The sequence below is a fragment of the Streptomyces sp. NPDC030809 genome (genome assembly GCF_055572195.1).
Map to the genome: position 1 here is coordinate 107,610 of NZ_JBVIDV010000003.1, position 56,541 is coordinate 164,150.

At 73.6% G+C, this 56,541-nt stretch carries 50 protein-coding genes (1 of these 50 cut by a window edge); 26 read left to right on the forward strand and 24 right to left on the reverse strand.

The features are described from left to right. Positions 1 to 130: 130 nt before the first annotated feature. A complete protein-coding gene (locus ACZ407_RS05220) occupies positions 131 to 490 on the reverse strand; it encodes a hypothetical protein (RefSeq protein ID WP_468125635.1) in 360 nt (119 codons plus the stop codon). 478 nt (positions 491 to 968) lie between these two features. On the opposite strand from ACZ407_RS05220, the gene ACZ407_RS05225 reads away from it, so the two are divergent. After that, the gene (locus ACZ407_RS05225) at positions 969 to 1,307 is read left to right on the forward strand and encodes a MerR family transcriptional regulator (RefSeq protein WP_468125636.1); all 339 of its coding nucleotides are present in this window, start codon (positions 969 to 971) and stop codon (positions 1,305 to 1,307) included. Between the two features lie 58 nt (positions 1,308 to 1,365). Here the strand turns inward: ACZ407_RS05225 and ACZ407_RS05230 are convergent, their stop codons facing one another. From ACZ407_RS05230 to ACZ407_RS05275, 10 genes are all read right to left on the reverse strand, one after another. After that, positions 1,366 to 1,560 (reverse strand): antitoxin, encoded by a 195-nt coding sequence (locus tag ACZ407_RS05230; RefSeq protein WP_468125638.1) that lies wholly within the window; start codon positions 1,558 to 1,560, stop codon positions 1,366 to 1,368. 100 nt (positions 1,561 to 1,660) lie between these two features. Next, the gene (locus ACZ407_RS05235) at positions 1,661 to 2,299 is read right to left on the reverse strand and encodes a hypothetical protein (RefSeq protein ID WP_468125639.1); all 639 of its coding nucleotides are present in this window, start codon (positions 2,297 to 2,299) and stop codon (positions 1,661 to 1,663) included. After that, on the reverse strand, positions 2,296 to 3,546 hold the full coding sequence (locus tag ACZ407_RS05240; protein WP_468125641.1) for an MAB_1171c family putative transporter: 1,251 nt from the start codon (positions 3,544 to 3,546) through the stop codon (positions 2,296 to 2,298). The genes ACZ407_RS05235 and ACZ407_RS05240 overlap by 4 nt, the downstream gene beginning before the upstream one ends. Before the next feature lie 82 nt (positions 3,547 to 3,628). Then, a complete protein-coding gene (locus ACZ407_RS05245; RefSeq protein WP_468125642.1) occupies positions 3,629 to 4,195 on the reverse strand; it encodes a toxin in 567 nt (188 codons plus the stop codon). Positions 4,196 to 4,349: 154 nt separating this feature from the next. Then, positions 4,350 to 4,805, reverse strand: a complete 456-nt coding sequence (locus tag ACZ407_RS05250; protein ID WP_468125644.1) for a hypothetical protein — start codon at positions 4,803 to 4,805, stop codon at positions 4,350 to 4,352. Between the two features lie 314 nt (positions 4,806 to 5,119). Further along, a complete protein-coding gene (locus tag ACZ407_RS05255; protein WP_468125646.1) occupies positions 5,120 to 6,520 on the reverse strand; it encodes an MFS transporter in 1,401 nt (466 codons plus the stop codon). After that, a complete protein-coding gene (locus tag ACZ407_RS05260) occupies positions 6,517 to 8,445 on the reverse strand; it encodes a carbamoyltransferase C-terminal domain-containing protein (protein ID WP_468125647.1) in 1,929 nt (642 codons plus the stop codon). The genes ACZ407_RS05255 and ACZ407_RS05260 overlap by 4 nt, the downstream gene beginning before the upstream one ends. After that, on the reverse strand, positions 8,442 to 9,167 hold the full coding sequence (locus ACZ407_RS05265) for a hypothetical protein (protein ID WP_468125649.1): 726 nt from the start codon (positions 9,165 to 9,167) through the stop codon (positions 8,442 to 8,444). Before ACZ407_RS05265 ends, ACZ407_RS05260 begins: the two co-directional genes overlap by 4 nt. Further along, entirely contained in the window at positions 9,167 to 9,880 is a 714-nt protein-coding gene (locus tag ACZ407_RS05270) for a hypothetical protein (RefSeq protein ID WP_468125651.1), read from the reverse strand. Before ACZ407_RS05270 ends, ACZ407_RS05265 begins: the two co-directional genes overlap by 1 nt. A 32-nt stretch (positions 9,881 to 9,912) precedes the next feature. Continuing rightward, positions 9,913 to 10,221 carry a hypothetical protein gene (locus ACZ407_RS05275; protein WP_468125653.1) on the reverse strand — a complete coding sequence of 103 codons (309 nt, stop codon included), beginning with the start codon at positions 10,219 to 10,221 and terminating at the stop codon, positions 9,913 to 9,915. Between the two features lie 76 nt (positions 10,222 to 10,297). Between ACZ407_RS05275 and ACZ407_RS05280 the strand changes: the two genes are divergently transcribed. Continuing rightward, positions 10,298 to 10,831: a GNAT family N-acetyltransferase gene (locus ACZ407_RS05280; protein WP_468125654.1), complete on the forward strand. Its 534-nt coding sequence runs from the start codon at positions 10,298 to 10,300 to the stop codon at positions 10,829 to 10,831. A gap of 162 nt (positions 10,832 to 10,993) precedes the next feature. On the opposite strand, the gene ACZ407_RS05285 is transcribed toward ACZ407_RS05280, so the two are convergent. Next, the gene (locus ACZ407_RS05285) at positions 10,994 to 12,424 is read right to left on the reverse strand and encodes a hypothetical protein (protein ID WP_468125655.1); all 1,431 of its coding nucleotides are present in this window, start codon (positions 12,422 to 12,424) and stop codon (positions 10,994 to 10,996) included. Positions 12,425 to 12,797: 373 nt separating this feature from the next. Between ACZ407_RS05285 and ACZ407_RS05290 the strand changes: the two genes are divergently transcribed. Continuing rightward, positions 12,798 to 14,453 carry a GMC oxidoreductase gene (locus ACZ407_RS05290; RefSeq protein ID WP_468125656.1) on the forward strand — a complete coding sequence of 552 codons (1,656 nt, stop codon included), beginning with the start codon at positions 12,798 to 12,800 and terminating at the stop codon, positions 14,451 to 14,453. Positions 14,454 to 14,546: 93 nt separating this feature from the next. Here the strand turns inward: ACZ407_RS05290 and ACZ407_RS05295 are convergent, their stop codons facing one another. Both ACZ407_RS05295 and ACZ407_RS05300 read right to left on the reverse strand, forming a co-directional pair. Next, positions 14,547 to 15,026, reverse strand: coding sequence for a carboxymuconolactone decarboxylase family protein (locus ACZ407_RS05295; RefSeq protein WP_468125657.1), 480 nt, complete (start codon positions 15,024 to 15,026; stop codon positions 14,547 to 14,549). Further along, positions 15,026 to 16,108, reverse strand: coding sequence for an NAD(P)H-dependent amine dehydrogenase family protein (locus tag ACZ407_RS05300; protein ID WP_468125659.1), 1,083 nt, complete (start codon positions 16,106 to 16,108; stop codon positions 15,026 to 15,028). Before ACZ407_RS05300 ends, ACZ407_RS05295 begins: the two co-directional genes overlap by 1 nt. 138 nt (positions 16,109 to 16,246) lie before the next feature. Here ACZ407_RS05300 and ACZ407_RS05305 point away from each other — a divergent pair, with 138 nt between their 5' ends. Both ACZ407_RS05305 and ACZ407_RS05310 read left to right on the forward strand, forming a co-directional pair. Beyond that, on the forward strand, positions 16,247 to 16,483 hold the full coding sequence (locus ACZ407_RS05305) for a hypothetical protein (RefSeq protein ID WP_468125661.1): 237 nt from the start codon (positions 16,247 to 16,249) through the stop codon (positions 16,481 to 16,483). Between the two features lie 184 nt (positions 16,484 to 16,667). Then, positions 16,668 to 18,155 carry an SPFH domain-containing protein gene (locus ACZ407_RS05310; RefSeq protein ID WP_468125663.1) on the forward strand — a complete coding sequence of 496 codons (1,488 nt, stop codon included), beginning with the start codon at positions 16,668 to 16,670 and terminating at the stop codon, positions 18,153 to 18,155. A 46-nt stretch (positions 18,156 to 18,201) separates the two neighbouring features. On the opposite strand, the gene ACZ407_RS05315 is transcribed toward ACZ407_RS05310, so the two are convergent. Further along, complete coding sequence (locus tag ACZ407_RS05315; protein ID WP_468125664.1) at positions 18,202 to 19,206, reverse strand: alpha/beta hydrolase family protein; 1,005 nt, start codon at positions 19,204 to 19,206, stop codon at positions 18,202 to 18,204. Positions 19,207 to 19,363: 157 nt separating this feature from the next. Here ACZ407_RS05315 and ACZ407_RS05320 point away from each other — a divergent pair, with 157 nt between their 5' ends. Together ACZ407_RS05320 and ACZ407_RS05325 are read left to right on the forward strand one after the other, a co-directional pair. Further along, positions 19,364 to 19,984, forward strand: a complete 621-nt coding sequence (locus tag ACZ407_RS05320) for a GNAT family N-acetyltransferase (protein WP_468125665.1) — start codon at positions 19,364 to 19,366, stop codon at positions 19,982 to 19,984. Beyond that, positions 19,981 to 20,874: a PaaX family transcriptional regulator C-terminal domain-containing protein gene (locus tag ACZ407_RS05325; protein WP_468125667.1), complete on the forward strand. Its 894-nt coding sequence runs from the start codon at positions 19,981 to 19,983 to the stop codon at positions 20,872 to 20,874. Before ACZ407_RS05320 ends, ACZ407_RS05325 begins: the two co-directional genes overlap by 4 nt. A gap of 73 nt (positions 20,875 to 20,947) precedes the next feature. On the opposite strand, the gene ACZ407_RS05330 is transcribed toward ACZ407_RS05325, so the two are convergent. Beyond that, positions 20,948 to 22,357, reverse strand: coding sequence for a multidrug effflux MFS transporter (locus ACZ407_RS05330; RefSeq protein WP_468125668.1), 1,410 nt, complete (start codon positions 22,355 to 22,357; stop codon positions 20,948 to 20,950). Between the two features lie 105 nt (positions 22,358 to 22,462). Between ACZ407_RS05330 and ACZ407_RS05335 the strand changes: the two genes are divergently transcribed. Together ACZ407_RS05335 and pucL are read left to right on the forward strand one after the other, a co-directional pair. Beyond that, positions 22,463 to 22,918 (forward strand): MarR family winged helix-turn-helix transcriptional regulator, encoded by a 456-nt coding sequence (locus tag ACZ407_RS05335; protein WP_468125669.1) that lies wholly within the window; start codon positions 22,463 to 22,465, stop codon positions 22,916 to 22,918. Positions 22,919 to 23,177: 259 nt separating this feature from the next. Next, positions 23,178 to 24,095 carry a factor-independent urate hydroxylase gene (gene pucL / locus ACZ407_RS05340; protein ID WP_468125670.1) on the forward strand — a complete coding sequence of 306 codons (918 nt, stop codon included), beginning with the start codon at positions 23,178 to 23,180 and terminating at the stop codon, positions 24,093 to 24,095. A 33-nt stretch (positions 24,096 to 24,128) separates the two neighbouring features. Here the strand turns inward: pucL and ACZ407_RS05345 are convergent, their stop codons facing one another. After that, on the reverse strand, positions 24,129 to 24,575 hold the full coding sequence (locus ACZ407_RS05345; protein ID WP_468125672.1) for a histidine phosphatase family protein: 447 nt from the start codon (positions 24,573 to 24,575) through the stop codon (positions 24,129 to 24,131). Positions 24,576 to 24,811: 236 nt separating this feature from the next. Between ACZ407_RS05345 and ACZ407_RS05350 the strand changes: the two genes are divergently transcribed. The 5 genes from ACZ407_RS05350 (at position 24,812) to ACZ407_RS05370 (ending at position 27,151) form a co-directional block, all read left to right on the forward strand. Continuing rightward, a complete protein-coding gene (locus ACZ407_RS05350; RefSeq protein WP_468125673.1) occupies positions 24,812 to 25,033 on the forward strand; it encodes a CbtB domain-containing protein in 222 nt (73 codons plus the stop codon). 19 nt (positions 25,034 to 25,052) lie between these two features. Then, positions 25,053 to 25,820 carry a CbtA family protein gene (locus tag ACZ407_RS05355; protein WP_468125674.1) on the forward strand — a complete coding sequence of 256 codons (768 nt, stop codon included), beginning with the start codon at positions 25,053 to 25,055 and terminating at the stop codon, positions 25,818 to 25,820. 80 nt (positions 25,821 to 25,900) lie between these two features. Beyond that, a complete protein-coding gene (locus ACZ407_RS05360) occupies positions 25,901 to 26,170 on the forward strand; it encodes a hypothetical protein (protein WP_468125675.1) in 270 nt (89 codons plus the stop codon). A 189-nt stretch (positions 26,171 to 26,359) separates the two neighbouring features. After that, the gene (locus tag ACZ407_RS05365) at positions 26,360 to 26,824 is read left to right on the forward strand and encodes a hypothetical protein (protein ID WP_468125677.1); all 465 of its coding nucleotides are present in this window, start codon (positions 26,360 to 26,362) and stop codon (positions 26,822 to 26,824) included. A gap of 60 nt (positions 26,825 to 26,884) precedes the next feature. Then, the gene (locus ACZ407_RS05370; protein ID WP_468125678.1) at positions 26,885 to 27,151 is read left to right on the forward strand and encodes a hypothetical protein; all 267 of its coding nucleotides are present in this window, start codon (positions 26,885 to 26,887) and stop codon (positions 27,149 to 27,151) included. Between the two features lie 269 nt (positions 27,152 to 27,420). On the opposite strand, the gene ACZ407_RS05375 is transcribed toward ACZ407_RS05370, so the two are convergent. Further along, on the reverse strand, positions 27,421 to 27,819 hold the full coding sequence (locus ACZ407_RS05375) for a hypothetical protein (RefSeq protein WP_468125679.1): 399 nt from the start codon (positions 27,817 to 27,819) through the stop codon (positions 27,421 to 27,423). Between the two features lie 163 nt (positions 27,820 to 27,982). Here ACZ407_RS05375 and ACZ407_RS05380 point away from each other — a divergent pair, with 163 nt between their 5' ends. The 4 genes from ACZ407_RS05380 (at position 27,983) to ACZ407_RS05395 (ending at position 33,203) form a co-directional block, all read left to right on the forward strand. Then, entirely contained in the window at positions 27,983 to 28,888 is a 906-nt protein-coding gene (locus tag ACZ407_RS05380) for a hypothetical protein (protein WP_468125681.1), read from the forward strand. 73 nt (positions 28,889 to 28,961) lie between these two features. Then, positions 28,962 to 31,013, forward strand: coding sequence for an FUSC family protein (locus ACZ407_RS05385; RefSeq protein WP_468125682.1), 2,052 nt, complete (start codon positions 28,962 to 28,964; stop codon positions 31,011 to 31,013). An 83-nt stretch (positions 31,014 to 31,096) separates the two neighbouring features. After that, entirely contained in the window at positions 31,097 to 31,840 is a 744-nt protein-coding gene (locus ACZ407_RS05390; protein WP_468125684.1) for a hypothetical protein, read from the forward strand. 19 nt (positions 31,841 to 31,859) lie between these two features. Then, entirely contained in the window at positions 31,860 to 33,203 is a 1,344-nt protein-coding gene (locus ACZ407_RS05395; protein ID WP_468125685.1) for a sensor histidine kinase, read from the forward strand. Positions 33,204 to 33,253: 50 nt separating this feature from the next. Here ACZ407_RS05395 and ACZ407_RS05400 read toward each other — a convergent pair whose 3' ends face one another. Beyond that, positions 33,254 to 35,353 (reverse strand): PhoX family protein, encoded by a 2,100-nt coding sequence (locus ACZ407_RS05400; protein ID WP_468125686.1) that lies wholly within the window; start codon positions 35,351 to 35,353, stop codon positions 33,254 to 33,256. A 341-nt stretch (positions 35,354 to 35,694) separates the two neighbouring features. On the opposite strand from ACZ407_RS05400, the gene ACZ407_RS05405 reads away from it, so the two are divergent. The 3 genes from ACZ407_RS05405 to ACZ407_RS05415 all read left to right on the forward strand — a co-directional run bounded on the left by ACZ407_RS05405 (position 35,695) and on the right by ACZ407_RS05415 (position 42,071). Beyond that, on the forward strand, positions 35,695 to 37,599 hold the full coding sequence (locus ACZ407_RS05405; RefSeq protein WP_468125688.1) for a VWA domain-containing protein: 1,905 nt from the start codon (positions 35,695 to 35,697) through the stop codon (positions 37,597 to 37,599). Positions 37,600 to 37,706: 107 nt separating this feature from the next. Next, a complete protein-coding gene (metG, locus tag ACZ407_RS05410; RefSeq protein WP_468125690.1) occupies positions 37,707 to 39,317 on the forward strand; it encodes a methionine--tRNA ligase in 1,611 nt (536 codons plus the stop codon). Between the two features lie 195 nt (positions 39,318 to 39,512). Continuing rightward, on the forward strand, positions 39,513 to 42,071 hold the full coding sequence (locus ACZ407_RS05415) for an FG-GAP-like repeat-containing protein (protein ID WP_468125691.1): 2,559 nt from the start codon (positions 39,513 to 39,515) through the stop codon (positions 42,069 to 42,071). Between the two features lie 191 nt (positions 42,072 to 42,262). Here ACZ407_RS05415 and aspS read toward each other — a convergent pair whose 3' ends face one another. Then, positions 42,263 to 44,080, reverse strand: a complete 1,818-nt coding sequence (gene aspS / locus ACZ407_RS05420) for an aspartate--tRNA ligase (protein ID WP_468126054.1) — start codon at positions 44,078 to 44,080, stop codon at positions 42,263 to 42,265. 140 nt (positions 44,081 to 44,220) lie between these two features. On the opposite strand from aspS, the gene ACZ407_RS05425 reads away from it, so the two are divergent. Further along, positions 44,221 to 46,386 (forward strand): ATP-binding SpoIIE family protein phosphatase, encoded by a 2,166-nt coding sequence (locus ACZ407_RS05425; protein ID WP_468125693.1) that lies wholly within the window; start codon positions 44,221 to 44,223, stop codon positions 46,384 to 46,386. A gap of 165 nt (positions 46,387 to 46,551) precedes the next feature. After that, positions 46,552 to 47,637, forward strand: coding sequence for a hypothetical protein (locus ACZ407_RS05430; protein WP_468125694.1), 1,086 nt, complete (start codon positions 46,552 to 46,554; stop codon positions 47,635 to 47,637). A gap of 59 nt (positions 47,638 to 47,696) precedes the next feature. On the opposite strand, the gene ACZ407_RS05435 is transcribed toward ACZ407_RS05430, so the two are convergent. Then, entirely contained in the window at positions 47,697 to 48,692 is a 996-nt protein-coding gene (locus tag ACZ407_RS05435; RefSeq protein ID WP_468125696.1) for a pirin family protein, read from the reverse strand. A gap of 129 nt (positions 48,693 to 48,821) precedes the next feature. Beyond that, positions 48,822 to 49,292, reverse strand: coding sequence for an SseB family protein (locus ACZ407_RS05440; protein ID WP_468125697.1), 471 nt, complete (start codon positions 49,290 to 49,292; stop codon positions 48,822 to 48,824). A 183-nt stretch (positions 49,293 to 49,475) separates the two neighbouring features. On the opposite strand from ACZ407_RS05440, the gene ACZ407_RS05445 reads away from it, so the two are divergent. The 3 genes from ACZ407_RS05445 to ACZ407_RS05455 all read left to right on the forward strand — a co-directional run bounded on the left by ACZ407_RS05445 (position 49,476) and on the right by ACZ407_RS05455 (position 53,613). Next, a complete protein-coding gene (locus ACZ407_RS05445) occupies positions 49,476 to 51,302 on the forward strand; it encodes an acyl-CoA dehydrogenase (RefSeq protein WP_468125699.1) in 1,827 nt (608 codons plus the stop codon). A gap of 162 nt (positions 51,303 to 51,464) precedes the next feature. Further along, positions 51,465 to 52,199 (forward strand): hypothetical protein, encoded by a 735-nt coding sequence (locus tag ACZ407_RS05450; RefSeq protein ID WP_468125700.1) that lies wholly within the window; start codon positions 51,465 to 51,467, stop codon positions 52,197 to 52,199. A gap of 121 nt (positions 52,200 to 52,320) precedes the next feature. Continuing rightward, a complete protein-coding gene (locus ACZ407_RS05455) occupies positions 52,321 to 53,613 on the forward strand; it encodes a M18 family aminopeptidase (protein ID WP_468125702.1) in 1,293 nt (430 codons plus the stop codon). Between the two features lie 143 nt (positions 53,614 to 53,756). Here ACZ407_RS05455 and ACZ407_RS05460 read toward each other — a convergent pair whose 3' ends face one another. After that, positions 53,757 to 55,610 carry an NHL domain-containing thioredoxin family protein gene (locus tag ACZ407_RS05460; RefSeq protein WP_468125704.1) on the reverse strand — a complete coding sequence of 618 codons (1,854 nt, stop codon included), beginning with the start codon at positions 55,608 to 55,610 and terminating at the stop codon, positions 53,757 to 53,759. A gap of 64 nt (positions 55,611 to 55,674) precedes the next feature. Then, a protein-coding gene (locus ACZ407_RS05465; protein WP_468125706.1) for a hypothetical protein crosses the window boundary here: on the reverse strand, positions 55,675 to 56,541 show its 3' portion. It continues 42 nt past the right edge of the window; the window shows 867 of its 909 coding nt (coding positions 43-909); its start codon lies beyond the right edge, outside the window — the gene reads right to left on this strand; the stop codon is at positions 55,675 to 55,677.

The following is a 56,541-nucleotide window of genomic DNA, read 5'->3' on the forward strand; positions in this document are numbered from 1 at the left end:
GCCTCTCCCTCCCCCCCCCCCTCTTCTCCCCCCGTTTCCTCTTTGGATGAAGAAACCCCCCCCCCCCCCCCCCCCTCCCCCCCGGGTCCCTTCCCTGCATAGACGGAGGGCTGCTGTTCGTCAGACGGGGTCAGTGGTCGGAATACCTGACATCGCCCATGGTCCAGGCGCTGATGTCCGCGATCGAGACGCGGTACATCCCGCCCGTCTCCGGGATCCCCACCGTGCCCTGGAGGATCCGCGCCAGGTGGAAGTGCAGGTGCGTGGGCGGGCCTTCCTTCGGCGCCGCGGCCGCGAAGACGGCGGAGAACTCGGCCAGCCGGTCGGAGTCCGCCAAGACCTCCGAGACCCGCTGCCGCCACACCGCTTCGGGTGCCAGCCGACCTGTGATGACAGCGCCCCCGGTCACGACGGTCAGGGACATCTGGTTGCTCTGCCCGGACTCCACCAGCCTGGCGACGTCAACGAGCAGCTCGTCAATCTTCGACATGGAACCCGATCCTACGGGGCACCCCACCCCGTCCAGGCCACTACCCCAACACCCGGGACACAAAAATCTATGCTCGCCGCAGTAGATATCGGGGTGCGGTTGAGGTATGTTTTCTTTCGTAACCAGCAGAGACCTCAGGGCCGGCAGAGACGAACTGCCGGCGCGCTGCACACGCAGGTGCAGTGAGCAGGACGCAAGGCAAGAAGTTGATCAGCGAGGAAGGAACGGAGGAACACGGCGCCATCAGGATCGCCCGGACGGAAGTCTCGAGTCCGGGTACCGCGGGACATCGATAGCGAGGTGGTCTTCGGTCAAGCAACTGCGATCCCCGCACCGACGGCAGCCACCGGGCCGGGTGTGCGGACACAGGAGGCCGGCGCTTCATCAGGGCCGGCAGGTGGTGTAGTAGTTCCTTCAGGGCCCTGGTGCCAGTACTGGCACCAGGGCCCCTCTATGCGTTTTTCACGGAGAGGTGCACATGACAGCAGGCGACTCGTACGACCGTCTCGACGACGACGACTACCCCGCGTACACCATGGGCCGAGCCGCCGAGATGATCGGCACCACCCAGGGCTTCCTCCGTGCCATCGGCGAGGCCCGCCTGATCACTCCGCTGCGTTCCGAGGGCGGCCACCGCCGCTACTCCCGCTACCAGCTCCGCATCGCCGCCCGTGCCCGCGAACTCGTCGACCAGGGCACCCCGATCGAGGCCGCCTGCCGCATCATCATCCTCGAGGACCAGCTCGAGGAGGCCCAGCGCATCAACGCCGAGTACCGCCGCGCCGCCGAATCCGGCACGCCCCCGAAGCAGGCTTGAGGCGCCTGCGAAGACCCAGGTCGGGGACCTGGGCCTTCGGTGACTGCCGGGTCTGGGTTCAGGTCTGCGGCGGGTTCTCCTGGGGGCGGTCGGTGCCCAGTTGTTCGTTCAGCTTCTGCTGGGCCATGTCGACCTGGCTCTGGTACTTGTTGCCGGTTCTTGCGTCGAAGGCGTCGCCGGCCTTTTCGACGCCCTGCCGGGCGGTTTCCTCGTGGCCCTTCAGCATGCCCCTGAGCTTGTCCAGCATCGACATGTCTTCCTCCTAGCGCCTGCCGGCACGCCCGGCATGCAGTCGGCACACCCAGCATCCGCGCATTCGGCGGAAGCCGCACCCCGGGGCCGGGCGCGGCCGGTCAGGCGAAGAGGAAGGCGGCGGCCGTCGCCGCGCCGAGGGAGGCGCCGGCGACGGTCTGGGCCACCGTGTGGTACGAGAGCGCGACGCGGGACCAGCACACCGCGATCGTGAGGGCGTACGCGAGGAGCCACCACGGGGAGTGCACCGCGGCCAGCAGGGCCACCACCGCCGAGGCCACGGCGGAGTCCACCGAGATCTTCCAGACGGTGTTCACCGCGAGCAGCCCGACGGTCATCACCCACAGGCCGAGCATCGCGACCAGGATGGCCGTGGGGGCCCCGCCGAGGAGCATGACCAGGGAGCCGGTGCCGATGGAGCCGAGGATGACGAAGAAGATCGGCGCCCGCTGGGTGCGGTCGACGACGTGGCGGTCGCCCCAGGTGCCCCGCTTGCGCTCCCATTCGATGTAGCCGGCCGGGATCAGGCCGGCGCACAGGGCGCCCAGCAGGCCCCACAGCAGGCCGGTCCAGTGGCCGGCCGCGGCCAGGCCGATGCCGAGCATGCCCGCGAGCAGGACGTTGCGGGGCTGGAGGACGTCGGTGACGCGGCGGGCCGCGTCCTCGGTGCGGCCGGTGCGGTTGCCGGGCTCGGTGCGGTCGGCGCTGCCGGTACGGACGGTGGGCTCGGGGCGGGTCATGCGGTGGGCTCCAGGCAGGATCGGAGGACGGCGCGCGTCCGCTCTTCCGGGATGTGCTTGTAGGCGGCGGCGACCCGGACCAGCCAGGCCACCTCGCCGTCCTGGTCGGTGGCGTGCTTGGTCTCGAAGGCGGCGGCCTTCCCGGCGGGCGCGCCCCCGGCCTTGGCGGCCAGGGCGGCCTTGATCCAGTGGGCGTCGGCCAGCGAGCCGGCCCGCGCCGGGTCCGCGCCGTCGGCCGCGGCGGCCTCCTTGGCGGCGTCGAGCAGGCTGTCGGGCACGTAGTGGCGGAGCTTCTCGACGGCGTCGGCGATGTCCGCCGCCCAGCGGTCCACGCGCAGGTCCGCAGGGGTGTCGAAACGGGTCAGCTCGCGGCCGAGGGAGGCCGGCGGGGCGAAGGGCTGGTCGGGGAAGGCGGTCATCAGCTCCCGCCACAGCGGGTGCAGGGCCACCTGGGCCCGCCACAGCCGGGCCCGCCGCCAGCCCTTGCTGAAGGCGGGGATGGAGGCGCCGACGGCGAAGAAGGCGAACAGGACCACCTGGGCCGCCTCGGTCACCTGGTCGAAGGCGAGGGCGAAGCCCTCGCTCGGCTGGTCCACCACGCTGATCCACAGGAACAGGGTCCGGCTGAGGGTGTAGCCGACGCCGATGAACATCGCGAACGTCATCATGCCGAGGCCGACCCGGAGGTGCAGCAGCTTGGAGTCGGCCGTGGCCAGGGCCCACTGGTAGGCGCTGACGGCGGAGGCGGCGCCCAAGTACAGGTAGAACACGCTCATGTAGAGGGTGGCGCCCCATTGGCCCGCGTGTTCGGCGACGAACCGGTCCGCCGGGACCGAGCGGTCCACGACCGTGAAGAAGAGCACGGTCAGCAGGACGAGGGTGACCACGGAGGCCTTCGCGGCCACCTGCTGCACGAGCCGGGCGAAGCGGACGTGGCGGGGGACGGTACCGCCCTCGGGGTAGTGGCCGTAGATCGCGACGATGTAGCTGAGGATCGCCAGGATGGCGATGGTGGACGTGTAGTGCTTGATCAGCACGGCGAGGTCCACGACGGGGCTGTTGTTGAGCCCGATGCGGACCACCCGGGTCTTGGTCCACAGGGCGGCGGCGAAGCCCGCGTAGCAGCCCCACAGCGCCCGCCGGCGCTTGTCCTCCTCGTCGCCCCAGAGTGCGGCCGGCATGCGCCACAGGGCGACGGCAGTCATCAGACCGGCTATGAGGTAGCCGGCGAGGTCGAGCGCGGTCACGTGAGTTCCTCGGGGTGTGCTGGGCGGGGGTGCCGGGCGGCCGTGGGAACGACTGTGCCATGGGCCCGCGGCCGACGGCCGGTCAGGTGCGCCACGGGCCGCGGAAGAAGCCGCTCCGGAACAGTCCGCGTCGCTGGTGGGCCACCGGCCGGGAGAGCGAGTTGGCCAGCCGTCCGACCATGTCGTCGCTGGTCACGTCCCTGGCCATGCGCGGGATCAGGGAGGCCCCGAACTCGGCGACCCGCTCGTCGTGGGTGTCGTACTGGGCGCGGGCCTGGACGGTGTCGGAGGAGAGCACCCGCTTGATCAGCGAGGTGTCGAACACCGGGAGCAGCAGCCTGAGTTGGTCGGCGTCGAGGCTGGTGCCGTGGTCGAACCACTCGTGGCAGAGTTCGTGCAGGATCACGTGCTGGGTCTGGTACGCGGTGGGGCGCCGCCGGTAGAGCACGTAGCTGGTGTCGCCGGACTTCAACCGCAGGCCGCAGGCGGCGTTGACGCGCGCCAGCCGCTCGGGCAGCTCCTGGAGGACGATGGTCCGGCCGCGGGCCGCCTCCATGTTCGCGACCAGGCCCTCGATGGTGAACGGGGCCGGTATGGGAAGGCCGGCGAGCCCGGCTTCGCACTCTTTGCGCAGTTCACGCAGGGACATGGAGGCCTCTTGGTCGTCGTCACGCGTGTGGCATGCGGTCGGCGATTTTAGCCAACCCCGCAGGCGCGCACCCAGCCGCATCCCGCGATCCACAGGTTCGAAGCCCCCTCGGCGCCGCGCTAGCCCGCCGGTTCGCCGCCTCCTCGGCGCCGCGCTAGCCCGCCGGCTCGCCGCCCTCCGCCTCGTCCGGCTGCTGCCGCGCCTTGGTGTCCGCCAGCAGTGAGAGGGCGAACTCGAGGAGTTCGGCGGGCAGTCCGTCGTCGTCCACGCCGCGCCCGGCCAGTCCGCTGATCTCGCCGGTGCGCCGCTTGGCGAGGAAGCGGAGACCGGCGACCACGTCGCCGACCACTTCCGACTCCTCCTTGAAGAACCGCCAGTCCACGCCGAAGCCCAGCCCGAGGGCCTTGAGGATCTCCTCGGAGGGCTGGGTGACCTTCCCGGCCAGGATGTTGGAGAAGTAGCTGTGGGAGAGGGAGCCGCCGCGCTCCTTGACCAGCTCGGCGAAGGTCCGCCCGGACACCTTCTGGCCCGGGAAGGTCTTCTCCAGCATGTACTCGACCTTCTGCTGCAACGACCGCAGTTCGGGCACGTGTTCTTCGCCGATGTCCATCCGGTTACCTACGTTCGCATCGTGCACCGGCGCAAGTGCCCCGGGCTTGCGTAAACACTCTACGTCACTGTTAACTGCAAAAAACACGGTCAGGGGACCACGAGGGGAGTCCCCTGCCCGTGTGGCACGCCGTGCGCCGGCGCCGCCGCCCCGGTGGCGCCGGCCAATGGGTATAGCCCTTCGCGACGGGGGATGCACGAAGGGCTATACCGAGCAGTATGCCAGTCGGTCAGGGGCCGTTCCACAGCGCGGTCCTGACGTTCCGTCGGCTCCTCCGGGTCCCGCGACCCGGTCCGGGCGGCGCGGAACCCGCCTTACGCGGCCTCCCGTACCGGCCGGGACAGGACCAGCGCAGCGGGCAGGAGCATCAGCAGGCCGACGGCGAACAGGGTGTGCGCGGGGCTGAGGAACAGCCCGGCCAGCCCGCCGAGGGCGAAGCCGACCGGCACGGCCGTCAGATTGGCCGCCCGGTACGCGGCGGTCGCGATGGCCCGGTCCTCCTGGGCGATCGCCCGGGCCCGGAAGGTCTGGACGCGGACGAGCACCACCCCGGAGCAGAACTCGTCGATGACGAACCCGGCGAGGACGAGGACCAGCCCCGCCACCCCGCCCACGTACACCCCGAGACCCAGCAGCGCGTACGAGGCCACCGCCCCGCAGCCGAAGACGGCCGTGCCCAGGCCGGTGCGGAGCCGGGCCGGCAGCCGCTCGGCGAGGGAGGCCCCGAGGGCGGCGAACAGCACCACGCAGGTCCTGATCACCCCGTAGCCGGCCGCGGTCACCGGGGTCTGGTCCAGGAGCGCGATGAGCAGCAGGGCCTCGATCATGCACTGGCCGAGGTTGTACGCCACCGCCCACACGGTCAGGATCCGCAGCGGTGGCGTGGCCAGGTTGAGCCGCAGCCCCCGGCGCAGGGTGGTGCGCCCGGTGGGGGCGGCCGGGCGCTCCGACCCGCTCCCGTCCGCACCATCCGCACCGTCCGCACCGTCCGCACCCGCCTGCGCCACGGGCTCCCCGCCCGCTGCGGGGACGCGCATGCGGGGGATCCGCACCAGCAGGGCGCAGGCGCACAGGGCCAGTGCGGCCGCCGCGCCGAAGGCCGGGGCGACCCCGAGCAGGCCGAGTCCCACGCCGGTGAGGAAGGGCGCGAGCCCGTCGGCGGCGGATTCCGCGATGCTCAGCCGGGCGTAGATCCGGGGCAGGGCGGAGTCCGGGAACACGGCCGGGACCAGCACCTGGGTCGCCACGGAGGTCAGGACGGATCCGCAGGCCAAGGCGATGTTCGCGAGCCCGAAGACGGCCAGTCCCCAGCCCGGCCCGGCCGCGAGGGCCAGCGCCGACAGCAGGAAGGCGAGCACCCGCAGCAGCTCCGAGCCGAGCATGACCGTCCGCTGGTCGTACCGCTCGACGGCGAGCGCGGCGGCCTTGGCCAGCAGCACCTGGGGGGCGAAGCGGCAGATGCCCAGGGCGGCGATGACGAGCGAGCTCGCGCCGAGGGTGGACACGGCCACGAACGGCACGGCGAACTCGACGGCGGCGATCGCGAAGAAGGAGAGGAAGTTCGCGACCGGCAGCGCGGTCCACAGTGCGGCCTCCGGCCGGGGCCCGGATCCCGCGGGCCCGGATCCCGCGGCCGCCGCCCCCGCGGGCGCCGGGCCCGCCGGGGCGGTGTCCGCCCGCGCCGACTCCACCGGAGCCGGTGCCGTGGCCGTCACCGGTCCGCCTCGACCAGCAGCCCCGCGTTCAGGCAGTCCAGGACCAGCCGGGAGCTGCCGTCCGCGAGCACCCGCTCCTGCTCGCACAGGTCCAGGAACAGCCGGCGGTCCACGGGGCTGGACGCGGTCGTGCTGCTCAGCACGTACCGCGCCGAGTCGCCCGAACCGAAGGCCGCCATGACGACCGACTCCGGACGCCGTACCCGCAGCGGGCCGGACTCGGGGGTGGCGAGCAGCCCCTCGTCGCCGAGCAGGTAGTCCACCACCGGGTGCCGGACGAACTCCAGCACCTCGACGGCCGAGTCGATGATCGGCTGCCCCGGCCCGTTGAGCGAGGTGTTGATGAGGACCGGCGGCAGGCCGAGCTCCGCGATGGCGGTGAGCAGGGCGTGGATCTCCGGGTTGTAGTCCGGGGTCACGGTCTGCACGCGGGCGGTGCCGTCCGCGTGCAGCGCCTCCGCCAGCAGCTCGCGGTACTCCTCGCGCACCTCGAAGTTGAAGTTCATGAACGGGGACTCGGCCGGACCGCGGAAGTACGTGTCCAGGTCCTCGGCGCGCACGATGGGCGCGACCGGACGCCAGCCCTGCCGCTGCTTGAGCCGGTTCAGCTTCGCCCGGGCGTCGGTGCAGGCGACCGGGTGGCAGATCAGCGAGCGGTTGCCGAGGGCCCGCGGGCCGAACTCGGCGCGCCCCGCGAACCGGGCCACCACCGCACCCCCGGCGATGATCCGGGCCGCGGCGCGGGTCAGGTCCTCCCCGTCCCCGAGGGGCACGGGGGCGAAGCCGTACTCCGCCGCCAGCTCGGGGGTGACGGGCTCCGCGTGCCGTCCCAGGAAGTCGTTGCGGATCCGCTCGGTGACCACGGGTCCGGACTGCGTGCGCGCCCAGCCCAGGTACGCGGCGCCGACGGAGATCCCGGCGTCGTGCGGGCAGGAGGGCACGTACGTGTCCCGCACGCCGGGCAGGGCGGCGATCGCGCTGTTCGCCGTGAGGTTGAGGAAGACCCCGCCCGCGCAGCACAGGTCCGGGATCCCCGCGAGGTCCACGGCGCGCTGCGCGTGGTGCAGGAGCAGCCGGGTGAAGGCGTCCTGGACGGCCGCGGCCAGGTCGGCCGAGTCCTCCGGGGCCCGGGCCCCGCCCTCCAGCAGCTGCCAGCCGTTCTTCAGCCGGGGGGTCTCCTCGTCGGTGACGATGTCGGTGCCCGTCAGCCGGACCGGTCCGGCCGGGGGCAGCCCGGCCAGCGCCATGAGCTGGCCGTGGGCGTGCTCGGCCCGGAAGACGTACCGGGAGACGTTGTCGAAGAGGCCGGCCTCGCTCTGCACGAAGACGTCCGGCTGGTTGTGCGGCTTGCTGTACGCCCGGTCGAGCAGCGTGAACGCGCCGTCCGCGAACCGGTAGACCGACCGCATCTCGGTGAGCACGGACCCGCCGTCCCGGCCGGCGGCCGTGTCCCCGTCCCCGTCCGCGTCCGCGTAGTAGCGGGCGTGGAACTCGGCGAAGGGCTCGTAGAAGTCCTTGCCGTCCCAGGAGGTGGTGCCGGCGCTGTCCGACACCAGCACGGCCGCCGCCCGCAGCCCCGAGGGGTAGACGGCGGAGGCGGCGTGCGCCAGGTGGTGGGAGACGACGTGGTGCCGCGGGTCGAAGGGGTCGAAGGCCGCGAAGGAGGGGGCGTACAGCGGTCGCTGGAGGCCCACCCCGGAGGGGCCGGCCGCCTGGAAGGAGCTCACGATGACGTCGACCTCGTCGATCGTGGTCCCGGCGAGGCGCAGGGCCTCTTCGATCGGCAGCCGGTCGGAGAGGAACTCCTGCCCGTCGTACTTGCGGCGGGTCACGCGCTCCTGCTGGACGGCCGACAGGAGCCGGCCGTCGCGGACGACCGAGCACGAGGACTCGTGCCCGCAGTGGATTCCCAGGACGGTGGTCACCTTCGGTAGTTCTCCAGAGGCGCGCCCTCGGGCATGAACCCGAAGGTCAGGATGGTGACGCGCTCGCCTTCCACGATCGGCGTCCGGCTGTGGGCCTGCGTGCCCGCGAGGAAGATGACGACCTCGCCGGGAGAGAGCTGGAGCCGCTCCTCCGTACCGTCGGGGTAGTGCATGTAGAGGGCCGAGGGCTCCTCCACCCCGTCGGGGATCTCGTGCTCCAGCATCATCAGCACGTTCAGCGAGAAGATGTCCGTGTCGATGTGCGGGATGATGCCCTGCCCCGCGTCGCGGTAGAACAGGTAGCTCGCGATGCCGGTGGCCTCGGCCTTCGGGACCACGGAGGCCACGAGCGCGGCCAGCTCCGGGCTGGTGGCGATGCGGTCGGCGACCGTGCCGCCGCAGCCGAGGTAGTGCTCGTCGAAGGGCACGGCGCTCTCGCCGACCTGGTCCTTCTCCGCGAGGAACGCGGCGAGCAGCTCGTCGGTGAGGAAGTCCGGGCGGCCGCGGTACTGGAGGCCGCGCGGGTCGGCGACCTCGTACGGGCAGAGGATCTCCAGGGCCTCGGAGACCGCGCGCCGGCTGGTCTCGGAGCCGGGGTCCTTGTCGGGCACCAGCTGCCCGGCCGACAGGCCGAGGATCAGCTTCAGGTTGGCCTGCTCGGCCGGGGTCAGCGTCCCGTGCAGCTCGGCCAGCCGACGGCCCATGGTGAGGGTGTTCGTCATCACGCATTTCCGATCGTGCGGTAGCCGAACGACACCAGCCGGATCGCTTCGCCCGCGACGGTGCGGGTGCGCTGGTGGGTGACGCTGTCGGCGAAGAAGACAAGGGATTCGCCCGGGGCGAGGTGGACGCGGATCGCGTCCTGCTCCGGCGGGTACAGGATGAGTTCGGAGGTCCGCTCGTCCGGGTTGTGCTCCAGCATCGTGAGGACGTTGAGGGAGAACTCGTCCTTGTCCACGTGCGGGTCGATGCCGAGGCCCGGCTCGTCGTAGTAGAGGTAGTTCGCCTTGTACGTGGGCAGGACGGGTCCGACCTGGGACACCAGGAAGTCGTTGACCTGCGTGGACAGGGCGAGTTCGCGGGCGAGGGGGGCGCCGGAGGCCACGTAGTGGTCGTGGAAGCGTTCGGCGCGCCCGCGGTGGCGGCGGGACTCCTCGTCGAGGGCGGCGATGTCCGCGTCGGAGAAGAACGGTCCGCGGCCCAGGAAGACCACTCCGGTGGAGAACTCGGGCCGTTCGTCGCCGTGCAGGCGGGGCAGCGAGAGCTGGGCGGTGGCGAGCGCCGCCTCCCGGAGCTGCTCCGGCACGGCCTGAGCATGGCCGCTGAGGAGTCCCCCAGCCGCCATGCTCAGGAGGAACTTGAGGTTCTCCCGCTCAGCGGCGGTGAGTTCCGTTGACAGGTGCGACAGCCGGTCCACCAGCGTCAGCTGTTCCATTGCGGGATCCTCTCGTTCCGTGGGTCAGGCCGTCACTCGCTGAAGCCGAGGGTGTCCGGCAGGTTCAGCAGCTCCATGCGGATGGCCGGGGTCGCGGCCGCGGAGATCGGCTTGGAGAAGATGTAGTCCGCCTCGGCGTTGATGTCCTGGAGCTCCTTCAGGTGGAGGCTGGACGAGGTGACGATGCTGCTGAGCACGGCCTGCTCGTCCTGGTTGAGCGTGGCCTTCAGGGCGGCCAGCTTCTCGGTGAGCGACGGCAGCGCGGCCTCCAGGGCGGCGGCGTCCAGCTCGGCGTCGAGCAGCGGGTCGGCGAGGAACAGGTCGGCGGTGTTGACGGTCATGAGAGCCTCCTCTTTGCGGCCGGTCGGGGTTCCGTCCGACCGCGGTCGATTCCTTCTCGCGAACTACTGTTCGCGGGTGACTTCATTTCCTCAGTGGCCGCTCGCGGATCAATTGACCACCCCTCGACTCCTCCTGGAGCCGCTCCGCGCCGAGCACGCGCAGGAGGCCTTCCCGGTCTTCGACGACGCCCGGCTGCACACGTGGACCGGCGGGGAACCCGCCACCCCCGACGAGCTCGCGGCCCGGTACGCCCGCCAGTCCGCGGGCCGTTCCCCGGACGGCAGCCAGGGCTGGCTGAACTGGCTGCTGCGCCGCACGGAGGACGGCCGGCTCGTCGGCACGGTGCAGGCGACCGTGTACGCGACGGAGGGGGGCGGGCTCGAAGCCTCGCTGGCCTGGGTGGTGGGCGTGGAGCACCAGGGCCGGGGCTACGCCCGCGAGGGGGCCGCGGCCATGGCCGACTGGCTGCGCGGGCGGGGGGTGGCCTCGCTGGCCGCCTACGTCCACCCCGAGCACGAGGCCTCGGCGGCCGTGGCCCGCGCCCTCGGCCTGAAGGCCTCCGGCACGCTGGTGGACGGCGAGACCCGTTGGAGCACGGACGGGCTCTGACGTACGAAGACGCCCCGCCGGCCGGTCGGAACCGGCGGGCGGGGCGCTTCGGCGTACGGGGGCCTGCGTACGGGGTGCTGCGCGGCGGTCAGGCGGCGCGGCTCAGGCCGCGCGGCGGTCAGGCGGCGCGGCGGTCAGGCGGCGCGGCTCAGGCGGCGCGGCTCAGGCGGCGCGGCGGAACTTGCCTTCGGCCAGGGGCCATTCGCGGTTCAGCGAGCCCAGCGGGATGCGCTTCTCGAAGACCGGGGTGCCGAAGATCTTCAGGTGGAAGCTGAGGTACCCGGCGAGGTCGAAGCCGCCGTGGAGGGACCAGGAGCCGGTCGCCTCGGCGGCGCCGTCCGAGGAGCCGGAGGCCGCGAGCCCGGCCTCGCCGCGTACGTACGGGGCGAAGTCGGCGGTGAGGCCGGCCGTGCCGTAGAGCCCGACCGAGGCCTCGGTGCCGAGCGCGGCCCGGGCCCGGCCGGAGGCGGTGACCGCGGCCGTCACGGGGGTGCCCGTCACCTCGGAGGTGCTGACCGGTGACCAGCCCCGGCCGAACGCGTAGCTGCCCCCGACCCGGAACCCGCCCTCGACCCGCTGGGTGACGTCGAGCGCGATGCGGCCGTCGGCCTGGACCTGGAGGTAGACGGTCAGGTCGAGGTTGACGACCACGGGCACCGGTCCGACCTGGATGACCGGGTCGGCGTGCAGCCGGGCGAAGGGGATGCGCTTCGACGCCTGGGCGGCCAGCCGGCCCCTCAGGGCCCACTGCGCGGACCAGTCCCCGCTCAGGCCGAGGAACGCGGCCCCCGGCCCCGCCTTCCCGGACCGTCCGTCGTACGAGAACTCCACCTCGGGGGCGAGCTGTACGAAGCCCGACGCGGAGGCGGCGGCGGAGACGGGGGCGTCCTGCGGGGTCTCGATCCCGGTCTCCACGTCGAGGCGCAGCCGCCCGGCGGGGACCTTCACGCCGTTGGGGCCGAAGTGGACCCCGTCCGGCTTGGTCCAGGAGAACTTCACCCCGTCCAGCAGCGGGACGACCTCGACGGTGGACGGGTCCACCGGGACGCGTCCTTCGGCCTTGTCCTCGGCGAGGACCTGGCCGAGGGTGGCGGGGCGGGTGGCGACCTCGGTGCCCCCGTCGGTGGCGCGGACCACCTCGGTGACCTCGGCGAGCAGGCCGTCGGGGGCGCCGGGTGCGGGGGCGCTGGCGATGATGTCGCCCGGCTTCGGATCCGCGGCGGCGCCGCCCCCGGCGACCTCGGGGCCGTCCTTGGGTGCCGAACCGGCCTTCTGCGTACGGGATATGACGGCGTGGCGGGTCTTCTTGTCGTAGGCGGCGACCTTCAGCGGGCTGCGCCGGGCGGCCGGGTGCCCGGCGGCGGCCGGACGGGCCACGGCGGCGGGAGTGTCCCGCGGGGCCGCCCGTACGGCGAGCTCCCCGCCCTGTGTGTCCGACGCGGCCGGCAGGGCGGCCGGGGTGGCGGACGCGGCCGCCGCGGGGGCGGGCGCGGCGGCCGCGGTGTCGGGGCCCGCGGCTGCGGAGCAGCCGGTGGCGGCGAGGGCGAGCGAGGTCAGTGCGGGGACCAGGATCTTCCTGGTGAGCTTGCGCACGGGGGTGTCCTCCGGCGTTGTGCACGAACGTTGGGGGGTGGCTGCGGTCACCGGCGGCACGGGACGGCCCATCGGACGGCCGATCGGACGGCCCATCGGGACGGCCCCTCGGACTCACCCACCGGACTCACCCACCGGACTCACCCGCCTGGCTCGCCCGTCGGGCCTACCCGCCGGTAACGGCTGCCCGATCATGGCATGCCCGCCGCCCCATCCCCTCGCGGTTGAGCCGGAGTTGAGGATCCGCCCGCCAGATCCGGCCACCCCTGTCAATGCCCGCACCCTGGCCGGAAGTTACCCGTGCGCGTGGCGTGACTTCGCATGGTCTGCGCAGTAGAACTCGTTCCTCTTCCTTCGAGGTGAGGAAATCCCCATGCACACACTTCCCCCACAACCCCAAGGAAATCCCGGACTCTCCCGCCGCGGATTCATCACAGGAACAGGTTCCATTCTCGCCGCGGCCGCCCTCGGCGGCCAGGCCTACGCCGCGTCCGCCCCCACGCTCGCCGGCACCCCTCTCGCCACCGCCCCCGTCGAAAACGGCGCCCGGATCCCCGCCCTGGTCATCGGCTCCGGCTACGGCGGCTCCGTGGCCGCCCTGCGGCTCGCCCAGGCCGGCATCGACGTGCACGTGATCGAGATGGGCATGGCCTGGGACACCCCCGGCAGCGACGGCAAGATCTTCGCCAACACCACCAGCCCCGACTACCGGTCGTACTGGCTGCGCACCCGCACCAAGGCCCCGCTGAGCAACTTCCTCGGCTTCCCCATCGACAAGGACGTCCCGAAGTACACCGGCATCCTCGACGCCGAGGACATGGGCGGGATCATCGTCTACCAGGGCCGCGGAGTGGGCGGCGGCTCCCTGGTCAACGGCGGGATGGCGGTCACCCCCCGCCGGGAGAACTTCGCCGCCGTCCTCCCCACCGTCGACGCGGACGAGATGTACGCGACGTACTACCCGCGCGCCAACGCCGGCCTCGGCGTGGCCACCATCGACCCCGCGTGGTTCGAGACCGCCGCCTGCTACCAGTACGCCCGGGTCGGCCGGAAGCACGCCCAGCGCTCCGGCTTCCCGTTCGTCTTCGTCCCCGACGTCTACGACTGGGAGTACATGAAGGCGGAGGCCACCGGCACCGTTCCGAAGTCGGCGCTCGACGGCGAGATCCTCTACGGCAACAACCACGGCAAGAAGTCCCTCCAGAAGACCTACCTCGCCGAGGCCGCCGCCACCGGCCGGGTCGCCGTCTCCCCGCTCCACCGGGTCACCTCGGTCAGCCCCGCCGCCGGCGGCGGCTACACCGTCGCCATCGAGCAGATCGGCACCTCCGGCCAGGTGCTCGCGGCGAAGGCGGTCACGGCCGGCAAGGTGTTCTTCGCCGCCGGCAGTGTGGGCACCAGCAAGCTCCTGGTGCGGCTGAAGGCCACCGGCGCCCTGCCCGCCCTCAACTCCGAGATCGGCAAGGGCTGGGGGGACAACGGCAACGTCATGTGCGGCCGCGCCAACCACATGTGGGACCCCACCGGCAAGGTGCAGGCCTCCATCCCCACCGGCGGCATCGACAACTGGGCCGCCGGCGGGGCCTTCGCCGAGGTGGCCCCGCTCCCCACCGGCATCGAGACGTACGCCTCCTTCTACCTCTCCATCACGAAGAACCCGCACCGCGCGGAGTTCTCGTGGAACCCCGCCACAAGCCGGGTCGAGCTCAACTGGCAGACCGCTTGGAAGCAGCCCTCGATCGACATGGCGCGCACCATCTTCGACAAGATCAACGCCAAGGAGGGGACGATCTACCGCAGCGACCTCTTCGGCACCGACAAGGTGTGGGGCGACCACCTGACCTACCACCCGCTCGGCGGCGCGGTGCTGGGCAGGGCGACCGACAACCACGGGCGCCTGCACGGCCACCCGGGCCTGTACGTGATCGACGGGGCGCTGATCCCCGGCAACACCAGCGTGAACCCGTTCGTCACGATCACGGCCCTCGCCGAACGGAACATCGAGCACATCATCGCCGCCGACTTCTAGGGCGGGACGGCGGAGGGCGGGCGCCGGCACCCGGCACCCGCCCTCCGCCCGTACGCCCGGCACCCGGCGCCCGTACGGTCAGTGCCCGTACGGTCAGTGCCCCGGCAGTACGCACACCGCGTCGAGCCCCAGGACCCGGTTGAGCCGCCCGAAGGCCAGCCAGGAGCCGATGCTCATGGTCAGCTCCACGATCTCGGCCTGGCTGTAGCAGGCGGTCATCCGCGCCCAGAAGCCCTCGTCCAGCCCGTGGTGGTCGAGCGCGTACCGCTCCGCGTACTCGGCGGCCAGGCGGGTGCGCTCGTCGAAGGCCTCCGTGGTCCGCCACTCCTCCACCGCCCCGGCGAACTCCTCCTCGACCTTCTCCCCGTCCCGGTCGGTGCGCCAGTCCAGGCAGAACAGGCAGCCGTTGATCTGCGCGATGCGCAGCCGGGCGGCCTCGAACTCCCGCAGCCCCAGGGTGGTGTGGGCGTACACGGACAGGGAGAAATTGGAGGCGGCCATGCCGATCTCGGGGACCAGCTCGCCCCACACGTACTCGATGGGGTGCTTGCCTTCGGGGATCTCGATGTTCATCAGGGCCGCTTCCTTCCGAGTCTGCCGGCTGCGGGGCGCAGGGGGACGTCGAGTGCGTCGTAGAGTCCGGGCGGGGCGGCCGCCAGCCAGTCGATCGCGCCGACCAGCCGGCCGACGGCGGTGGCGTTGCCGCCCGCGGAGCGGTTCTCGTCCTCGTCGGAGGCCTCGACCGTGACCTCGATCCGGGGGCGGCCCTCGACGATCACCCGGTGGGCCCCGTCCCCGCCGCCGGGCGGCACCGGCCAGTCCGGGGCGCAGTCCTTGTGGATGCGGGTGACGTGCTCGACGACCAGCCGCGGCTCGCCCTCGACGATCCCCTGCACCTCGAAGCGCACCGCCCCCTGGGTGCCGGCCGCGAACGCGCCCATGGTGCGGGTGGTCACGTCGGCGTCGAGGGCCCGCCGGTCGAGGGTCTCCCGTATCTCGTCCAGCTCCACGCCCAGGGCCCGGGCCATCAGGCGCAGTTGGCCGCCCCAGACCATGGTGGGGACGGAGGGCAGCAGCATGGGCGGCTCGTAGTCCATGGGTTGGCCCATGCCGACCAGGTGGCGGACGGAGTCCTCCTGCTCGTACGTGGAGTAGTCGAAGATCTCCTGGCAGCGGATGGCGTCGACGGTGCTGCCCAGCCCGCTGACCAGCAGCGGCAGCAGGTCGTTGGCCCAGCCCGGGTCCACTCCGGAGACGAAGAGCGAGCCGCCGCCCTCGGCGATCGCGTCGAGCACGGGCCCGCGCAGCTCGGGCGGGGCGCTGCGCTGGTCGTAGAAGGCGTACAGGGCGGGGGTGACCACCACGGCACCGGCCCGGAGCGCCCGGACGACATCGGCCTGGGCCTCGTCGGGGCGGATGTCTCCGGAGGCCGCGTAGACGACGGCCCGCGGCCGGGCGGCGAGCACGGCCTCGATGTCGTCGGTGGCGGTGACGCCCAACGTGCTGTCGAGCCCGGCGAGTTCGCCCGCGTCGCGGCCGACCTTCCCGGGGCTGTGGACGAGGACGGACGTGAGGTTCAGGTCCGGATGGGCCTCGACGGCTCGGATCGCGGCGCGGCCCACGTTGCCGGTACCCCAGACAACCGTGGAAATCATGCGCGGAGGGTAGCGAGCGGGGGGCGAGGTTCCCAGACCCGTGCCGCAGATATCTGATGCTGCGTCAGTTGTGGTCGGGGGTGCCGGGGCGGGCGGGATCCGCGGCGGTTCGCGCACTGCGGCGGCTACCCTCGCCGCATGACCGATGGCAGCGGGGCGGGGGCCGGCGACGTGGTGGGGCGGACCGGGCGGGTGACCGGCCCGGTGGGGCCGGGCCTGGTCGGGGAGGTCATGCTCGCGGTGCGCGGGGGCTCCGAGGCCTTCCTCGCGTACGCGGCCGTGCCGGGCGAGCGCTTCGAGACCGGGACGGTGGTCACGGTCGTCGAGTACATGCCCCCGCGGACGGTGTACGTGGCGGCGGCGTACGGGCCCTGAGGCGCGGCGGCCGGGCAGGGTCTCTGAGGCGCCGCGGCGGACGGGCGGACCCGCGCCGCCGGGGCGTCCGCGTCCTTCCGTATCAAGATGGCGACAAGATCGGACCGGGACCTTTCCGGACGGCCGGAGCCGGGCGCAGACTCCCCCTCGTCGGTGCCGGACGGCGCCGCACTTAAGGGGGCGAATGCCGATGGTCGTCGGCGTCGTGGCGGGAGCGTGTCTCGCCGGAATCGCGGTACTGGTCGGCCTGTTCAAGCTGATGTGGCGGGTGGCCGAACCCAACGAGGCGCTGGTCATCTCCGGCTCCACGCACAAGACCGAGGGTCTGGGCGAGGGCATGGGGTTCCGCATCGTCACCGGGCGGGGCACCCTGGTCGTACCGGGCGTGCAGGCCGTGCGGAAACTGTCGCTGGACCTGAACGAGACCCAGCTGTCGGTGGAGTGCGTGACCCAGCAGGGCATCCCGCTCAAGGTGCGGGGCGTGGTCATCTTCAAGGTGGGCGACGACTACGTCTCGATCGCCAACGCGGCCCGCCGCTTCCTCGACCAGCAGAAGCTGATGCCGGAGCGGGTGCACATCGTGTTCGCGGGCCACCTGCGCTCCATCGTCGGCGGGCTGACCGTCGAGGACATGATCCGCGACCGCGAGAAGCTGACCGGTCAGGCCCGGGCGGCCTGCGGTACGGAGATGGAGAAGCTGGGCCTGATCGTGGACTCCCTCCAGATCCACGAGATCGAGGACCCGACCGGCTACATCAAGAACCTCGCGGCCCCGCACGCGGCGGCCGTCCAGCGGGACGCCCGCATCGCGCAGGCGGAGGCGAACCGGCTGGCCACGGAGGCCGAGCAGACCGCCCTGGCCCGGATGGCGGAGGCCACCCGCGACAGCGAGATCCTCCAGGCCGGCTACCAGGCCGAACGCGACAAGGCGGCCGCCACGGCCCGGCAGGCCGGCCCGCTGTCGGAGGCGGCGGCCCGGCAGGAGGTCGTGGTCCAGGAGACCCGGGTGGCCGAGCTGGAAGCGCACCGGCGCGAGCAGCAGCTCCAGGCGGACGTACGGAAGCCCGCCGACGCCAAGGCGTACGAGAAGCGCACCCTCGCCGAGGCCGAACGCGACGCCCGGATCTCGGCCGCCCAGGCCAAGGCGAAGGAGACCGAGCTCGCCGCGGCGGCCGAGGCCACCCGCGTGAAGACCGCCGCGGCCGCCGAGGCCCAGGCCACCGAGGCCCGCGGGGTCGCGGCCGCGACGGCCACCCGCGCGACCGGCGAGGCGGAGGCCGCGGCCACCGAGGCGAAGGGCCTCGCCGTGGCGGCCGCCGCCAAGGCGAAGGGGCTCGCCGAGGCCGAAGCGATCAAGGCGCGGGCCGCGGCCCTCGCCGAGAACCAGGAGGCGGTGGTCGCCCAGCAGCTCGCCGAGAACTGGCCGAAGATCGTCGAGGCGGGGGCGGGGGCCTTCGGGAACGTCGAGCACATGGTGCTGCTGAACGGGGCCGAGGGCATGTCGGAGATGTTCGCGAAGGCGCTGACCATGGGCGGGACCGGGCTGGGCCTGGCCCGCCGCCTCCTGTCCGACCTGAACGGCCCGACGGCGACCGGGGCCTCCCCGGCCCCGGCCCCGGCCGCGGCGGCCGAGATCCCGGCCCAGCCGATTCCGGTGACGGACGAGCCCTGACCGGCGGCGGAGCCCCTCCGGGGGCTCCGCCCCCGGACCCCCCGCCTCAAACGCCGGCGGGGTTCGATCGGGGCTGGGGGAGGAAGGCTGCCTGGTCGGACAGGTAGCCGTCTGCGTACAGCGCGCGGGGGGCGAAGACCGCCGTGAGAAAGGCGCGCACGGGCGAGTCCTCCACCGCCTTCGGAACGATCCCGTGCGTGGCCTCCGGGTAGTGGACCACCCGCAGCACCCCCGCCGGCAGCAGCCTCCGGTACACCGCCTCCGTCTCCCGTACGTCCACGTTCACGTCGTGCCCGCCGAGCACCAGCAGCACCGGCACGTTCTTCGGCATCGCCCGCAGATCGGCGCTCGCGTCGGAGCGGAAGTTCTTCCCGATGAAGCGCCACCGGTCGGGCGTGATGTCCTCGCCGTCGTACGGGGCACCCCGGCGCAGCAGGTCGAGCCGGTGCTCGCGGGCGGCGAGGGCCGCGCGGACCTCGGCCGGGCCGGCGCCGGCCGCCGCGAGTTCGGCGAGGGTGTTGTAACGGCCCTGGCGCAGCCAGTTGACGGCCGGTGAGACGGCGATGACGAACCGGATCCCGGGCGTGCGCGCGACCACCTTCGGCAGCACCCAGCCCGCCTGGCTCACCCCCCACAGCCCGATCCGGCCGGGGTCCACCTCCGCCCGGGTACGGGCCCAGGCGATCGCGGCGGAGGTCTCGGCGGCCCGGTCGGCCATGCTCTGGTGCAGCCAGTTTCCGGGCGCGCCGGCCACCCCCGGCTTGCTCCAGGACAGCGAGGCGTAGCCCGCCTTGGCGAAGGCCTCCCACAGCGGGCGGTAGTAGCCGTCGTGCGTGGCGTCCACGGGGCCGTCCCCGTGCACGAAGACCACCAGCCCGAGCGGCCCGGTCCGCCCGGCCGCCCCGCCGCGGCCCTCCGGCAGCGCGAGCACCGCGTCCAGCGGGGCCGCGCCCGGCACCGGCACGGTGACCCGTTGCTCCCGGATCTCGTAGGTGTTCTGCCAGACGGCCACCCCGGTCAGCGCGAGGGCCGCCAGCAGGGCACCGAGCACGCTCCAGAGGGTGGCCCGCACCCACCGGGGCACGGGCCGGACCGGCGGCCGCGCCCTCCGTACGCGGCCCAGCGCGGGAAGTCGCCGCCCATGCATTTCATCCCCCAAACGATCGTTTCCATTCCGAACGCAATATGAACGTACTACAGTCCTTCCCATGGAGCTACGACGCGAAGTACCCGCAGGCGGCGAGGCCCGGGTCGCCGAGCTGTACTGGGAGGCCTTCGGGCGGAAGTTGGGCGCGGCCCTCGGCCCGGCCCCGGCAGGGCGCGCGTTCATCGCCGCCCACCTGCACCGGGACCGGGCCGTCACGGCCGTGGACCGGGACGGCCGGATCGTGGGCGTCGCCGGCTACCGCCTGGGCGGCCGCGGCCTCACCGGTGGCACGGCCGGGGACGTGCTGCGCGCGTACGGCGCCCTGCGCGGCCTGGTCCGGCTGCCGCTGCTCGCCCTGCTGGAGCGCCGGCCGGCCGCCGGGCAGCTGGTGATGGACGGCATCGCCGTGGACGCGGAGCACCGGGGCCGGGGCATCGGGGCCCGGCTGCTCGCCGAGATCGACGCCGTGGCCGCCGCGCACGGCTGCACCGAGGTGCGGTTGGACGTCATCGACGTCAACCCACGGGCCCGCGCCCTCTACGAACGACAGGGGTTCAAGGCCGTGAAGACCGAACCGACCCCGTGGCTGCGCACGCTGATGGGCTTCGGCGCGGTCACCACCATGCACCGTGCCGTCCGCCCCGCATTCGGGGCGCCCGGGGCAGCCGGGGGCGCCGCATGACCGCCGCGGAGACCGGGATCCCCACCCGGCTGCTGGTGCACGCCCTGGTCCGCGAGGACGGCACGGTCGCCGCCGAGGAGCTCTACCCCGTCGCCGGGGCCCTGGGCATGACGGACCAGCAGGTCCGGCTGTGCGTACGGCGGCTGGTTGCGGAAGGCCGGTTCGTCCAGGAGGGGCGGGGCCGCAAGGCGGTGCTGCGGGCCGCCGCCGAGGCGGCCGGGGAGCTGGCCGCCAACGTCGATTACGTGCGCCTCGCCTACCGCCAGGACCGCGGCGAGGCTCCCTGGGACGGGAACTGGCAGCTGATCGCCTTCGCCGTCCCGGAGGCGCAGCGGTCGGCGCGGGACGCACTGCGCGAGACGGTGACCCGGCTCGGCGCCGCCGCCGTACAGGGCGGGCTGTACGCGAGCCCGCACGCGATCGGGGGTGCGGTGGAGGAGGCCGCCCGGCGGCTGGGCGTGCGGGCCGCCCTCACCGTGCTCAGCAGCCGCGACCTGCGCGTGGGCGGGGCGGAGTCGCCGGTCGCGGTGGCGGAGGCGCTGTGGCCGCTGGCCGAGATCGCGGGGCGGTACGAGGAGGTGGGCGCGCTCGCCGAAGAAGTACTGGCGGGGTCCCCGTCCGGGTCGGGGTCCGGGTCTGCGTCTCCTTCCGGTGACGGGACCGGGGCACTCGTGCAGGCCGTGTCGCTGGCGGCGGCCTTCAGCCGGGCCATGGAGCCGGATCCGCTGCTGCCGCCGGAGCTGCTGCCCCCGGCGTGGGCCGGGTCTCGGGCCCGGGCCCTGGCCGCCCGGGCCTGGACCCGGCTCCTGGAAGCGGAACCGGCGGGCCGGCCCCGCCTGCGCCTGTTCCGCGCATACGCCGAAACGATCGCCGAGGCCTCCCACCCCTGACCTCCGCCAGGGCCCCGCCAGTCAGAACGCCCCTTTTCCCCCGCCCGGCTGCGAACCGCGGACGGGGGCGCAGTCAAGCCCCGCCGTCGGTCGAGACGCGGCGGTCCGGGGCCGGAGCACCCGTAGTCGCCCGGCGGGACAGGGTGAGGTGGGCCGTGAGCGCGAGCGCGGAGGACGTGGCGATGACCGCGGCCATCGGAAGCGCCGAGACCGCGCCCGCCAGACCGGCCAGCGGGGCCGCCAGGCCCCCCATCGCGTAGGAGCACAGGCCGAGCAGTGCAGACGCGGTGCCCGCCGTACGGGGGCGCCCCTCCAGCGCGAGGGCCGCCGTGTTCGGGGCGGTCAGGCCGATGCTGGAGACGACCAGGAGCAGGCCGGCGAGCAGCCCGGGCAGGCCGAGGCCGGCCAGGGCCGAGACGAGGACCAGGGCCGCCCCGGCCGCGTGCAGGGCCACCCCCCAGCCGACCAGGCGCCGCATCGGGACCCGCCGTACCAGCCGGCCGCCGATCTGCCCGGTCAGCACCAGCCCGAGCGAGTTCGCACCGAACACCAGGCTGAACTGCTGCGCGGACAGCCCGTGCACCTCCTGGAGGACGAACGGCGAGCCCGCTATGTACGCCATCAGCCCGGCGAAGCCGAAGCCCGAGGTCAGGGCGGGTCCCATGAAGCGCCGTTCGCGCAGCAGCGACCCGAACTCGCGGACGGTCCGCCCGGGCCCGCCGCCGTCCCGGCGCCCGGCCGGCAGGGTCTCGCGCAGGACGGCCGCGGCCCCGGCGAGGATGGCCGTGCCGGTCAGCGCCAGGACGAGGAACACCCCGCGCCAGTCGGTGAGCCGGAGGAGCTGGCCGCCCGCCAGCGGGGCGAGGATGGGCGCGGTGCCGTTGACCACCATCAGCAGGGAGAAGACGCGCGCGGCCGCGGGCCCCTCGTACAGGTCGGAGACCACCGCCCGGGCGATGACGATGCCGAAGCCGCCCGCGAGGCCCTGGATCAGCCGGAGGCCGGTGAGGGCGGGGGCGCCGGGTGCGAGGGCGCACAGCACGGAGGCGGCCGCGTACCCGGCCAGGCCCCACAGCAGCGGCCGGCGCCGGCCCCAGCGGTCGGCCATGGGGCCGGCGACGAGCTGGCCGAGGGCGAGGCCGATCAGGCAGGCGGTGAGCGTGAGCTGCGCGTCCGCCGCCCCCACGTGCAGGTCCCCGGCCAGCTGCGGCAGTCCCGGCAGGTACATGTCCAGGCTCAGCGGGCCGAAGGCGGACAGGGCGCCGAGCACGAGCACGAGCCGCAGCGCGGGCCGCGGGGCGGCCGCCGAGGCGGACGGGGCGGCCGCGGCACCAGAGCCGACGGAACCGGCGGCGGGGGAACCCGCAGCGACGGACGCAGTGGCAAGGGAAGCAGTGGCGACGGAAGCAGTGGGCGGAGGAGGGGTGGCGGCAGGGCCGGCGGGGCTGCCGGGGTTCCGGCGGGCGCGGGCGGAGTAGCTCATACGGGTGAGAATACCTGCCTAAGCAGGTATCCAACCAGACGCGGAACCTGCGCCGAGCGCCCGCAGGGACCGCTTTCCGCCCTCCGGTCTGGGAAGATCCACTCCATGGGAGAGAGCATCGACCGGCTCGCCGACACCGACGGCGTACACCTGCTCGGGCGGCTGAGCCGGGTGGTCCACATCTTGCAGAACCGCACCCGGCCGGTGGTCGCGGCCGCCGCCGGGCTGGAGGGCCCCGAGTTCGAGCTGCTGCTGCGGCTGTGGCAGCAGCCGGGGCACACCGCCCAGGCGGCACCGCTCGGCGAGGCCATCGGGCTGACCTCCAGCGGCACCACCCGGCTGGTGGCCCGCGCCCTCGCCAAGGGGCTGATCAGCCGGGAGCCCGACCCCTGCGACGGACGCGCCTTCCTGCTCCGGCACACACCCCTGGGCGAGGAGAAACTGCACGCGGCCCTGGCGGCCCACACCGTCCAGCTGCGCGAGCTGCTCGACGAGACCCTGCCGCCCGCCCTGCTGAAACGGCTGATCGAGGACCTGTCCCGCTTCGACGCGGCCCTCTGACCCCGGGGCCCCGCCGATGGCCGCTTTTGGGCGGTCCGCCGAATCCGGTGGCCGGATTGTCGGATGATCCGGGCCGTGAGGGATGGCCCCGGGCCGTGTTGCAATCCGATATGTACCTACGGACCGGGATGCACGTCAGTCCCGGGGCGGTCCTCCGGGGCCGGACGGCGGGGGGCGGCGCGGGCGAAGGGCCCGGCGGGCTGCCGGACGCCGGGCGTACGGATCCAGGAGACGGACCCGTGACCCGAAGGAAGACAGCATGAGCAGGCACGTCCTCGCGCAGAACCAGTACGGCAAGGCCGAGAACCGGATCGTCAAGGTCACCCGGAAGGGTGGCGAAGGGTCCTGGCACGAGATCCGGGACCTCAACGTCTCGGTGGCCCTGCGCGGCGAGTTCCGCGAGGTGCACCTCACCGGGGACAACGCCAACTGCCTGCCCACCGACACCACCAAGAACACCGTCTACGCCTTCGCCAAGGAGCACGGCGTGGACTCCCCCGAGGCCTTCGGCATCCTGCTCGCCAAGCACTTCGTCTCCTCCCAGACCCCGATCCGCGAGGCGCAGATCCGCATCGAGGAGTTCGCCTGGGACCGGATCCCGGTGCCCACGCGCAAGGAGCAGCACTCCTTCGTCCGCAAGGGCCAGGAGGTGCGCACCGCGCAGATCACCTACAGCGAGACCACCGGGCTCCAGGTCGTCTCCGGCCTGAAGGAGCTGACCGTGATGAACTCGACGAACTCCGAGTTCCACGGCTACATCAAGGACAGGTACACGACGCTGCAGGAGGCGTACGACCGCATCCTCGCGACCAAGGTGACCGCCCGCTGGGCGCACTCCCGCCTGGCCGCCGACGATGCCGCCACCGACTGGGACCAGGCGTACAGGAAGGTCCGCAAGAACATGCTGGAGGCCTTCGCGGACACCTACTCGTACTCGCTCCAGCAGACGCTGAACGCGATGGCCGAGCGGGTGCTCGACCACTGCCCGCGGGTCAACGAGGTACGCCTGAACCTGCCCAACAAGCACCACTTCCTCGTGGACCTGGAGCCCTTCGGCCTCAAGAACGACAACGAGGTCTACTTCGCCGCCGACCGGATGTACGGCCTGATCGAGGGCACCGTCCACCGCGACGGGGTGCAGCCGGTCATCGCGACCAGCGACTGGATCACCGCCTGAACCGCCCGATCCGCCCGATCCGCCCGAGCCGGGTCACCGGCCGCCCGCGGGCGTGCCCAGCCGCAGGTTCCAGCGGCCGGACCGCCCGCTCAGCTCGGTGACCGTGCCGGGCCGGGCGTCGAGCCGCCAGAAGACGGCGGCGGGCAGCCCCAGGGCGTGCACCACGGCCGCCCGCACCACCGCCTGCTCCACCGTCACCTCGGCCGTGCCCGGCGCCAGTCCGTCCAGCCAGCCTCCGACCCGGGCGATCAGCTCGGCCACGGACTCGCCGCCGGGGGGCGCGTACGAGGGGTCGGTGAGCCAGCGGCGGACCGCCTCCGGGTCCGCCGCGGCCACCTCGTCGAGGGTGCGGCCGTGCCATGCGCCCGCGGCCGGGCCGCGCAGCTGCGGGGCGCCGGGGGGCGCCTCGCCCGTGCCGAAGCGGGCTCCCGGGACGAACTCCGGGGTGCACAGCCGTACCCGTACCGATGCGCTGCTCATGCAGGGAGCGTAGACGGCCCGCCCAGGGCGTGAGACGGCGCCCGCGCGCCGTGGTGTTCCGGCCACCGAAGCGGTACGGTCTCGGACGACATGACGACGGCATGACGGAAGCACCGGTGGAAATCCGGCACGGTCGCGCCACTGTGAACCTCCCGATCCAGGGGGGAAAGTCAGACCCGCAGCCGCCGTTCAGAGCACCACACGACCGGGACGCGTGTTCCCCAGGAGGTTCTGCCATGGCTCAGTCCGCCGTGCCCGCCGTGCCCAGCACGGACGCCGCCGTCACCCCCCTTCCGCTGCGCGAGCTGGCCCCGTGGGCGGTGTTCACCGGGGTCCTGATGCTGGTCCTGCTCTACTTCGTCGGCGCCGAGCAGGGCGCGACCGCCCTGTTCGAGGGCGACACGGTCCACGAGTGGCTGCACGACGGCCGCCACCTGCTCGGCTTCCCCTGCCACTGAGCGCGGGGGCCTGCCCACCGTGAACTCCCCTTCGGCAAGGGGCCTGTTGGTGCGCGGCATGCTGGCGGGGCTCGCCGCCGGCGTGCTCGCGCTCCTGGTCGCGTACGTCCTCGGCGAACCCAAGGTCGATGCGGCCATCGCCCTGGAGGAAGCCGCCGCCCACGCCTCGGGCGGACACCACCACGAGGAGGCGGCCCCGGTGAGCCGGGCCCTCCAGTCCACCGCCGGACTCGGCACGGGCGTGCTCCTGTACGGGGTCGCGCTCGGCGGCCTCGCGGCCCTGGTGCTGTGCTTCGCGCTGGGCCGGCTCGGCCGGTTCGGGCCGCGGGCCACGGCCGCGTTCGTCGCGGGCGGGGCCTTCACGGCCGTGTCCCTCGTGCCCTTCTTCAAGTACCCCGCCAACCCGCCGGCCGTCGGAGACCCGGAGACCGCGGGCCGGCGGACCGCCCTCTACCTGCTGATGATCGCGCTCAGCCTGCTGCTGAGCGCCGCCGCCGTCCTCCTCGGGCGCCGGCTCGCCCCGCGCTGGGGCGGCTGGTACGCCTCCGTGGCCGGCGGGGTCTTCCTCGTGGCGGCCGTGGGGGTGGCGTACGCCTTCCTGCCGGCCGTCGACGAGGTGCCGGCGGACTTCCCGGCCACCCTGATCTGGCAGTTCCGGCTCTCCTCGCTGGCCATCCAGGCCACCCTGTGGGCCGGAATCGGGCTGCTGCTCGGGGAGGCGGCCCACCGGCTGGTCTCCCCGGCCCGTGCGGCGGATCCGTCCGGGAGTTCCCCGGTGGCTGCCTGATCACCTTCCCATCCGGTACAACGGCGCTGTGAGCACGCGGAGTTGTGTGCCACAGCGTCGTTCCGCAACGGGGGGCTGACATGGACGACCCGATCGCGCACAAGGACATATGGAGCTGGTACGGCTGGACCGGCACCGGCCCGCTGTGGCTGAGCACCGTGCTGCTCCTGCTCGTCGTCTTCCTCCAGGTCCCGCTCGTCCCGCAGATCGCCGTCATCACCACCCTGGCCGCGGTGGGCGGGCTGGTCCGCCAGCTGGTGTTCCGGGACTACGGGCACGTCGTGATGCACACGGCCGCCGCCCTGACCGGGTCGGCGGCCGTGGTGCTGGGGCTGTTCGTCCTCTGCTGAACGGGGGCCGGGCGGGGGCGGCTCACGGCCGGCTCACGGGCGGCTCGCGGGCGCCTCGCAGCCGGCTCGCCCCCTGCTCGGAGCCGCTTCACCCGTCCGGCCGCGCCGGGGGGCCGCCCGCCTCCCCCGGTCGGGGGGTTCTGCCGTCTTCGGGCACAGGGCGGGCCTCCCGCCGGGCACGTTCAGTGCATGACCGGGACGCGCTGTGCGCTCAGCAGGTGGCTCGCCGCCGCCTGCGTGCTGCTGCTCGCCGTCCTGGGCGCGGCCGCCGCTTCGGCGCCCGTCCCCGGAGGGGGGCTCGCCGGGGCCGCCGCGCAGGCTCCCGTACCCGCTCCCGGCGAAGCGCCCGTACCGGTCCCCCGGCCGGCTCCCGTGCCGGCGCCGGCCGGTCCGGTGGACGGGACGCCCGGGCAGGTGCCCGGCGGGCCCGCCGAGCCCGCCAAGGAGGCGCCGGGCGAACCGGCGGCCGATGCGGAACAGCGGCTCGCGGTACGGGTGTCCGTACGGCAGCTGCCCGCGGCCGGGCGGGCTCCGGCCGGGAACCCCGGCGGGTCCGGCGCGGCCGCGGGGGACGGCGTGCGGGTTCCGGCGGGGGCGCGGGACGCGGCCCCGGAATCCCTGCGCGCGGTGCGGAGCGTGGTGCTGCGCTGCTGAGGGCCGGCGTACGGCACCCGAGCACGCACACCCACCCCCACACACCGCGAGGACTTCGCCATGCCCATCGACCCGTACGCCGCGCTGAACGCCATGCTGCGCGCGGAAGCCGCCCGCTTCGCCCCGCGGCCGCAGGCCCAGGGACCCGCCCGGGCGGCTGCGCCCGCCGAGGGCGGGGACCGCCGTCCGGAGGCGCACCGGGAAGCGGACCACCCGGTACCGGCGCGGGAGCCGGCCGCCGCCTCCGCCCACTCCGCCGGCGCCACGCGCACCGCCGACTCCGCCGCCTCCGCCGCCGTCGCGCCCGAGCCGCTCGACTGCGCGTAGCCGGAGAGCCGGACCGCCGGGGGTCGGAACCGCCCCGGTCCGGGCTCCGGACGGGGAGGCGCCGGCCGGCGTGCCCTCGGCAACGGAGAGTGGTCGGATGTGAGGTTCGGACCACGGGGCAGCCGGCCGGCGCCTCTGCCAGTGTGCGCGGCCCGGCCGCCGCCGGGGACCTGCCTTTGGTCCCGACCGGCCCGGCCGAAAGTACGCGGCACGCCGCCGCCCCGCCCGGTCGGGCGGGGCGGCGGCACGGGCCGGGCGGTCCGGTCGGGTCAGGCCTCGCGCTGGTAGTAGCGGTAGAAGGCGGCGAGGCCCACGCCCGCGCCCACGGCGAGGGCGATCCCGGTGGAGCGCAGCACCGTGTCCCCGGTCAGGCTGTACAGGTAGCCCATCGCGATGCCCGCGAAGGCCCCGTAGGCGGCGGCGCGGAGCTCGCGCTGCAGGCGCGGCCCGACGCGCGCGAGCAGGAAGAGCATGCCCGCGAAGAGGACCCCGCACAGGATCCCGTAGAACACGTTGCCCGCGTCGACCGGGCCCGTCTGGCGCTTGATGAAGGCCGCGTAGACCCCGTAGACGAGACCGAAGAGCACGGGCCGCAGCCAGGCTCCGGTGCTCATGTTCCGCATGCTGCCCATGTGCCGCCCGGAGGCGGCCGGTGCCGCGTGTGCCATGTCGGGGCTCCTTCTTCCGAGGGCCGCCGGAGCAGCCCGGCCTTCCCCACCCTCAAGGGCACACCCGCGCCCCGCCCCCGGCAAGTGGATCACCCGCGGGCCGCCCACCCGGGCGCAGCAGCAGCGGTCGCGGTCCCGTACCGGCCCGTCGTTCCCTGGTGACGTGCGGAACTCCCTCTCGGCTCCCCTGACGGCGGCCCTGGTCGTGCTGCTCGCCGTCCTCGTGCCGCTGAGCGCGGTCGCCGTGTGGGCCGACCGCGTGATCGGGGACCGCGACCGCTACGTGGCGGCCATGGCACCCCTGGCCCGCGACCCGGACGTACGGGAGGCCGTCGCCCGGCAGGCGGCCGGGGCCATCGCGGGGCAGATCGACGCCGGGCCCTTCCAGGAAGGGGTGGAGGACCTGCTCGGCGAGGCGGTCCGCTCCTTCGTCGGCACCGACAACTTCCAGACCGCATGGAACGCCGCCAACGGGGCCGCGCACAAGGCCTTCTTCGAGGCCCTCAGCAGCGGGGAGGGCAACCGCGTCAGCGTGGACCTGGCCCCGGTCATCGAGCAGGTGCGGGCGGACCTGATCGCGGACGGGGTGCCGTTCGCGGACCGCATCCCCGTCGCGCCCACCGCCATCACGGTCATGGAGTACGAGAAACTCGGCGCGCTCCGCCGGGGGTTCCACGTGCTCCAGGTGGCCGGCCTCTGGCTGCCCGTCCTCGCCCTCGGGCTGGTCCTCGCGGCGGTTGCCGCGGCCCGCAGGCGGCTGCGGGTGCTCGTGGCCGCCGGGGCCGGGCTGGCCCTGGGGGCCCTGCTGCTCGCGGCGGCCGTCCCGGCGGGCCGCCGCCTGACCCTCCAGGACCTGCCCGCGGACGTGGACCGGCCCGCGGCGGCCGCGGTGTACGACGCCCTGACGGCCTTCCTGCGGACGGCCGCCTGGGCCGTGCTGGCGGCGGGGCTGGCGGTGGCCCTGGCCGCGTGGACCGCGGGGCGGCTGCGGCGCGCGCGGGCGGCGGCCGCGCCCGGGGACCTGCCCGGCGTCCCCCGCGCGGACCAAAGCAGTCGAACGAGCCCATAGGCTGGAAACCGCGCAGAACGCACAGAAGGAACGATTCGCGAACCGGATCCCCAACCAGCGGCACGGAAGCGGAATGAGCACCGAACAGGGCACGGAGCCGGCACGGCCCGCACGACCCCGCCACCTCCCCCTCTCCCCTCCCGGCTGGCTGCTCAGCGGCCTGCGGCCGAGCCCGGCACCGGTCCCCTGGGCGGCCGTGCTCCGCGCGGGCATCGCCCTCGCCGCCCCGCTCGCCGCCGGATTCGCGCTGGACGAGCCGCAGTACGGCGCCCTCGCCTCCATGGGCGCGCTCTCCGGGGTCATCGGGGACACCGCCGACGCCTACCGGATGCGCATCCTCAACATCGCCGTACCGCAGGTGTTCGGCGCGGTCGGGGTGGCCCTCGGCACCCTCGTCTACGGCACCGGCTGGGCGGCCGTCGGCGTACTCACGCTGATCGCCCTGGTGTCCGGCATGATCTCCTCGATCGGCACCGTGGCCTCCGTGTCCGGGCTGCTGCTCCTGCTCAACGCGGTGGTGGGCGCGGGGCTGGCGATGCCGGAGCCCTGGTGGACCGCGCCCGTGCTGCTGACCGCGGGCGGGCTGTTCGTCCTCCTGCTCACCCTGCTCGGCTGGCCGCTGCGCGGGAAGCGGCCGGAGCGGGCCGCGGTCGCCGCCACCTACCGGGCGCTGGCCGACCTGCTGGAGGCCGCGGGCGGGCCCGGGTACGAGGAGCGCCGGGTGGCCGTCACCCAGGCCCTCAACCAGGCCTACGACCTGGTGCTCGCGCGCCGCGCCCGGGTGCACGGCCGCAGCCCGGTCCTGGTCCGCCTGCTCGCCCAGCTCAACGTCGTCATCCCGCTGGTCGAGGCGGCACCCGCCGCACACCTGCGCGGGCGGCCGCTGCCGCCGGAGATCCCCGCCGCGGTACGGGAGCTGGCCGCGGCCGTGGAGGAGGGGCGCACCGGCGGCCACGGGCTCGCCCTCCCCGGTCCCCCGGACGGGCCCGCCGAGAAGGCCATCGACGCCGCCCTGCGGCACGCGGCGAAGATCGTGCACCTGGCGGAGCCCGACCCGTACAACGTGGACGACCGGCTCGGCCGGCCCGCGGCCCTGCGGGTGCGGGCCCGGCGGGCCGGCCGCGACGTGATCTCCTCCGGGGAGTCCTGGCGGTACGGGCTGCGGCTGGCGCTGTGCATCGGGCTGGCCCAGGCGCTGGTCTCGCTGGTCGAGTTCGAGCGCTCGTACTGGATCGCGCTGACCGTCACCTTCGTCCTCAAACCGGACTTCGGGTCGGTGTTCTCGCGGGCCGTGCTGCGCGCGCTGGGCACCGCGGGCGGGCTGGTCGTGGCCGCCGCGGTGCTCGCGGAGGTGCCGCGCGGGTGGTGGGACGTACCGGTGATGGTGGTGCTGGGGGCGCTGATCCCGGCCTTCTCGGCCAAGGGGTACGCGTTCCAGACCGCGGCCATCACCCCCGTGATCCTGCTCCTGTCGGACCTCCTCAACCACCAGGGCTTCGACCTGATCCGGCCGCGGCTGCTGGACAGCCTGATCGGCTGTGCGATCACGCTGGTGGCCGGCTACCTGCTGTGGCCGGAGAGCTGGCACAGCCGGATCGGCGACCGGCTCGCGGACACCGTCGAGGACGCCGCCCGGTACGTGGAACGGGCCTTCGGGGCCGTGCCGGAGGGCGAGGCGGCGCTGCGGGCGGCCCGGGTCGCCCGGGTGCAGGCCCGGCGGCGGATCTACCGGGACCTGTCCGGGGTCCGCTCGGAGTTCCAGCGGGCCCTGACCGAACCGCCGCCCACCGGCACCCGGGCCACCGCCTGGTGGCCGCTGGTGGTGGCAGTCGAACGGATCGTGGACGCGACCACGGCGGCCCGGGTGCGCGTCAACCACGGGGCCCGGCCGCCCCGGCCGCGGGAGGTCGAGGAGGTCACCGCCGGGCTCCGCGAACTCGCCGCCGCGGTGCGCAGCAACCCGCACCCGGCGGGGGCGCGGCTCGGGACGGCCGGGGCCGCGGGGGCGCGGCTCGGGACGGCCGGGGCCGCGCGGGGCGGCCGGGACGCCGGGGACGAGGACGGGGTGCTGGCCCCGCTGTGCCAGGAGGTGGCGGCGGCCCGGGCGATCACCTCCCCGCGCTGAGCGGCTTCCGGGCGGAACCCGGCAGGTCCCCCGGACGGGTCAGCGGCCGGGCCGGGGCGGGGCCGGCGGGGGAGCATCGGAGCATGCGGCAGCCTCTTCCCCGCGTGTCCGCGGGCCCGCGCCCGGGCATGCGTGCCCTGGCGGGCCTGGCCCTGGCGGTTGCCCTGGGGGCGTCGGCCGGGTGCGCGGACACGGAGGGGCTGCGCAACGAGGGCGACCGCGGCGAGGCGCACGCCCCGCAGGCCCTGTGGCCCGAGGTGCACCCCTCCCCCGCCGCGCGCGGGCAGCGCGCCGGGGACGCGGCCGTCGTGCCCGGCGTGCCTCCCGTGCCGCGCGGGGGCATGCGGAAGGCGGACGTGCTGAGCGTGGTGCGGGCCGACATCGCCTCCGCCGCCAGGGCGGACGCGGGCACCGGACGGCTGGTCGATCCGCGGGCCGTGCAGCGGCTCGCCCTGTGCCCGGAGCGCGGGATCCCGGCCGGGGACTGCCCGGTGCGCCCGCCCGTCTTCCACGACCTGACGGACGACGGCGACGACGAGCTGATCACCGCCGTGGACGTGGACGGCCGCCTGTCCGAACTGCGCGTCTACACCGTCCGCGACGGCCGGGTGGTACGGGTCCTGGCCCGGCGCGGGGTCCTGGAGGGGGTGGAGGTGGCCGCCGGGCACCTCGCGGTCCGCGAGCCGACCACCAACCCGCTCTACGTGTCGGTCTCCGACTACGAATGGGACCCCGAGACCCGGACGATGACCCTCCAGCAGCTCACCCTCGACGACTGCCCCGCCCTGCCCGACCCGGACCTGCCCTGCCCGAAGAGCGGGGCCTGAAGTGTCCTGGGCCCGGCGGGTGACCAGCCTCCGCTGGAAGATCGCGGCGACCACCACCGCGGTCTGCTGCGCGGTGGCGGCGGTCCTCGGGGTGCTCGTCCACAACGTGGTGGCGCGGCAGGTGGTGGGCGAGGTCCGCAAGGACGCGCTGGCCGCCCTCGACCACGCCCTCGCCCACTACGCGTACGGCACCACCCACGGGGACGTGTCGATGGCGATGGACCCGCCCGGGCTGCCCGGGCCGCTCGCCCGGCTGGTCGCCGGGGGCCGCAGCGGCACGATGGTGGGGCGGCGGGGCGGGCAGCCCGTCATGTGGGCCGCGGCCCCGGCGGACGGCAGGGCACTGGCGGTCTGGATCCCGTACGGAAGCACCCGGGCCCGGCTGCGGTCCCTCGACACCGCCATCCTCGCCTCGGCCGGGCTCGCCGCCGGGACGGTGGCCCTGGCCGGCCTCTTCCTGGCCGGGCGGATCAGCCGGCGGCTGGCCCGGACCGCCGCGGTGGCCCGCCGGATCACGGACGGGGACCTCGACGCCCGGGTCGCCCTCGACGGGGGGCCGCCGGGGAAGGACGGCGGGAGGCCGGCTGGGGACGACGGGCGGCCGCCGGGGAAGGACGGCGGGGCGGGCGGTCGCGGGACGGGGAAGGAGCCCGGCGGGGAGCGGCCCGGGCGGCAGCACGACGAGGTGCGGGACGTGGCCGTGGCGCTGGACTCGATGGCCGAGGCCCTCCAGAACCGGCTGGAGGCGGAGAAGCGCTTCACCGCCGACGTGGCCCACGAGCTGCGCACCCCGCTGACCGGCTCGCTCGCCGCGGCCGGGCTGCTGCCCGAGGGGCGCCCCAAGGAGATGATCAACGACCGGCTCAAGGCCCTGCACCTGCTGACCGAGGACCTGCTGGAGATCTCCCGGCTCGACGCGGGGGCGGAGCGCGCCGAGCTGGCCCCCTGTGCACTCGGCCCGGCCGTCGAGCGGATCGTGGCCGGCTCCCGGCTGGCGGCGGAGGTCCGCACCGAGGACCCGGCGGTCGTGCTCACCGACCGCAGACGGCTGGACCGGATCCTCACCAACCTGCTGGTCAACGCGCACCGGCACGGCAGTCCGCCGGTGACCGTGACGGTGACCGGGGCGGTGGTGTCCGTACGCGACCACGGGACGGGCTACCCGGAGGAGCTGATCCGGCAGGGGCCCAAGCGGTTCCGGACCGGGGATCCCGGACGCGGGAAGGGGCACGGGCTGGGACTGACGATCGTGGTGGGCCAGGCGGCGGTGCTGGGCATCGGGCTGAGCTTCGCGAACGCGCCGGACGGCGGGGCGGTCACCACGCTCACCCTGCCGGTGGACCGGCCACCGGAGGGCGACTGAGGGGTGTTCTGCGGTGTTTCACGTGAAACACCGCAGAACACCCCTCGGGGTCAGACGCCGATGTTGCGGCCGTCCTTGCGCCAGACGCTGACGACGGCCGGGCGGACGATCCTGCCGGGGCCGTCGGGCCACACGGACTGCGGGTTCTCGACGGAGGCCCCGTCGATCTCGCCCGGGTGCTGGACGGAGACCAGCACCCGGCGGTCCTGGACCAGGGGGCCGCAGGTCTCGGCACCGCGCGGCACGGTCAGGAACTGCTTCAGCTCACCGCGGCGCTCGCCCTGGGTGGCCACGCCGAACAGGCCGTCGTGGGAGCCGAGCTGGTTGCCGTCGGTGGAGATCCACAGGTTGCCGTGCGAGTCGAAGGCCACGTTGTCCGGGCAGGAGATCGGGCTGACCTTGTCCTTCGGGTAGCCCGCGAAGTACGTGGCCGGGTCGTTCGGGTCGCCGGCGACCAGGAAGAGCCGCCAGGCGAAGCCGTCGGCGGCCGGGTCGTTCCAGTTCTCGGCGAGCTCCAGGATCTGGCCGTGCTTGTTGGCGTTGCGCGGGTTGGCCTCGTCGGCGGCGGCCTTGCCGGCGGCGCCGCGGTCCTTGTTGTTGGTCAGCGCCACGTAGACGCGGCCGGTGCGCGGCGAGGGCTCGATGTCCTCGGGGCGGTCCATCTTGGTGGCGCCCACCTTGTCGCCGGCCTGGCGGGTGAAGACGCAGACCTCCTCGGCGGTCATGCCCTCGACGTGCGAGACGGCCCCGTCGGCGGTGGCCGTGACCAGCGGGAGCCACACGCCGGTGCCGTCGAACTCGCCGTCGGACGGGTGCTTGCCGGTGCCGTCGATCTCCGCGGCCGGGGAGTCGCCGGTCAGCTTGGCGACGTACAGGGTGCCCTCGTCGAGCAGGGTCAGGTTGTGTGCGCGGGCGGCGCGCGACGTGCCCTTCTTCATCCGCTTCGAGGAGACGAACTTGTAGAAGTAGTCGAAGCGCTCGTCGTCACCGGAGTAGACGACCGGGCGGCCGTCCTCGGTCAGGCGCGGCTGGGCGCCCTCGTGCTTGAAGCGGCCCAGGGCGGTGCGCTTGCGCGGGGTCGAGGCCGGGTCGTACGGGTCCAGCTCGACCACGTAGCCGAAGCGGTGGCACTCGTTGGGCTCCTGGAGCACGTCGAAGCGCTTGTCGAACCGCTCCCACTTGCGCTCGGAGGCGGCGCCGGTGACCCCGTAGCGCTTGAGGCGGGCGGCCTGGACGGGGTCGGTGACGGCGCCCCCGTTGGCGAAGTACTGGTTGAAGTTCTCCTCGCCGTGGAGGGTGGTGCCCCACGGGGTGGTGCCGCCGGAGCAGTTGTTGAGGGTGCCGAGGACCTTGGTGCCGGACGGGTCGGCGGAGGTCTTCACGAACTCGCTTCCGGCCGCCGGGCCGGTCAGGCGGAACTCGCTGGTGGCGGTCAGGCGGCGGTTGAGCGGGTGGCGGCGGACGGCGGTGAGCTTGCCGCTGCGGTGGTCCTCCTGGACCACGACCACACCCAGGCCGTGGGCGGCCCAGGCGATCTCGACCTGCTCGCGGGTGGGGTTCGCCGGGTCGTAGCCGGCGAACATCAGGACCTCGTCCGTGTACTCGTGGTTGGCCACCAGCACCTGGCGGCGCTCGTAGTCCCCGTCGAGGGGGAGCAGGGCGAGGAAGTCGTTGTTGTAGCCGAACTGACCGGCCTGGGCGGCGGCGGTCTGGTTCTTCTCGTCGAAGGCCGGGGCCCCGCGCAGGATCGGGTCGCCCCAGCGGATCACGACGTTCTGCTCGTAGCCCTCGGGGACGGTGACCTGGTCGGCCGTGTTCGGCGCGACCGGGGCGAAGCGCAGGCCGCGGGCGGCGCGGGAGTCCGCTGCCGGGGCGGCGGGGGCGGCGGCCGGGGTGCCCGCAGCGGCGGCGGTGGCCCCGCCGCGGCCGGTGACGGCGGCGGTGCCGGCGGCGGTGGCCACGGTGACCACGGCGGCGGCCCGCATCATCGAGCGGCGCGAGAGCACGCCGGCTATGACATCGCCGACGTACTCGTTGGCCGAGGTGTTGGGCACCTCGTGGAAGCAGGCGTCGCCACAGCGGAAGCGGCAGGTGAGCGCGGAACGACCGCCCGAGTGCGGGGTGCTGATGAGCGGCAGGAGTTTGCGCACGAATGTCCTCCGGTTGGGTACACGGCGACGCGCCCTGCGCCGACATCGTGTCGGAACGAATCCAGCCGCGACGGTAGGTCGGTCTTCCGCCACTTCGGCGGACTGCGCGTGAACGGATGATGAACCGGGCACGGCGGGGCGGAAGTTCGCGCGAGGGTGGGGGACGGTGCGGGCGGGCGGCACGGAGGGCGAGGTTTTACGGGCGCCCCTCCCTGGTAACCGGGCGCGGGACCGATAACCTTACGTGTCCACTCTGGGCAGGGATATTTCCTCCATCACCCCGCAGTACGGACAAACATCGCACCCCCTAGCTCGTGTAGCTCATGCGAAAGGCCTCGCCCATGGGTATTCGGAGTTTGTTGCGCAAGGTGTTCGGCCGCGAGAGCGCGGAGGGCGATGCCGCTACCGCCACGACGACCGGCACGACTGACACGACCGACGTGGCGGACACGACCGCCGTGGCGGACACCGCGGGTACGGCCGGTACGGCTGGTACGGCGAGTGCGGCTGGTACGGCCGGGGCGACCGCCGCGGCCGAGGGGCGGGTGCAGGCGGCGCTGCCGGCGCAGGCCGAGCGGAGCGCCGAGGCGGAGGTTCCTGCTGCGGCCGAGGCGAGCGTGCCCGTGCAGCCCGGGGCGGGCGGCAAGGCGCCGCTGGACGCGGCGGCCGAGCTGGTGGCGGCGGCGTTCGACAACCCGACCGTGCCCTCGCAGTCCGCTCCGCGGGACCCGGAGCCGGTGCCCGTCGGCATCGCGGAGCCGCTGCGCGGCGGGGTGGACCTGGCGCCGGGAGCGGGGGCGGGGGGATCTGCGGGCGAGCCGGAGGCTCCCGACGCGCCTGAGCCGGCCGAGCTGTCCGAGGTGCCTGCGACGCCGTCCGAGGCGCCTGAGCTGTCCGAGCCGTCTGAGCTGCCCGAGCCGTCTGAGCTGCCCGAGCTGCCTGCGGGTGGGGCGGTTGTGCCTGAGGCTCGGTCGCCCAAGGGGGCGGAGGTTGTGCCTGCTGGGGTTGGGGCGGGTGTGGCTGAGGTGGCTGGCGTGGCTGACGCAGCTGGCGTGGCTGACGTGGCTGACGGGGAAAGCGTTGCTGGCGTGGCTGACGCGGCTGACGTGGCTGGCGTGGAGGGCGTTGCTGACGCGGTTCGCGGGGAGGCCGAGGTTGGTCTCGCCGTGGACGACGCTGCCGGGGCGGTCGTCGTCGACGCGCGGGATGCCGGGGAGCCGAATCCTGCGGACGGGGAGGGGGGCACCGGGGCGGTTGCGGAGGCCGAGGGTGGTCTCGCCTCGGCGGGCGCTTCCGATCTGGCTGATGGGGAGGCCGGGCCGGCTGATGGGGAGGCCGGGGATCTCGCTTCGGCGGGCGTCGCTTCCGATCGGGCTGACGGGGAGGGCGAGGACCTCGCCTCGGTGGGCGGTTCCGATCTGGCTGACGGGGAGGGCGAGGATCTCGCCTCGGCGGGCGCTTCCGATCTGGCCGATGGGGAGGCCGGGGATCTCGCCTCGGCGGGCGCTTCCGATCTGGCCGACGGGGAGGGCGAGGATCTCGCCTCGGTGGGCGGTTCCGATCCGGCCGGTGGGGAAGGGGCGGCTGTCGGGCCGGCGCATTCGCTGGCCCGGGTGCGGGGGCGGGCTCCGGGGCTCGCCGATGCGTACAAGGCGGCCGGGAGTGTGCTGCGGGGGCGCGGGATGGGCGGGGCGCGGGCGCGGGTGTACCTCGTGCTCGACCGGTCCGGGTCGATGCGGTCCTTCTACAAGGACGGCAGTGCGCAGTTCCTCGCCGATCACGTGCTGGCCCTCGCCGCGCACCTCGACGAGGAGGCCACGGTGCACACCGTGTTCTTCTCGACCGACATCGACGGGACCGGGGAGCTGACCCTCGACAACCACGAGGGGCGGATCGACGCCCTGCACGCGGAGCTCGGGCACATGGGGCGGACCAGCTACCACCGGGCGGTCGAGGAGGTCCTCGCGCACTACGAGAAGGCCGGGGCGGAGGGGCCGGCGCTGGTCGTGTTCCAGACGGACGGCGCTCCCGACAACCGGCAGCCCGCGCGGCAGGCGATCGCCGATGCGGCCCGGTACGACGTGCACTGGCAGTTCGTCGCGTTCGGCGACCACGACTCCAAGGCGTTCGACTTCCTGCGCAAGCTGGACGCGGACAACGCCGGGTTCTTCCACGCCGGGCCGGCTCCGCGCGAGCTGACCTCGTCCGCCCTGGTGAAGGGGCTGCTGGGCGAGTTCCGCCGCTGACGCGGGCGCGCCTCCCCCGGGATTCCGGGGGAGGCGTTCACCCGGGCGGGGTCCAGCCCGTGATATCGCGGTGAAGGGCGCCCGCCGGGGCCATTAGGATTTCGCCCATGGCGGCCACTGGATTCGAGAAGCACGAGGGCGCGGCGTTCTACGTCACGACCCCGATCTACTACGTCAACGACGCTCCTCACCTGGGCCACGCCTACACGACCGTCGCAGGCGACGTGCTCACGCGCTGGCACCGTCAGCGCGGCGAGAAGGTGTGGTACCTCACCGGCACGGACGAGCACGGTCAGAAGATCATGCGCACCGCGGATGCGAACGGGGTCACCCCGCAGGAGTGGTGCGACAAGCTCGTCACGGAGGCGTGGAAGCCCCTGTGGGAGCACCTGAACATCGCGAACGACGACTTCATCCGCACCACGGAGAAGCGGCACACCGACCGTGTGCAGGAGTTCGTGCAGGACCTGTACGACAAGGGCGAGATCTACAAGGGCGGGTACGAAGGCCCGTACTGCGTGGGCTGTGAGGAGTACAAGCTCCCCGGCGACCTGATCGAGGACGAGGCGGGCACCAAGCTCTGCCCCGTCCACAAGAAGCCGGTGGAGATCCTCAAGGAGGAGAACTACTTCTTCAAGCTCTCCGAGTACGGCCCGAAGCTGATCGAGCTGTACGAGGCCAACCCGGGCTTCATCCAGCCCGAGTCCGCCCGCAACGAGGTCGTGAACTTCGTCAAGCAGGGGCTCGAGGACCTGTCGATCTCCCGTTCCACCTTCGACTGGGGCGTCCCGGTGCCGTGGGACGACAAGCACGTGATCTACGTGTGGATCGACGCGCTCCTGAACTACGCGACCGCGGTCGGCTACAACGAGAACCCGGCGAAGTTCCAGGAGACGTTCCCTGCGAACGTCCACCTCATCGGCAAGGACATCCTCCGGTTCCACGCGATCATCTGGCCCGCCATGCTGATGGCGCAGGGCCTGCCGGTCCCCGGCCGGATCGCGGCCAACGGCTGGCTGATGGTCGGCGGCGAGAAGATGTCGAAGTCGAACCTGACGGGCATCAAGCCGCAGGACCTGACCTCGCACTTCGGCGTGGACGCGTACCGCTGGTACTTCCTGCGCGCGATCGCGTTCGGCCAAGACGGGTCGTTCTCGTGGGAGGACTTCACCGCCCGCTACACCTCCGAGCTCGCCAACGACTACGGCAACCTCGCCTCGCGCGTGGCCGCCATGGTCGGCAAGTACTTCGGCGGCACCCTGCCGGAGGCCACCGCCGCCGGCGAGGCCGAGAAGGCGATCGCGGAGGGCATGGCCAAGGCCGTGGCCGAGGCGGACCGGAAGATCGGCGAGGAGCTGGACTTCCAGGGCGGCATCCTGGCGATCTTCGACTTCGTCAAGCAGGTCAACGGCTACATCACGGAGCAGGAGCCGTGGAAGGTGGCCAAGGACGAGTCGGAGGAGGGCCGTGCCCGCCTCGCGACGATCCTGTACACGGCGGCCGAGTCGCTGCGTGCCGTGGCCGTCCTGCTGAACCCGGTGATGCCGGAGACCTCGCAGAAGCTGTGGGACTCGCTGGGTGCCGAGGCCGCGGGCCTGGGCGGCCTGGCCGCCCAGCACGTCCAGGACGCCGGCACCTGGGGCCTGCTGCCCGTCGGCGCCACGGTCACCAAGGGTGCGGTGCTCTTCCCGCGCCTGGAGGAGAAGCCGGCCGAGTAGGCACCGGCCCGGCCGGCACCGGCCGTACGCCCCGGAGGCCCCGCGCGACGCGTTCGCGCGGGGCCTTCCGCATGCGCGGGCGCCTTTTCGATCTTTTGCTGCCGCCCGTACAACCATCCGCCGGGGCCGGCGGTCCAACTCCTCGATCCCCCAAGGGGATCGCACAGGAGTCACGGGGAAGGGGAGCGCCACCTGATGGGCGTACGCACGGAAAAGAACCGCCGACTGACCACCGCAGTGGCCGCCGCAGCCATGCTCGTTTCCGGGGTCGTCGCCGCGCCGCTGCTGACCGCGGGCGCGGCGCACGCGTCGGCGCTGCCGGGCTGGAACACGCCCGCTTCGGTGGGCGGCGACGAGTACGCCCCGCAGGCCATGGAGCTGGCGGAGCTGTCCGACGGTTCGGCCGTCGCCGCCCTGCGCGAGGGTGACGGCCTGTCCGTCATGGTGCGCGGCGCCGCCGGCGACGTGTGGACGGGACCGCGCCTCCACGCCTCCGGGGTGTCCTCGCGCCTGCCGGTGCGGGTGGCGGCGGACGCGGCCGGCGGGGCGACCGTGGTGTGGGCGGAGTCCGCCGACCCGGCGCCGGGTGCGCCGGCGCCGGCGACCCGGCTGATGACCGCCGCCCTGCGGGCCGGGGCGTGGTCCCAGCCCCGGGAGCTCCTCGGCACGGCGGCCGGCAGCGTCGTGGACGCGTTCCAGGTGGCGGAGGGCCCGCAGGGCACCGCCGTCGCCGTCTGGTCCGCGGCCGCCGCGGACGGCGCCTCCTCGGGCGTGTACGCGGCCTCGCGGGGCGGTGACGGCAGCTGGTCGGCGCCGGCCCCGGTGGCCACCGCCGAGGCGGCGGCCGGGAAGATCGACGGGGCGGACGTGGCCGTGGCCGCCACGGGCGATGCGCTGATCGCCTACCGCCACACCGAGAAGGGCGGGCTCCCCGGCATCAAGACCTCCGAGCGGACGGGCACCGGCGGTGCCTGGAGCGCGCCCGCGGCCCTGAGCACCCCGGCCGCCCTGACGGAGGTCCCGAACGCCGGGGCCGGTCCGGACGGCTCGTTCGCCGTCTCCTGGCCGATGACGAACAAGTTCGACAACTGGCACACGGCGGACGTGCTCGTCTCGGTCAAGCGGGCGGGCGCCGCATGGAGCGGGCCCGCCGAGATGCCGTTCGAGGGCTTCGAGACGAAGCTCCAGTCCGCACCGGAACCGCTGATCGCGCCGGACGGGGACGTGACGCTGGTCTGGGACGAGTACTGGGAGAACGACTCGGACGAGACCGGCCCGCACACCGGGATCGCCTCCGCCACCCTGGCCGCGGGCGGCACCGCCTGGGAGCGCAAGCTCCTCAGCAAGGGCTTCGCGACCAAGGAGTTCGACGCCGCGATCGGTCCGGACGGCACCGTCCGGGTGGCGTGGCCCGAGTACGTGAAGGTGAACGGCGAGGACAGGACCGCGGTGGTCACGGCCGCCCGCACCACCGACGACAACGCCTGGTCCGCGCCCCGGCAGCCGAACGGCACCTACCTGGTGCTCCGCAACCGCAACGTGCAGGTGGCGGCGGGTGCCGCCCGCTCCGCCACGCTGCTGTGGACCACGACGGAGGGACCGGAGTCCGCCCGTACCGCCTACCGGCCGCCGCTGGGGACCGTCTCGGCCTCCGTCCCGGCCACGGCCGCCCTGGCGGGGAGCACCGCCGCGAGCAGGGTGTGGGCCCCGGTGTGGAAGCTGAACCAGGCGGCCGACGCCTGGCGGCTCACCCTCACGGACCGGTCCGGGAAGGTGTTCCGCACCTTCACGGGCGCCGACTACACCACGGGCATCACCACCGTCGCTCCGGTCTGGAACGGGCGCAGCAAGGAGGACCGCACCGTCCTCGCCCCGAACGGCCCGCTGACCTGGCGCCTGTCGGCCACCGGCAAGCACGCCGCCGAGGAGACCGCCCTGGCCTCCGGCACCGTCACGGTCACGGGCGGCGCGGCCGTCCGCCGCGACTTCGGCGCCAAGGCCGGCACCCCGGACGGCACCGGCGACCTGTTCCAGACCACCGCCTCGGGCGGCCTGCGCATCGCCTACGGCAGCGCCGCCTCCGGCAACTTCAGCGGCAGCGCCACGACGACCGGCTGGCCCAAGGGCGTCCTGCCGGTGCCGGTCGGCACCCTGAACGGCGACCGCTGCAACGACGTCCTGATGCGCATGCCCGACGGCGTGATGCGCGCGTACACCCCGGCCTGCGGGGCCGCGCTCAAGCCGAGCACCACCCACAAGGTCCTCGGCAAGGGCTGGAACGCGTACGACGTGGTCACCTCGCCCGGCGACCTGACCGGTGACGGCCGGGCCGACGTGGTGGCCCGCGACCCGAAGACGGGGACGCTGTACATGTACGAGGCCCGCGGCGGGATCCTCGACCCGCGGCTGAACCTGGGGACCGGCTACAAGGGCTACAAGAAGATCGTCGGCGCGGGCGACCTCAACGGCGACGGACTCGGCGACCTGCTCCTCCAGGACGGGTCGAACAAGCTGTGGCGGATGAACGGCGCCGGTGGCGGCAAGTTCGGCCCCCGCACCCTCCTCGCCGGGAACTGGGGCGCTTCGTACAACGCCGTCGTCGGCACCGGCGACCTGACCGGCGACGGCCGCGCCGACCTCGTCGCCCGGGACACCGCGGGCACGATCTGGCGGCTGAACGGCACCGGGAAGGGCACGTTCGGCGCCCGCACCAAGCTCGGCACCGGCTGGCAGGTCTACGGCCGCCTCGCCTGACCGGCACCGGGGCCGGCCTCGCGCCGGCCCGCACGGCGGAGGCGGTGCTTCCCACGGGGGTGGGAGCACCGCCTTCGTGCCGAACCGGCAGATTCGGTACGACCGTCCGGCTCCGGCCGGACGTGCGCAGGGCCCGGGATCCGCTGCGGATCCCGGGCCCTGCGGCTACGGCCTCACGGCCGGGCGCGCGGTCAGCGCGCGGCGTCCGGGTGGACGGCCTCGGAGACCGGGCGGTCGCCGGTGGCCTTCTTCTCGACCGGCTTGCGCAGGGCGATGTTCAGCTCGCGCAGGCGGGCCTCGTCCAGCTCCGTCGGCGCGCCCATCATCAGGTCCTGGGCGTTGCCGTTGAGCGGGAAGGCGATGGTCTCGCGGATGTTCGGCTCGTCGGCGAGCAGCATCACGATGCGGTCCACGCCCGGGGCGATGCCGCCGTGCGGCGGGGCGCCGAACTGGAACGCGCGGAGCATGCCGGCGAACTCGGTCTCGACGGTCTCCTTGGAGTAGCCGGCGATCTCGAAGGCCTTGAACATGATCTCGGGCTCGTGGTTCCGGATCGCGCCGGAGGAGAGCTCGATGCCGTTGCAGACGATGTCGTACTGCCAGCCGAGGACGTCCAGCGGGTCCTGGGTCTCCAGGGCCTCCAGGCCGCCCTGCGGCATCGAGAAGGGGTTGTGCGAGAAGTCGATCTTGCCGGTCTCCTCGTCCTTCTCGTACATCGGGAAGTCGACGATCCAGGCGAAGCGGAAGACGTTCTCCTCGAACTGCCCGGCGCGCTTGGCGGCCTCGACGCGGACGGGGCCCATGATCTTGGAGACCTCGTCGAACTCGCCGGCGCCGAAGAACACCGCGTGGCCGGGCTTGAGGCCCAGGCGCTCGGTGAGGACCTTGACGTTCTCCTCGGTGAGGAACTTGGCGATCGGGCCGGTGAGGACGTTCCCCTCGCCGACGCGGACCCAGGCCAGGCCCTTCGCGCCGAGGGAGACCGCGAAGTCGCCCAGGCCGTCGAAGAACTTGCGCGGCTGGTCGCCGGTGTCCGGCACCGCCAGGGCGCGGACGTGCTTGCCGGCGAAGGCCTTGAACTCGGAGTTCTCGAAGACGTCGGTGATGTCGACGAGTTCGAGGGCGGTGCGCAGGTCCGGCTTGTCGTTGCCGTACTTGAGCATCGACTCGCGGAACGGGATGCGCGGGAACGGGGAGGTGACGTGGCGGCCGTTGCCGAACTCCTCGAAGAGCTCGGTCATCAGCTTCTCGATCGGCTGGAACACGTCCTCCTGCTCGACGAAGGACATCTCCACGTCGAGCTGGTAGAACTCGCCCGGCGAGCGGTCGGCGCGGGCGTCCTCGTCGCGGAAGCAGGGCGCGATCTGGAAGTAGCGGTCGAAGCCGGAGATCATCAGCAGCTGCTTGAACTGCTGCGGGGCCTGCGGCAGGGCGTAGAACTTGCCCGGGTTCAGGCGGGAGGGGACCACGAAGTCGCGCGCGCCCTCGGGGGAGGTCGCGGTCAGGATCGGGGTCGCCATCTCGTTGAAGCCGAGGGCGCGCATCTTGTCGCGGATCGCACCGATGACGGCCGAGCGCAGCATGATGTTGCGGTGCATGCGCTCGCGGCGCAGGTCGAGGAAGCGGTACTCCAGGCGCCGCTCCTCGTTCACGCCGTCGTCCGTGTTGATCGTGAACGGCAGCGGGGCGGCCGCGCCGAGCACCTCGACCTCGACGGCCTCGATCTCGATCTCGCCGGTGGCGAGGTCGGGGTTGATGTTCTCGGCGCCGCGGGAGACGACCTTGCCGTCCACGCGGATCGTGGTCTCCTTGGACAGCTTGTCCAGGACCTCGGCGGCGGCGGTGCCGGGACGGGCAACGAGCTGCGTGATGCCGTAGTGGTCGCGCAGATCGATGAAGAGGATGCCGCCCAGGTCTCGACGATTGTGCAGCCAGCCGCTCAGGCGGACGTCGGTGCCGACGTCAGTCGCGCGGAGCTCGCCGCAGGTGTGGGACCTGTACCGATGCATCATTCATCCAGTTCTTCGCGATACCAGGGTGGATTCAACCCTCCCAAGGTTACCGCCCGGCCCACCGGCGGCCCGCCGGGCGAAGGGCCACCGGCGGACTGCCCGGGCAAACCGGGCCGATGAGCTGTAAATATGAGTCAGTGCGTACCGAGGACGTTCTGGCAGCCGTGGCGACCGGCCTGTGGCGCTGGGACAACGTGACCGGGACGGTCAGCCTCGACGGCGAGGCCGCCCGGCTGCTCGGCCTGCCCCCGCGGCCCGCGACCGTGCCGGAGGCGGCGGTGCGGTCCCGGTTCCACCCCGTGGACTGGAACGAGGTCAACGGCATCGTCGGGCTCGCGGCGGCCGAGGGCACCCTCGCCGAGGCCCGGCTGCGGATCATGGACGAGGACGGGCGGGTGGTCCGTACCGTCCGCAGCCGCTCCAAGCCCCTCGTGGACCGTACGGACTACCAGCTGATCGGCACCATCCAGGAGATCGCCGAGCCGCAGCCGGGCACCACCTCCGCGCAGACCGCGGTCACCGGCGACTGGCGGCGCTCCCGCGAGGCCTTCCTGCTCGACGCCGGCCGGGCCCTGGCCGAGGCCCGCTCCACCGCCGAGGTGCTGCGGGTGGCGGCCTCCCTGTCCATGCCGGGGTTCAGCCCGGACGGGCTGGCGGTCTTCGGGGTGGACGGCGACCGGCTGTCGGTCATCGGGCACCACGGGCACAGCCCGGGGGACGAGGGCCCGTTCACGGAGATGCGGGTGGACACGGACTACCCGGCCGCCGAGGTGGTGCGCACCGGGCGGGCGATCTACCTGCCGACCCCCGAGGAGTACAAGCGCCGCTTCCCCGCCACCTGGCCGCTCGCGCAGCGCTTCGGCCGGGTCTCGTGGGCCTTCGTTCCGCTGATCGTGGCGGGCCGCACGATGGGCGCCTGGATGGCCGCCTTCAAGCAGCCGGTGTCCTTCTCCCCCGACGAGCGCTCGGTGCTGACCACGGTCGCCCGGATGCTGGCGCAGGCCCTCCAGCGGGCCGGGGTGGCGGAGTCGGAGCGGGAGCTGAGCACCGGCCTCCAGCGCGCGATGATGCCCACGCTCGGCCCGCGGATCCCCGGCATGACGGTCGCCGCCCGGTACGTGCCCACCGGCGGCGGGCTCCAGGTCGGCGGGGACTGGTACGACATGATCCCGCTGCCCTCGGGCCGGTTCGCGCTGGTCATCGGGGACGTGCAGGGACACGACGTGCGGGCGGCGGGGCTGATGGGCCAGCTGCGGATCGCGGTGCGCGCGTACGCCTCGGAGGGGCACCGGCCCGATGCGGTGCTCTCGCGGGCCTCGCGGTTCCTGGCCGGACTGCACTCCTCGGAGCCGGGCGGGGGCGGTGACCTCGGCGGGGGTGATGGCTTCGGCGGGGGCGCGGACGAGGACTTCCTCAGCCCGCGCTTCGCGACCTGCCTGTACGTGGAGTGCGATCCGGAGACCGGAACCCTGGAGGTGGCCCGGGCCGGGCACCCGGAGCCGGTGGTGCGCATGACCGACGGCACGGTGCTGATGCGCTCCACCGCGGGCGGCCTGCCGCTGGGCATCGTGCCGGACACCGACTACCCCACGACCCGGTTCACGCTGGAGCCGGGCGAGACGATGATGCTGTGCACGGACGGGCTGATCGAGACCGGCGGCCACGACCTGGACACCGGCTGGGCCCGGCTGCGGGCCGTCCTGGAGGGCGGCACGCACACCTCGGAGAGCCTGGAGGAACTGGCCGACGAACTCGTGTCGGCCGTCCACGGCCCCTCCTCCCACCACACCACCGGCCCGCTGGCCGACCGCCGCGAGGACGACATAGCGGTGGTGCTGCTCTGCCGGGCGGGCGCGGGCTGCGGCTGCGGCGGCCCGGGCGAGAGCCCCGCCCGGCCGGTCCGCCGTACGGTGATCACGGTCGGGCAGGTGGAGCCGGAACGCATCGCGGGCGCCCGCAAGCAGATCCGCGAGCTGCTGCACGACTGGTCGGACGCGGAGCAGGTGGACTCGGCGGTCCTGATGGTCTCCGAGATGGTCACGAACGTCCTCATGCACACGGACGGGGACGCGCTGCTGATCGCGGAGGCGGTGGGCGAGCGGGGCGAGCGGCGGCTGCGGGTCGAGGTCGCGGACGGGAGCGACGAGCTGCCGCACAAGCGGCATCCCGGGGAGATGGCGTCCAGCGGCCGGGGCGTGCTGCTGATGGAGATGCTGGCCGATGCGTGGGGTGTGGACCCGAGGGGCGAGGGCAAGTCGACGTGGTTCGAGCTGTACGAACCGTCGAGCCCGTCCGGCGACTGAGGACCGGGGGCCCGGGGGCGGAGCCCCCGGGTTTTTTCGCCCGCACTCCACCAGTGTGGTGATTTCACGGTTGTACGACCGGAGGGATCGGCGTGGCGGCCGGCCACCCGGCGGCCCGCCCGCCCACCCTGGCCCGACCAGGGGGCGAGCGACAAGGAGCACACCTTGACCACGTGGAAGACGGCCCTCGGCACGGCCGCACTGGCCGCAGCGACCGCACTGGCCCCGGCCGCAGCCGGATACGCGGCCGACCCCGCCCCCGCGGACCCCGCCGCGGCGGCCCCCGCCGCCAAGCCGGTCCCCCCGGCCCCGGACCCGGCGGCCCCCCTCGTACCCGCCGTACCGGCCCACCCGGCACTCCCGCCGGCCGCCCAGCCCGCCCCCCTCCCGGCTCCGGCCCCGGCTCCCGTCCCGGTCACGGTTCCGCCCGCCCAGGACCTCGTCGAGGACCCCGCCGCCGCCCCCGAGCTGTCCCTCACCGCGGCCGCCGCCCCGGAGCCGGCCCCGCTCGGCGGGACGTACGCGTACACGTACACCCTCACCAACCAGGGCAAGGGCACCGCCCACGGGGTGGTGCTGACCGCCCCGGCCCCCTCCGGCACGGCCCTGGTCTCGCTGAGCGCCGGGCAGGGCACCTGCACCCCGGGTACGGGCAGCGGCACCCCCGCCGGCCCCGCCCCCGAGACCGCCTGCACCCTCGGCAACCTCGGCCCCGGCGCGATCGCCACCGTCACCCTGCTCGTGGAACCGCAGCGCACCGGCACGGTCAGCGCCACGGCCACCGCCACCGCCACCCCGGGCCAGGGCCTGGCCGGGGCGCCCGGCCAGAGCGTCACCGCCACCGCCGACACCCAGGTCGCCAACACCCTCGGCTGCACCCTGATCGGCACCCCCGGCAACGACATCCTCGCGGGCACCGGCGCCGACGACGTGATCTGCGGGCTCGGCGGGAACGACCAGCTGAGCGGGGCCGCGGGCGACGACACGGTCTACGGCGGCACCGGCAACGACACCATCGAGGGCGGCTCGGGCGCCGACCGCCTCTACGGGGGCGCCGGCGACGACCGCTCCGACGGCGGCAGCGGCAACGACGTCATCACCCCCGGCGCGGGCGCGGACATCAGCTTCGGCGACTCCGGCCAGGACACGATCGACAGCCTGGACGGGGTGGGCGGCAACGACACCACCAACACCCTCCCGGGCAGCGGCAGCTGCACCGCCGACCCCGGCGACGCGAAGACGAACTGCTGAAGGCGGAAAACGCGCGGGCCCGGCCGGGTGTCCGGCCGGGCCCACGCGTTTCCGTACTCCTACTCCGAGTCCACCGCACCCGTGCCGCGGTGGCCCAGCCCGGTGCGCTCGGTGGTCGGGATGGTGCCGAGGCGGCCGGCCTGGAAGTCGTCGAAGGCCTGCTGGAGCTCGGCGCGGCTGTTCATCACGAACGGGCCGTAGTGCGCCATCGGCTCGCGGATCGGGCGCCCGCCGAGCAGGACGACCTCGAGGTCCGGGGCGTTCGAGTCCTGCGACTCGTCGGCCCGTACCGTCAGCGAGCCGCCCTCGCCGAAGACCGCCGTCTGCCCGGTGCGGACCGGCCGGCGCTCCTGGCCGACGCTGCCGCGCCCGGCGAGCACGTACGCCAGACCGTTGAAGTCCTCGCGCCAGGGCAGGGTGACCTGCGCGCCCGGGCTGACGGTGGCGTGGATCATCGTGATGGGGGTGTGGGTGATGCCGGGGCCCGCGTGCCCGTCCAGCTCGCCGGCGATGACGCGCAGCAGCGCGCCGCCGTCGGGGGTGGTGAGCAGCCGGACCTTGCCGCCGCCGATGTCCTGGTAGCGCGGGGGCATCATCTTGTCGGCGGCCGGGAGGTTCACCCACAGCTGGAGGCCGTGGAAGAGCCCGCCGCTGACGACCAGGGACTCCGGCGGGGCCTCGATGTGCAGGAGGCCGGAGCCGGCGGTCATCCACTGGGTGTCACCGCCGTTGATGACCCCGCCGCCGCCGTGGCTGTCCTGGTGGACGAAGGTTCCGTCGATCAGGTAGGTGACGGTCTCGAACCCGCGGTGCGGGTGCCACGGGGTGCCCTTGGGCTCGCCCGGCGCGTACTCCACCTCGCCCATCTGGTCCATCATGATGAACGGGTCGAGGTGCTGGTAGTTGATGCCGGCGAACGCGCGCCGGACCGGGAACCCCTCGCCCTCGAAGCCGCCGGGCGCGGTGGTCACGGCCAGCACGCGCCGCGCGACGGCCCCCTGGGGCTCGGCGACCCGCGGAAGGGTCAACGGGTTCTCCACAGTCACTGCAGGCATGGTCGGACCTCCTTCTGCGTCGAGTTTAGTTGAAACTCGAACTTTCTGCCACCCGCACAGCACGAAGCCCCCGGGATTCATTCCCCGGGGGCTCGGACCTGCGGCAAGGTGACGCGGCGGATCGGGCGATCAGCCGTACATGCGGCGCATCGCGAAGTCGACCATCTGCTCGACCGCCTTCGCGTCGAAGACCATGCGGTGGTCGCCCTCCATGTCGAGGACGAAGCCGTAGCCGGTCGGGAGCAGGTCGATGACCTCGGCGCCCGTGATCACGAAGTACTTGGACTCCTTGCCCGCGTAGCGGCGGAGCTCCTTGAGGGTGGTGAACATGGGGATGACCGGCTGCTGGGTGTTGTGCAGGGCCAGGAAGCCCGGGTTGTCCCCGCGCGGGCAGTAGACCTTGGACGAGGCGAAGATCTGCTGGAAGTCCTCGGCGGACAGGGAGCCCGTCGTGAACGCCCGCACGGCGTCGGCCAGGGACGGCGGCGAGGGCTCCGGGTACAGCGGCTGCTCCGGGTAGCCGCCGGCCATCTGCTGGGGTGCGGCGTACTGCTGCTGCCCCGCGTGCCCCGCGCTCACGTTCTGGTCGTAGCCGTACATGCGGCACAGACTACTGATTCACCCGGCGGCGCACCGCCCTGCGGCCGGAGCTCGGCGCAAAAGCTCCCAGACCGCTTGAGCCCCGTCACATCGGCCCTCCAGGGGTTGCCGTTATTACCGGTGGGTAGCATCATTTAGCTACTTGCTGGTAGATGTAACCGACCCGCTTACGGAGCCGTCGCCATGGGGCACTACAAGTCCAACCTTCGAGACATCGAGTTCAACCTCTTCGAGGTGCTCGGCCGCGACAAGGTGTACGGCACCGGACCGTTCGCGGAGATGGACACCGAGACCGCCAAGGACGTGCTGTCCGAGATCGCGCGCCTGGCCGAGAACGAGCTGGCCGCCTCCTTCGAGGACGCCGACCGCAACCCGCCCGTCTTCGACCCGGCCACCAACACGGCCCCGGTCCCGGCCTCCTTCAAGAAGAGCTACGAGGCCTTCATGGACTCGGAGTACTGGCGCCTGGGCCTGCCCGAGGAGATCGGCGGCACCACCTCCCCGCGCTCCCTCGTGTGGTCGTACGCGGAGCTGCTGCTCGGCTCGAACCCCGCCATCTGGATGTACTCCTCCGGCCCGGCCTTCGCCGGCGTGCTGTACGAGGAGGGCAACGAGGCCCAGAAGAAGATCGCCCAGCTCGCGGTCGAGAAGCGCTGGGGCTCCACCATGGTCCTGACCGAGCCCGACGCGGGTTCCGACGTCGGCGCCGGCCGCACCAAGGCCATCCAGCAGGAGGACGGCTCCTGGCACATCGAGGGCGTGAAGCGCTTCATCACCTCCGGTGAGCACGACATGGAGGAGAACATCCTCCACTACGTCCTCGCCCGCCCCGAGGGCCACGGCCCGGGCACCAAGGGCCTGTCCCTCTTCCTCGTGCCGAAGTTCCACTTCGACTGGGAGACCGGCGAGCTGGGCGAGCGCAACGGCGTGTACGCCACGAACGTCGAGCACAAGATGGGCCTCAAGGCCTCCAACACCTGCGAGATGACCTTCGGCGACCAGCACCCCGCCAAGGGCTGGCTGATCGGCGACAAGCACGACGGCATCCGCCAGATGTTCATGATCATCGAGTTCGCCCGCATGATGGTCGGCACGAAGGCCATCGCCACGCTCTCCACCGGCTACCTGAACGCGCTGGAGTACGCCAAGGAGCGCGTGCAGGGCCCCGACCTCGCGAACTTCCTCGACAAGACCGCGCCCAAGGTCACCATCACGCACCACCCCGACGTCCGCCGCTCGCTGATGACGCAGAAGGCGTACGCCGAGGGCATGCGCGCCCTGGTGCTCTACACGGCCACCGTCCAGGACGAGATCGCCGTCAAGCAGGCCGCGGGCGAGGACGCCTCCGCGCTGATCGGCCTCAACGACCTGCTCCTGCCGATCGTGAAGGGCTACGGCTCCGAGAAGTCCTACGAGCAGCTGGCCCAGTCGCTCCAGACCTTCGGCGGCTCCGGCTACCTGCAGGAGTACCCGATCGAGCAGTACATCCGCGACGCCAAGATCGACACCCTGTACGAGGGCACCACGGCGATCCAGGGCCAGGACTTCTTCTTCCGGAAGATCGTCCGCGACCAGGGCGCCTCCCTGAACCTGCTCTCCGAGACGATCAAGAAGTTCCTCGCCGAGGGCGAGGGCGGCGAGGAGCTGGCCCCGGCCCGCGACGCGCTGGCCAAGGCCGCCGTGGACCTGGAGGCCATCGTCGGCCACATGGTCACCGACCTCACCGCCACCGGCGAGGACCTCAAGAACATCTACAAGGTCGGCCAGAACACCACCCGCCTGCTCATGGCCTCCGGCGACGTGGTCGTCGGCTACCTGCTGCTGCGCGGTGCGGCCGTCGCCGCCGAGAAGCTGAAGACCGCTTCCGCCAAGGACACCCCCTTCTACCAGGGCAAGATCGCCGCGGCGAAGTTCTTCGCCTCCCAGGTCCTGCCGGGCGTCTCCGTCGCCCGCACCCTGGCCGAGGCCGTCGACAACTCCCTGATGGAGCTCGACGAGGCCGCGTTCTAGCCCCGTAGGCCCGCAAGCCCGTAGGCCCGTAGGCCCGTAGGCCCGCAAGGCCGGGACCCCGGCCCGCACCCGGGCCGCGCCGGCACCCGAGAGGGGGCCGGGGAGCTGCGTCACACCAGCACCCCGGCCCCCTTTGTCGGCCGTCCGTGGGAGGCTCTAGTCATGAGTCCGCAGGAACAGCACGGCAGCCGGGGATACTCCGTCCCGACCGGACGGCCGTTCCAGCTCAAGGAGCTGCACGGCAAGATCGGCTCCCTCGGCGACCAGGTCAGGGAGCTCTACGACGGCGCCCACCCCGCCGAGTACGAACCCGTCGCCGACGCCCTCTACGCCGCCTTCCAGTCGGCCGCCGGGCTGGCGCCGGTCAAGAGCTACACCGGCTGCCCCGAGCACCCCAACGGGGCCCTGGACCCCGAGGCCCCCGAGGGCTGGGGCCGCTGCCTGATCTGCAACGACCGGCGCCGCCGCGGCCTGCGCCGGGCGGGCGGCCGGATCTCCGGACCCGCCCCGGCCGAGCAGCAGCGCCGCCTCGGCTACCCCGTGCCCGAGGGCCCGTACACCGTCGAGCAGCTGCGCAAGTGGGTCGGCAAGGTGCAGGAACAGGCCTTCCACCTCGGCGTCACTTCTCCGGGCGACGCGTTCGTCGACGTGGCCGACGACCTGCACCGGGCCTTCATCGTGGCCCGCGAACTCTCCCGCCCGCGCAACGCCTCCGGATGCGCGGAACACCCCGGCGCACCCATCGACCCGGACGCGCCCCCCGGCGAGGCCTGTATCTTCTGCGCCGGACGGAAAAAGCGCGCACAGCGCTCGCCCCAGACCCCCGAGATGCTGCCGCGCATCCGCCGGGGGGAGCGGCGGCAGCTGGGCCGGCGCTTCGATCGTCCGTCGGGCTGAGGGCGCGGCGGAGCGGCCCTGTGCGGATGCCCCGGCGGCCTGCGGAGCCACCCCCCGTGGAGCTCCGGCCGCCCACCGCACTCCGGACCTCGTGACAACGACCGTCGTTAAGGTGAACCACATGAGCTCTCCCGCCCGCTTCGACCGCGGCCACACCGACGACCTGATGACCTTTCTGGCGGCGAGCCCGTCGCCGTACCATGCCGTGGCGAACGCCGCCGAGCGGCTGGAGAAGGCCGGGTTCCGCCAGGTGTCGGAAACGGACGCCTGGGACGCGGGCGCGGGCGGCCGGTTCGTCCTCCGCGGCGGCGCGATCATCGCCTGGTACGTGCCCGAAGGCGCGTCCGCACACACGCCGTTCCGGATCGTCGGCGCGCACACCGACTCGCCCAACCTGCGCGTGAAGCCGCAGCCGGACACCGGCTCCCAGGGCTGGCGGCAGATCGCCGTCGAGATCTACGGCGGGACCCTCCTCAACACCTGGCTCGACCGCGACCTCGGGCTCGCGGGCCGGCTGACCCTGCGCGACGGCAGCCACCGGCTCGTCAACATCGACCGCGCCCTGCTGCGCGTCCCGCAGCTGGCCGTGCACCTGGACCGGTCGGTCAACTCCGACGGCCTCAAGCTCGACAAGCAGCGCCACATGCAGCCCATCTGGGGCCTGGGCGAGGTGCAGGAGGGCGACCTGATCGCCTTCCTGGAGGAGGAAGAGGGCCTGGCCCAGGGCGAGGTGGCCGGCTGGGACCTGATGGTCCACTCCATCGAGCCGCCCGCCTACCTGGGCCGCGACCGCGAGCTGCTGGCCGGCCCGCGGATGGACAACCTCCTGTCGGTGCACGCCGGTACGGCCGCGCTGGCCGCCGTCGCCACCCACTCCAAGCTCGACCACATCCCCGTACTCGCCGCCTTCGACCACGAGGAGAACGGCTCCCAGTCGGACACCGGCGCGGACGGCCCGCTGCTCGGGAACGTGCTGGAACGATCCGTCTTCGCGCGCGGCGGCAGCTACGAGGACCGGGCCCGGGCCTTCGCGGGCACCATCTGCCTGTCCTCCGACACCGGCCACGCCGTGCACCCCAACTACGGTGAGCGGCACGACCCCACGCACCACCCGCGCGCCAACGGCGGCCCGATCCTCAAGGTGAACGTCAACCAGCGGTACGCCACCGACGGCGCCGGGCGGGCCGTGTTCGCCGAGGCCTGCGAGCGGGCCGGGGTGCCGTGGCAGACCTTCGTGTCCAACAACTCCATGCCCTGCGGCACCACGATCGGCCCGATCACGGCCGCCCGCCACGGCATCCAGACGGTGGACATCGGCGTCGCGATCCTGTCGATGCACAGCGCCCGCGAACTCTGCGGCTCCGACGACCCGTTCCTGCTGGCGAACTCCCTCGTGGCCTTCCTGGAGGGCTGAGCCCCTCCTCTGGAGGGCCGAGCCCCTCCCCTCCGTCCCACGGAGCCGGGCGAGGACGGGCAGGGAGGGCGGGCCCGGGCGCCGCGACGCGCCCGGCCCGCCCTCCGGTCCCTGGTCCCTGATCCCTGCGCCGGGCCGGGCGGCTACGCGTCCATGCCCGCCAGGACCAGCGGCAGCCGGACCGCCCCGCCCTCGGTGACCTTGACCGGCACCCCCCAGTCCTGCTGGTGCACGTGGCAGGCCGGGTACTCGTTCTCCGGGTCGTCGTCGCAGGACGCGGCCATCGCCGAGACGTGCAGGACCCCCTCGGCGACCCCGTCGGCGAGCAGCAGCTCGCGCGACAGGTCGGTGCCCTTCCCCTCGCCCTCCGCCAGCAGCTCCGGCGGGGTCGAGGAGACCAGCAGGCGGGTGGAGGGCCCGTACCGGGTGTCGAGCTTCTGACCGGCCGGGGCCTGGAAGACCACGTCGAGCCGGAGCCGGCCCGGCGCGACCTCGGTGGCGGCCCGCTGGGTGCGGTACGCGGCGGACTCCACGCGCACCGCCTCCTCCGGCAGCCGCAGCCGGGTCAGCCGGTGCCGGGCCGACTCGACGACCACGATCTCGTCCCCGTCGAGCACGGCCCCGCTGGGCTCGCGCAGATCGGTGGCGAGCGTGGTGACCTGCCCGGTCGCCGGGTCGTAGCGGCGCAGGGCGTGGTTGTACGTGTCGCACACCGCGACCGAGCCGTCCGGCAGGGCGGTCACGCCCAGCGGGTGCTGGAGCAGGGCCTGCGCGGCGTCCCCGTCCCGGTGCCCGAAGTCGAAGAGCCCGGTGCCGACGGCGGAGCGCACCACGTAGCCGTCCCCGGCCCCGTCGCCCCCGCCGTCCCGCTCCACGTACCGCAGGGCGCTCGTCTCGGAGTCCGCGAGCCAGAGCCGGTCCTCGGTGGCGGCGAGCCCGGAGGGCTGCGCGAACCAGGCCTCGGCGGCCGGTCCGTCGACCAGCCCCTCGTTCGTGGTGCCGGCGGCCACCCCGACGGTCCCGTCCGCCGGGTCGTACGTCCACAGCTGGTGGACGCCGGCCATGGCGATCCACACCTTGCCCTGCCACCAGGCCACGTCCCACGGCGAGGACAGGTCCACCTCCAGGGCCGGCCCGGAGGTGGGCGAGCCCTGCCACCACTGCCGTCCGGTGCCGGCGACGGTCTCGACGGCGCCGGTGGCCGGGTCGAGGCGGCGCAGCGCGTGGTTGACGGTGTCGGCGACGATCACCGAGCCGTCGGGCAGCAGGCACAGGCCCTGCGGCTCGTTGAACGCGTCCGGCCCGAAGCCGCGCTGCCCGCTGCCGATGCGGCGTACGACGGTCTCCCCGTCGGGCCCGGTCTCGACCAGCTGGTGCCGGGTGGAGTCGGAGACGAGGAAGTTCCCGGACGGCAGCAGGAGGGCCTTCCCGGGGAACCGCAGGTGGGTGGCCACGGGCTCGGGCGCCACGTACGGCCCGTCCCCGCGCCGCAGCGTCCCCTTGGCCTCGTGCTCGGCCTCCAGCTCCTCGACCAGCCTGGCGATGGCGTGGGCGTGCCCCTCACCGGCGTGCTGGGCGACGACGTACCCCTCGGGGTCGATCACGACGAGCGTGGGCCAGGCCCGGACGGCGTACTGCTTCCAGGTGGCCAGCTCGGGGTCGTCGAGCACCGGGTGGTGCACCTCGTACCGCTCCACGGCGTCCACCACGGCCTGGTGCTCCGCCTCGTGCACGAACTTCGGCGAGTGCACCCCGACGATCACGACGGTGTCCCGGTGCTTCTCCTCCAGCTCCCGCAGCTCGTCGAGGACGTGCAGGCAGTTGATGCAGCAGAAGGTCCAAAAGTCGAGAATCGCAATTTTTCCGCGCAGGTCGGACAGGGTGAGCTGGGCTCCGCCGGTGTTGAGCCAGCCCCCCTTGCCGACCAGCTCGGGGGCACGGACACGGGCACGGCGGGGCGCAGGCGCAGGGGTGGGCGCCGGGGCGGCATCGTTCATCCTTCAAGCTTGCCATCCCCGTGTGAACGCACTGTGACCGGCGGCGGGCGGGGGGCCGGGCCGCTCAGCGGCCGGGTTCGTCGGCGGCGGGCGGCTGCTTCGCGCCCCAGACCTCGAACCGGGAGACGGTGCGGCCCTCGGCGTCCGTTTCGCGGTAGGCCGCGAGCCGGTGCCTCCCCGGGTCCCAGGCGAGCGCATACGTCCGGCGCCCGGCCTCGGGCACGTGGCCGATCTGCGCCGTGAGCAGGGTGCCGTCCTCGAAGAGGAGCCGGCCGGCCCGGGCGGTCGGCCCGGGGTTGCCCAGCCATACCGTGAGGCCGGGGACACCGGTCTCCCGCGCGCTCAGCAGCGTGCCCCACCGCCCGCCGTCGCCGAAGTCGGAGCTCAGCCGGGGGTCGGGCGGCTCGGGGCAGGGGAACCACGGCCCCCCGGCGTCCGGCCGGGCCGGTGCGCCCCGCCCCTCACGGCCCCGGGGAGGGTCGGCCGCCTGCACGAGGAGCCTCATCCGGCAGCCCGGACCGGAGGCGGGGTCCGCTGCCGCACCGCTGCCCGACCGTGCGAGGAGGGACCAGCGCAGACCGTCCGCCCACCCGCTGCCGACGACGGTGCCTCCGGGCGACGGCAGGGCCGCCGGCGGTGCGGGGGCCGCGCCTCCGCCCGCCGCCGGTCCGCCGGGCAGAAGGGGGCGGAGGGCCAGGACCCCGAGGGCCGCGGCCAGCAGCAGCCCGCTCGCGCCGGCGCGCAGGACGGCCCGGCGCCGCTTGCGCTCGGCGGACCCGCGCCGGATCAGGTCGAGCGGGACGGGGGACGGCTGCGGCAGCTGCGCGACGGCGGCGAGGACCTGGCCCACGTCGGAGTCCGCGAGCTCCCGCACGTCGCCGTGCGCGTGCGGGCCGTGCGGGCCGTGCAGCCGCTGCGCCCCCTCGGCCGG

Coding starts and splice junctions, on each gene's coding strand:
- ACZ407_RS05220 (WP_468125635.1), bottom strand. CDS start 490: ATGTCGAAGATTGACGAGCTGCTCGTTGACGTCGCCAGGCTGGTGGAG.
- ACZ407_RS05225 (WP_468125636.1), top strand. CDS start 969: ATGACAGCAGGCGACTCGTACGACCGTCTCGACGACGACGACTACCCC.
- ACZ407_RS05230 (WP_468125638.1), bottom strand. CDS start 1,560: ATGTCGATGCTGGACAAGCTCAGGGGCATGCTGAAGGGCCACGAGGAA.
- ACZ407_RS05235 (WP_468125639.1), bottom strand. CDS start 2,299: ATGACCCGCCCCGAGCCCACCGTCCGTACCGGCAGCGCCGACCGCACC.
- ACZ407_RS05245 (WP_468125642.1), bottom strand. CDS start 4,195: ATGTCCCTGCGTGAACTGCGCAAAGAGTGCGAAGCCGGGCTCGCCGGC.
- ACZ407_RS05250 (WP_468125644.1), bottom strand. CDS start 4,805: ATGGACATCGGCGAAGAACACGTGCCCGAACTGCGGTCGTTGCAGCAG.
- ACZ407_RS05265 (WP_468125649.1), bottom strand. CDS start 9,167: ATGACGAACACCCTCACCATGGGCCGTCGGCTGGCCGAGCTGCACGGG.
- ACZ407_RS05270 (WP_468125651.1), bottom strand. CDS start 9,880: ATGGAACAGCTGACGCTGGTGGACCGGCTGTCGCACCTGTCAACGGAA.
- ACZ407_RS05275 (WP_468125653.1), bottom strand. CDS start 10,221: ATGACCGTCAACACCGCCGACCTGTTCCTCGCCGACCCGCTGCTCGAC.
- ACZ407_RS05290 (WP_468125656.1), top strand. CDS start 12,798: ATGCACACACTTCCCCCACAACCCCAAGGAAATCCCGGACTCTCCCGC.
- ACZ407_RS05295 (WP_468125657.1), bottom strand. CDS start 15,026: ATGAACATCGAGATCCCCGAAGGCAAGCACCCCATCGAGTACGTGTGG.
- ACZ407_RS05300 (WP_468125659.1), bottom strand. CDS start 16,108: ATGATTTCCACGGTTGTCTGGGGTACCGGCAACGTGGGCCGCGCCGCG.
- ACZ407_RS05305 (WP_468125661.1), top strand. CDS start 16,247: ATGACCGATGGCAGCGGGGCGGGGGCCGGCGACGTGGTGGGGCGGACC.
- ACZ407_RS05310 (WP_468125663.1), top strand. CDS start 16,668: ATGCCGATGGTCGTCGGCGTCGTGGCGGGAGCGTGTCTCGCCGGAATC.
- ACZ407_RS05320 (WP_468125665.1), top strand. CDS start 19,364: ATGGAGCTACGACGCGAAGTACCCGCAGGCGGCGAGGCCCGGGTCGCC.
- ACZ407_RS05325 (WP_468125667.1), top strand. CDS start 19,981: ATGACCGCCGCGGAGACCGGGATCCCCACCCGGCTGCTGGTGCACGCC.
- ACZ407_RS05330 (WP_468125668.1), bottom strand. CDS start 22,357: ATGAGCTACTCCGCCCGCGCCCGCCGGAACCCCGGCAGCCCCGCCGGC.
- ACZ407_RS05335 (WP_468125669.1), top strand. CDS start 22,463: ATGGGAGAGAGCATCGACCGGCTCGCCGACACCGACGGCGTACACCTG.
- pucL (WP_468125670.1), top strand. CDS start 23,178: ATGAGCAGGCACGTCCTCGCGCAGAACCAGTACGGCAAGGCCGAGAAC.
- ACZ407_RS05345 (WP_468125672.1), bottom strand. CDS start 24,575: ATGAGCAGCGCATCGGTACGGGTACGGCTGTGCACCCCGGAGTTCGTC.
- ACZ407_RS05350 (WP_468125673.1), top strand. CDS start 24,812: ATGGCTCAGTCCGCCGTGCCCGCCGTGCCCAGCACGGACGCCGCCGTC.
- ACZ407_RS05360 (WP_468125675.1), top strand. CDS start 25,901: ATGGACGACCCGATCGCGCACAAGGACATATGGAGCTGGTACGGCTGG.
- ACZ407_RS05365 (WP_468125677.1), top strand. CDS start 26,360: ATGACCGGGACGCGCTGTGCGCTCAGCAGGTGGCTCGCCGCCGCCTGC.
- ACZ407_RS05370 (WP_468125678.1), top strand. CDS start 26,885: ATGCCCATCGACCCGTACGCCGCGCTGAACGCCATGCTGCGCGCGGAA.
- ACZ407_RS05375 (WP_468125679.1), bottom strand. CDS start 27,819: ATGGCACACGCGGCACCGGCCGCCTCCGGGCGGCACATGGGCAGCATG.
- ACZ407_RS05385 (WP_468125682.1), top strand. CDS start 28,962: ATGAGCACCGAACAGGGCACGGAGCCGGCACGGCCCGCACGACCCCGC.
- ACZ407_RS05390 (WP_468125684.1), top strand. CDS start 31,097: ATGCGGCAGCCTCTTCCCCGCGTGTCCGCGGGCCCGCGCCCGGGCATG.
- ACZ407_RS05405 (WP_468125688.1), top strand. CDS start 35,695: ATGGGTATTCGGAGTTTGTTGCGCAAGGTGTTCGGCCGCGAGAGCGCG.
- metG (WP_468125690.1), top strand. CDS start 37,707: ATGGCGGCCACTGGATTCGAGAAGCACGAGGGCGCGGCGTTCTACGTC.
- ACZ407_RS05415 (WP_468125691.1), top strand. CDS start 39,513: ATGGGCGTACGCACGGAAAAGAACCGCCGACTGACCACCGCAGTGGCC.
- aspS (WP_468126054.1), bottom strand. CDS start 44,080: ATGCATCGGTACAGGTCCCACACCTGCGGCGAGCTCCGCGCGACTGAC.
- ACZ407_RS05435 (WP_468125696.1), bottom strand. CDS start 48,692: ATGCCTGCAGTGACTGTGGAGAACCCGTTGACCCTTCCGCGGGTCGCC.
- ACZ407_RS05440 (WP_468125697.1), bottom strand. CDS start 49,292: ATGTACGGCTACGACCAGAACGTGAGCGCGGGGCACGCGGGGCAGCAG.
- ACZ407_RS05445 (WP_468125699.1), top strand. CDS start 49,476: ATGGGGCACTACAAGTCCAACCTTCGAGACATCGAGTTCAACCTCTTC.
- ACZ407_RS05450 (WP_468125700.1), top strand. CDS start 51,465: ATGAGTCCGCAGGAACAGCACGGCAGCCGGGGATACTCCGTCCCGACC.
- ACZ407_RS05455 (WP_468125702.1), top strand. CDS start 52,321: ATGAGCTCTCCCGCCCGCTTCGACCGCGGCCACACCGACGACCTGATG.
- ACZ407_RS05460 (WP_468125704.1), bottom strand. CDS start 55,610: ATGAACGATGCCGCCCCGGCGCCCACCCCTGCGCCTGCGCCCCGCCGT.